Origin of the sequence: Flavobacterium fructosi, assembly GCF_042787335.1 — a bacterium.
GTDB lineage: Bacteria > Bacteroidota > Bacteroidia > Flavobacteriales > Flavobacteriaceae > Flavobacterium > Flavobacterium fructosi.
The window spans coordinates 403,701-461,371 of sequence record NZ_JBHZQA010000001.1 but is presented as its reverse complement, the minus strand read 5'-3'; the positions used below and the strand labels follow the sequence as shown (position 1 = coordinate 461,371).

The window sequence follows — 57,671 nt, the reverse complement described above, 5'->3', positions numbered from 1 at the left end:
GGTTTAGGGATGACGGCTGATGAAGTGGAGAAATACATCAACCAAGTTGCTTTCTCTGGCGCGGAAGAATTTCTTGACAAATACAAGGATTCTGCTAAAGATTCTGGAATTATTGGCCATTTTGGTCTTGGTTTCTATTCTGCTTTTATGGTTGCTGAAAAAGTGGAAATCATCACTAAATCTTTTAAAGATGAACCTGCTGCACACTGGACTTGTGATGGTAGTCCGGAATTTACTTTAGAGCCTGCTGACAAAACTACGCGCGGAACAGAAATTATCTTGCATATTGCTGAAGATTCTCTGGAATTCTTAGAAGATTCAAAAATTAATCAGCTTCTTAATAAGTACAATAAGTTCATGCCTATTCCAATTAAATTTGGAACTAAAACGGAGAAAATTGAACAAAAAAAGGGTGAAGAAGTTGCTGCAGAAGATAAAGACAAAATTTTTACTGAAGTTGAAGTAGACAATATCATCAACAACCCAAACCCGGCTTGGACGAAACAACCAACGGAGTTGTCAGATGAGGATTATAAAAATTTCTACAGAGAAGTATATCCAATGCAATTTGAAGAACCGTTATTCCACATTCATTTAAATGTAGATTATCCGTTTAATTTAACCGGTATTTTATATTTCCCAAAATTAGGTTCTGATTTACAAATTCAGAAAGACAAAATCCAATTGTACCAAAATCAGGTATACGTTACGGATAATGTAGAAGGAATTGTTCCTGAATTTTTAACGATGCTTAAAGGGGTTATCGACTCACCGGATATTCCTTTAAATGTATCTCGTTCTGGATTGCAAGCAGATGCCGCGGTGAAGAAAATCTCCAATTATATTACGCGTAAAGTTGCCGATAAATTGAAATCGTTGTTTACTGAAAACCGTGAAGATTTTGAGCAAAAATGGAACGACATCAAAATCGTTTTAGAGTACGGAATGCTTTCTGAAGATAAATTCTATGAGAAAGCAGGAGCGTTTGTTTTATATCCAACAGTTGATGGAAAATATTACACGCTAGAAGAATTAAAAGAAAACCTCGCTGCAAATCAAACGGATAAAGATGGGAAATTAGTGGTTTTATATGCTGGAAATAAAGAAGCGCAGCACTCTTATATCGAAATTGCAAAAGACAAAGGATATGAAGTATTAGTGCTTGATTCTCCAATTATCTCGCATTTAATTCAAAAAATTGAAGGCGATAACAGCAACATGACTTTTGTACGTGTGGATTCGGATCATATTGATAATTTAATCAAGAAAGAGGAAACTACTATTTCTAAATTATCGGAGGAAGAACAAACCAACTTGAAAACCGTTTTAGAAGCTATTGTTCCTAAACAAACGTATTCCGTACAACTGGAAGCTTTAGATAGCAATGCTTCGCCATTTATCATCACGCAGCCGGAATTCATGCGTAGAATGAAAGAAATGAGTCAGTCTGGTGGCGGTGGAATGTTTGGAATGGGAAATATGCCGGAAATGTATAATTTAGTGGTGAATACTAATTCTGAATTGGCAACAGGCATCCTAAACAACAAAGACAAAGACGCTCAAGAAAGTTTGGTCAAGCAAGCGCTTGACTTAGCTAAATTATCACAAAACCTATTAAAAGGAGAAGCGTTGACCGCTTTTGTGAAAAGAAGTTTTGAGCTGATTAAATAAGCAGAGAACCTATTTTATGAAGTAAGTGTGAATCGCTATTCTAAACTTGCTTAGGAATATCCAAAATACTAAAGCTGTCCAATCTTGGGCAGCTTTTTTTTTGTAGCAAAACGATTGTTTTCCAGAATTACTTTCGTCCCGCTATGTGCTACAATCTTTGCTTTTGGCTCACGCCAAAGCAAAGGATTTCCACTCCTATCGGGGCTATTTACAGCTTTTTAAGGTTATAACTTCGTTCAGCAAAAGGACTAACCAATTGATGATTTGTAAAGGATTATTTATATATTTGTATTTAAACCGCTATTTAATAGCGACAATCTACCCAATTTTGGGTGCATACTGGCTATAGAGTAACGGGCATATACAAGTTATGGCTTATTATAAAAGAAGATGACAACAAACATTGAAAATTTTGCAGATATTGATACCGTTAAATTAGCAATCCAAAAATTTCAAGAGATTGGTTGGCCTAGCTTTAATGAAACTGATAATATTGATGAATTCGTTGAAAAGATAACAAAACAAATTAGTGAGGAGTTAGGCAAATTTCCTAACTATTTAATGCCATTAAAACCTAAAAACTTCCCTTTTGGTATTTTTAGAGTTAGAGAAATGACAGAGTCTACTAATTTTGATTTATATGCAGAACATTCTTATCCACCGGTAGCATTTACAAAACTTGGAAGATGCAATTTTCCCAAACATCCTGTTTTTTACGCCTCTAATAACCCAATAACAGCGCTTGCGGAAGTTGTTAGAAATGAAGAATTCAAAGGCAAGAAATTTTGTATTTCATCATGGGAAATAATAAAGTCAAATGACACATTCATATTTGAAAATTTTCTTCAAACATCCTTGCATCCAAAGAATCATTTTGCTGTATTAGCAAAAGCCTTAGCAAATAGAGTAAATGAGCCTTTCGATATTAAGCTCCCCGAGGAACAAACACAGGGAATAGTACAATTCCTAAAATACATTGACAGTCAATTTATTAGTGATGAAAATTATTCCTTTTCTGCATCTTTAGCGCACAGACGTATTTATGGAAAACATAATTTCTGTACAGATATTCTAATGTATCCTAGTGTTCAAACATTAATGCAGGGTGTTAATCTCGCAATTAACCCAAACTTTGTTGATAATCACATGCGCGTAAAAAGATTTTATATAATTGAATTACAGAGTTTTGATAGGCAAAGTGGGAAATTTATAATTACATTTCATAAATATGGCGAGATAAAGAAAAACGTGATTTTTTGGAAAAAAATACATACCTGCAGGCGCAAACTTACAGGTTTTTTTGTTTGAAAAATCATCAATGGTTTGCAATACTTTTTTAAGAAGCAAAATTAAGTGGTACTATTAAATAAAACATCTCATCAAATATGACACAATACAATTGAAAAATAAATAGGCATTCCAAAAGTAATGTTAAAAGGAAACGTTACTGCCAAAGCCATGGGTAAAAATATTCCGGGGTTCGCCTTTGGAACTGCAATTTTCATAGCTGCCGGAACTGCTATATAAGAAGCGCTCGCCGCCAAGACTGCAAAAATAAAGCGATTCCCAATATCTTCGGTAACGAATTGACTTAAAAAAGCAACAATACACCCGTTGATCAATGGGAAAACAATAGCAAAAAAGACGCTAAACCAGCCACTTTTGAAAAAATCATTTAATTTTCGTCCACTAACAATTCCCATATCCAATAAAAATAAAGCCAAGAATCCTTTGAAAATATCAGTGGTAAACGGTTTAATTCCTAAAGCCTGTTGCTCACTGGCCAAAAACCCAATAACCAAACTTCCAAGAATTAAGAGTACGCTTCCGTTTGTAAACGAGTGTTTAACAATTGTACTCATTTTAGTTTTCTGAACTTTTTCCTTACTAAATAATCGGATTAGAATTACTCCAATGATGATTGCAGGGGCTTCCATCAGCGCCATTACAGCTACCATGTGACCACTGAAATCGTAGTTTTGAATTTCTAAAAAAGAAATGGCAGTTACAAAGGTAACTGCACTCACGGATCCATAAGCCGCGGCAATAGCGCCTGAATTCTCAATGCTGTACCTTTTCTTTAAAATAAAAAAGGTATAGAATGGAATTAATACTGCAATCAATACCCCAAAAACGATTGACCAAAGTATGTCCACAGTAAAGTGACTATGAGCTAATTCCTGTCCGCCTTTAAAACCGATCGAAAACAGAAGGTATAGCGATATAAATTTAGAGGTATTCTCAGGAATTTCTAAGTCACTTTTGACATAGACTGCTATAATTCCCAAAACAAAAAACAACAAGGCCGGATTAGTTAAATTATCCAGTAATAAACTAAGATTCATATTTTAATTATTTTAAAATTATTTTAAACATTTTGATTATCTTATCTTTTCAAATTTTAATCTTTTTCCCTTAAAGCCCGTCTGGACAAGTCCTTTTTCATACACCAAATTTCCATTTACAAAAGTTGAATTGATACTGCTTTTAAAAACCTGTTTTAAAAAAGGAGACCATTTGCATTTATATAAAAGTGAACTTGCGGTTACCTCCTGTTTTTTATTTAAATCGACTAAAACTAAATCCGCAAAATAGCCCTCCCTTATATAACCTCGTTCTTTTAATCTGTAAATTTCGGCTACATTATGGCTCATTTTTTCCACAATTTTCTCCAAAGAAATTTCGCCGCGATGAAATAATTCTAACATTGCCACGAGAGCATGCTGCACTAATGGTCCGCCTGAAAGTGCCTGAAAATAATTCCCTGCTTTTTCGGCAATAGTATGGGGAGCATGATCCGTTGCAATAATATCTATTGAGTTATTGAGCAAATACTGCAGTAAACCTTTTCTATCTTGCTCTGTTTTTATGGAGGGATTCCACTTGATTTTGGAGCCCAGTCTATCATAATCGGCATCTGAAAACCAAAGATGATGGACACAAGCCTCGGCGGTGATTCGTTTATCTCGAATGGGTACCGTATTATCAAATAATTTGGCTTCCGCCAAAGTTGAAATATGAAACAGATGCAAGCGAGTATGGTATTTTTCAGCAATGGAAAGTACTCTCTTGGTGGCTTTTAGGCAAACTTCCTCATCCCGAATTAGAGAATGATAAAAAAAAGGAATTTCAGTTCCGTAAAGTCGTTTATAATCCTTCGTATTCTTTTTTATCAGTGCATCATCTTCGCTGTGCAAAGCTACCAAGGTGTCAGTTCTTGAAAAAAGTTGCTCCAAAAATTCTGGATAATTGGCTAAAATTCCCTCATCATTACTAAAATAAAGACCATCATCCGTGATCCCACATACATTTTCAGTATTTGTTTTTAAAGCTTCTTCCAAGTTGTTTTTTGAAATACCCATAAAAAACGAATAATTAGCAATTGATTTCTCGGCCGCCATCGTGTATTTTTCTTCTAATAACTCTTGAGTCAGCGTATTGGGAATAGTATTTGGCATATCCATAAAGGAGGTGATGCCGCCAGCGACAGCGGCAACTGACTCTGAAAAAATAGTGCCTTTATGAGTTAATCCGGGATCTCTGAAATGAACTTGATCGTCAATTACTCCCGGAAGCAGATAAAGTCCTGTTGCGTCAATTTCGATGATTTTTTTAGCTGGGTTTACGACAATCGATGGAGCTATCTTTTCAATTCTTTCACCTGATATCAACACATCTAAAACACGTATTTGACCTTCGTTAACTACAGTTGCGTTTCTTATAATAGTATCCATATTTTATTTTTGTGTGGCTCTTTTTAACCGGTCATTTATCGTTTTGCCCAAGCCAACATCTGGAAATCGTTCTGCTATAATACAGTCTAAATGGCACTTATCCAATCGATGCAAAGCAGCATACAATTGCGAAGCTGCTTCTGCTAAATTTCCTGTGGAAGATAAAATTTCCTGTTGCACAATTTTTGGATCATCAATCCCTTTTTGGAATACTAAAACTCCTATTTTCTGATCCGGGAACGTTGTCAGCTTCTTCTCAACATCAGCTGTTAAAAAAGTCGCCGTCAAAGGCGCATAGTGCTTAGAAAACATGCCTGGTGCCGCTGGAGCAATATCATCATGGGTAATCATTTTTACCGGCCCTACAATTGCTTCAATATCCTCTACTGCTATCGAACCCAAGCGGTACACAACAGGCTCCCCATTTTCAAATCCAACGATTGTTGATTCTATTCCCCTTTGACAAGCTCCCCCATTCAAAACCATTGGCAACACCTCTCCAAAATAGTCAGCGACATGTGCTGCCGTAGTTGGACTAATACAACCAAAAGGATTAGCACTTGGAGCCGCTAAAGGATAGGCTAACTGATTCAGCAGCGCTAAGGCTACAGGGTGATTTGGAACTCTCACCGCTACTGTATCTTTACCACCGGTAACCAAATCCGGAATTGCAATTTGCTTTTTTAAAACCAAAGTTAAAGGTCCCGGCCAGAAAACAGCAGCAAGTATCAGCGCTTTTTCAGGAATTTCTCTTGCTATTTCAGACAAGTCATTGGCCGACTTTATATGAACAATTAAAGGATTGAAGAACGGCCTTTGTTTCAACGCAAAAATACTTCGAATGGCTTTTGAACTGTAAATATTCCCGGCTAAACCATAAACCGTTTCGGTAGGAATACCGATAATCTGCTCCTGATTCAAAAGCGATACGGCGTTTTGAATCGAATTATTTATTAAACTCATACATTAAGGGTTACAGGAATCACAAAATCCTGGTTCTTCGATTGTTTTTTGATGCGGATACATCTTTTCGGAACTATAGAGACACTTGTTGCAGGTATAGATGAAACTCAGGGTGGAACTAGTGGGTGAAGAACACCAAGAACATGGCAACCCCTGTTTCACATCTGTAATACTAAAACCAGGTGTTGAGCAACTTGGACATTCTGTTTTTATAGTTTCCAATAATTTTTGTGCCGCTATTTTTAGCACTCCCATCCGAGTTGGATTATGCAGAGCCCGCATATCAGTTTCAGCATAGACACTTCCATATACGCTCATTATATACTGAAAAGAATCATCTAACTGATTCCTTGTAGTAATTCCCTTGCTTATTCCAATAAGGCTATCCTTTTTGCTTCGCAAAATTATGGCGTGCGACGGGAATTGAACTTTATTTGCAAAATCAGCAAGCATTTCTTTATTACTAATTGCTGCTCCATAAAAATTAGTGTCCAAGCTGAGTTCCCGTGCAATTATTTCCAAATCGTTTTTTTTATCGATGAAAATTAAAAACTCATCATCAGCCTGTGCAAAAAAAATCGAGGGATGTGACCCAAAGGAACCTTCGCTGGCTATTGCTAAATCGCAATCAAATTCTTCCATTGCAGCCAAGCATTTAGCTTTAACCGTTTCTAATGCCGTGTTTTTTCGCTCTACTTCGCCTGAAAAAGTGCCGAAAATATCCGAATCATACTTTTCAGGAACAAAACAGTGAACACCTAAACCTTTTTCAAAAATTGGAGCAATCACCTTCTCTTTGTGATGTTTTGTTGCAATAAGCAATTTCCTGTCTTTAAACATCCACTTCTGTTTCTCTTTTTGGTAAGAGTACAATTTGAATCACACCTTCAATTTTTAACTCCATATTTTTTAGGGCAGCTTCATTGATAAGATCTTTGATGTAATTAGAGGCCGCAGAAAGAGTTTCGAGCCTTATTTTTGAATGTGGATTCTCCTCTTCAAATCGAATTTGATTACTGAATTTTTCTAAATTATGATAGTTGATCTTATTATTGATTAACGAAAACAGTACTTTACCAGCTTCTGATGGTGTAAATTGACCTTCAACTAACTTAAATTGATATTCTTTTTCCATAGCGCTTTTATAAAAGTTTTTGAGTTTTCTGCAGTGTGTAGGCTCCGAAAAATATTCCTAGACCTAAAAACATGGTAAAAAAGATATTATTAGGTTCGAAGACGGTAAATATTAGTGCAAAAATTAGCCAAATCGCCCCAACGCTTAAACTAAATTTTTTCCATACGCCTACTTCATCTAAATCTGTTTGTGTACCGCCTACTTTCATATTTTTTAGAGTAGCATCTCTTATTTCAGGTCTTATCCAGTCCCCTTTTACTATTGTTATCCTTTTCATAATTATTTTTTACAAAAGTAAAACGGGAGAACTATAAGTTTTTATTTATCTTTGTTATACATTACATAAAAAATATTTATGAACTATACCCTCCACCAACTACAGGTTTTTTTAAAAATAACCCAAAATAAGAGCATCACTAAGGCGGCTATGGAATTGCATCTTACACAACCTGCTGTATCCATCCAATTGAAAAATTTTCAAGATCAATTTGATGTCCCGCTTACAGAAGTAATCGGAAGAAAACTATATGTCACCGATTTTGGGAAAGAAATTGCCATAGCGGCGGAGCGCATTCTAAACGAAGTACATGCTATCAATTATAGAACGATGGCATTCAAAGGGCGAATATCAGGAAGGTTGAAAATTTCCGTGGTATCAACTGGTAAATATGTTATCCCTTATTTTTTAACTGATTTTCTAAAACAAAATGAAGGTGTCGAATTAAGTCTTGATGTCACCAATAAAACTAAAGTCTTGAAAAATTTAGAAAAAAATGAAGTAGATTTTTCGTTAGTTTCCGTTTTACCAGAGACCATCCAAATTGAAAAAGTAGAGCTTATGCCTAATGCCCTTTTTCTTGTTGCTAACATTGATCAAAAAATAGAGAACGGAATTCAGGATAAAAAAATTATTCAAACCTTACCAATAATTTATCGCGAGCAAGGATCTGGAACAAGATATGTGATGGAAAAATTTATAGAGAACAATCAACTAACAGTTCCAAAAAAAATGGTACTTACCGGAAATGAAGCCGTAAAACAAGCAGTACTGGCTGGACTTGGATGTTCTATTATGCCACTAATTGGGATAAAAAACGAACTCAATAACGGCGATTTACAAATCATTCCGGTAAAGGGTTTACCAATTCAGTCCAACTGGAATTTAATCTGGCTAAAAGGCAAGAAATTTTCGCCGGTAGCCAACGCATATTTAAAATTCATTCAAGAAGAAAAAATAAGAATTATCCAGCAAAAATTTAACTGGATTAAACAATAATGTGGCTAAAAATTAAGTACAAAAAATTAGCTTTGAACATATAAACCAAATAAAATTTCGTGATTAAATTATAAATACAAAATATGAATTCATTGAAACTCCCGCATTACTTTTTGAGGCAGCTTTTCTAATTTTATTTACATATGCTAGACGATTTTTGACCAATATGCCAATAATAAGTTACTAAAAAATATTCCAAATAGCATTTATTTTCTTTGGATAAAGAGCAAACTTACAGGTTTTTTTTATGTCAATTCATTTCCATTTTCATATATAAATTCATCAAAAATGGTATACGTTTTAAGGTATTTGATTGCCTCAACTTCAGCGTTTGTAATTTCTAAATTATCAGAATAATGATTTGTTAATAATCAAGTACTCCTTTTTGCTCCAGAATTTTAATTTGTAGTTTTGCTTTGTGTCTAAAGCTGGATAATTCCCTCTCGACAGTAACTAGTTTTTCTTTAGATATTTTAAGTTTCCCTTTTTTGTATTGTAACAAGTTATAAATTTCAAGTAAATCCATCTCTTCCACTTGTTGAATTAAAATTTTTAAATTAAAAGGATTTTCAACTAATGGCAAAATGATGCGGATAGCGTAATAATTCTTTTCACTACAGTAGGATCTTATTTTCCCCATTGGAAAATAAGATCGAAACAAAAATCAATAAATGCTTCAAAATTAAATTCATGAACTTGAATTTTTTTAGCGCCTAAAGCCCTTGAATCTGTAGAAGGAAAATCTCGTGTTGCGATTTTACCTATCTGGTCTATACCGTTGAAGCAGGTCGTGGGATCATTAACCGCAGGAGCGATAACTTATATGGCAATGTCTACCTGTTTTCTTACACCAAAATTCACATCTTGGGTATGACTTCTAAATAATTTGACCTTAAAAGTATTTTGGACAATCGCTCCAACTTTTTTCTTTAAAGTACTTACCTGACTTTTATTGATTTCGACACTAAAAACTAATACCAAAAGCACAGTGGTATCTTTCATGATAAATTCCCCTACAATTGGTTTTTGATAGGCGTTTTCAAAAAATAATCTAACCTCAGAATTAAGAATATATTCCGTTACCATATCCAGTTTTTTATAATTCACGCTATCCAGATAATCCGTTTCAAATGGACTTACGATTTTTACTTGAAATTTATCTGGGTTTATTTTCGATCGTTTGTAAAGTAAATTTTTCCCAACACTCCAATTTTCCTGATACAACACATTGATTTCTCCAAGCATTTCCGATTTAATTCGATTCATTATCGTGGAGATATTCATTTTTATGCTTAAATAGGTAATCATATCGGGATAAGCCCATACCAAACAATAAAAAGCAAAACGAGAATCGACAGAAAGTGTTAAAAGAAAAGGCGTTTGGTAGAAAAAAACGGATGCTAATTGCGGTAATACACACAAGGAAATGGTGCCAACAAATAATCCGATAAATTGTTGCGTTATAAAATCATTTGATAAAAAATGTCTTAAAATTCTTGGTGAAAACGGAGAAGAGGCTAATTGCATTACAACAAAAATCACAGAGAAAGTCGTTAATGAAATCCCAATGAGAATAGAGATTAAAATAGTAGAAACCGGAATTAGTCGATTGTAAATTTCAACTTCATTAATTTTGAATTTTAATCCGAAATCAACATAATAATCAATCGTCAAGAAAACAGAACCAATAATAAAAGCATAAATACCACTCGTAAATATTCCTAAATGTTTTATCTGATGCTCAAGAATACTTTTGGTCAGATGTCTAAATTTTGCTGGCGTAATTTAAATTTCAATAGGTAAATTTAACATAAATACATCTACAATATTAGTCATGATTTCCAATGTCTATTTTCATTCGCTGTTTCTGCACTAATTTTAATAAAATCGAGTACTATATGCGTTCATTTCATGCTTTATTTAAAAGTTTATGAATTAGAAATACCGTATTAATAGTATGTTATTTACTTTTGTTTCTAATTAAGGAACACACCAATTTTGATCAAATCCACAGGTATAATTAAACCTTGATTATTATTTTTAAAATAAATTAAACATCACAACAAATGACTTTACATATCGAAACTCCTGCCCTGCTTTTCTCGGCTACCTCGCTAATTTTATTGGCCTATACAAATCGTTTTTTGACGATTGCCACTATTGTCAGAGGATTAAAAAAAACGTACAAAGAGAAAGAAAATAGGATGATTTTACTGGAAATAAAAAACCTCAACTTGCGCTTAACATTGATACGTTACATGCAGATGGCTGGTGTCCTAAGTTTGTTTTTATCCGTTTTTGCTATGATGATGCTATTTTTAGAACAGCAAGTATCCAGTATTTATCTCTTCGGATTGAGTTTATTTTCGCTGCTTATTTCTTTAGGATTGTCGTTTTGGGAAATCAATATCTCAGTGGATGCATTACGACTGCATTTGAGTGATTTAGTGGAAAAAGAAGTGAAATAAAATCCTTCTATTTAAAACCCAGATCTTAAATCTTAAAAACTATCTTTGCCCGCTTTAAAATTAAAAAAATGACAAAGAATAACGTATTAAAAGGAGTTTTCTTAGTAGGACTGGGAGCAACAAGTTATGGGATGCTGGCCACTTTTGTAAAGATGGCTTATAATGAAATAGGAATTTCTGGCAATCCATATACACCAGCCGAAGTGACCACCTCACAATTTGCTTTAGGAATTTTGGCCATTCTCATCATAAATGCTTTTCAAAAAGGAAAAAAAGGAAATTCAGTTTTGAAAGCTTCAGGAAAAAACATCAAGCAATTGATACTTGCTGGCACTTCAACCGGTTTAACAAGTATTTTTTATTATTTGGCTGTCAAGTATATTCCTGTATCCATTGGTATTGTTTTATTGATGCAAACCGTTTGGATGGGTGTTTTACTAGAAATGATTTTAGAAAAGAAAAGACCTTCAACTCAAAAAATAGTTTCTGTAGTTATTGTATTAATCGGCACGGCACTTGCCACAAATCTTATCCAAAGCAAAGTACAATTAGACTGGCACGGTATCGTTTTAGGCCTTTTGGCAGCGGCTTCATTCACTACAACCATGTTTACGGCAAATCGAGTAGCTTTAGGAATTTCTTCGGCACAACGCAGTTTGTATATGTTATTGGGCGGGGCAGTGATCGTTTCCATTTTTGCGATGGTGACACAAACCACACCTTTTAATTTTGACATTTTCTACAAATGGGGAATTCTTTTGGCTCTTTTTGGAACCGTAATACCGCCTATGCTTATGAACACTGGTTTTCCGTTAACCGGAATTGGATTGGGAAGTATCGTATCAGCACTAGAACTTCCTGTTTCTGTAATGATGGCTTATTTCCTTTTGAATGAAAATGTAAATGCAGTCCAATGGTTTGGAATTGTTTTAATTATTATGGCGATTATCATTATGAACTTGAACTTCAAGACGAAATCATAATTCCTATTTTAAAATAAAATAACCAAGTACAATGATTTTTTTCTAAATTCGTAACAAAACTATATGATGAATTTACCTTGGCATTTATACGCAATGGCATTTATTTACTTTATTGCAGGATTAAACCATTTCAGAAATCCAAGACTGTATCTTAAAATCATTCCTTCTTATTTTCCAAATCCAAAATTATTGAATTCCATAAGCGGATTGGCTGAAATAATTTTAGCTATTTCACTCTGTATTCCACTACTTTCCAATTATGCGGCATGGGGTGTTGTTGCCTTATTGATAGTAGTTTTCCCAACGCATCTCTACATGTATTTCAACGAGAAAGCGAGAATGGGTATGCCAAAATGGGCTTTACTTTTGCGAATGCCATTGCAACTGGGCTTGATTTACTGGGCTTATCTTTATACCTAAAAAATTGAAATCTTTATTCGACAATATTCCGGATCCCATTTTTCTTAATTTGCCTGACGCAGAGGTCATATATTATCCTCATTTTTTTGACAAAGATGAAGGCGAGACGATTTATGCGGAGTTGATCAATGACATTCCTTGGCAACAGGATGAGATTATTGTTTACGGAAAGAAACATCCGCAACCCCGATTAACAGCCTTATTTGGCAATGAAGGAAAATCTTACTCTTATTCCAATATAAAAATGCAGCCGCACCCTTGGAATTTGCTTTTGCAAAAAATAAAAGCGAAGGTAGAACGTGTCTCCAATACCAATTTCACCACTGTTTTACTCAATCAGTATCGCGACGGAAAAGACAGTAATGGCTGGCATGCTGATAACGAAAAAGAATTAGGAACAAACCCGATAATTGCTTCAATTAGTTTTGGTGCCGAACGTGCATTCCAGTTAAAACACAATTCCGACAAAGACCAGAAAAAAAGTATCATATTGGAACATGGCAGTTTATTGTTAATGAAAGGAACGACGCAACATTTCTGGAAACATCAAATCCCGAAAACCGCTAAACCTATAGGTCCCAGAATAAATTTGACATTTCGCGTAATCAAATAAATTTTCTTTCCCTAAAAATTATTAGATTTGAAATAAATAATCGAATTATGAATGATATTGTTTCTTATTTTTCCACGATTCCATCGGCACACCGAAGTTTAATTCTGGTTAGCGGTATTACGATTTTTTGGTTAATCGAAAATGCTTTTCCGCTCTTTAATTTTACTTATAAAAAATGGCATCATGCGAGCATTAATATTTTTTTAACGCTGACAACCATTATTATAAATTTCTTTCTGGCTTTCATTTTATTAAAAACAGCAGATTGGACAATTGCAAATCATTTTGGAATTTTACAATGGCTCCCCCATCTGCCTTTATGGCTATATGCATTAATTGGATTGCTTTTATTGGATTTAATTGGTGCTTATTTGGTGCATTTAGTTGAACACAAAACCAAATTTTTATGGCGTTTTCATCTGATTCATCATACGGATACCTGGATAGATACAACATCGGCTAACAGGCATCATCCTGGTGAGAGTGTTATTCGTTTTACGTTTACAACTTTAGGTGTTCTACTGGTGGGAAGTCCCATGTGGATGGTTTTCCTATACCAAACTTTATCTGTAGTAGCCACACAGTTTAATCATGCCAACATCTCAATTCCTGAAAAATTAGATACAATCCTGAGTTATTTTATTGTATCCCCAGACATGCATAAAGTGCACCATCATCATGTTTTACCATACACAGATAGCAATTACGGAAATATATTTTCTGTTTGGGACCGTCTTTTTGGCACTTTTATGACACTACCAAGAGAAGAAATCATTTACGGAATAGATACACATCCACAACTAGAAGAACATAATAATTTGAAAAATTTATTAAAAATACCGTTTCAAAAACCGCACAAAACAGAAAAGAGTTAAAAAGAATAAAAAAAATACGCTTTTGACAAGAAGTAATTATTTTTTTTCTTAATATTGGTAAAGAATTTGAAATCAAATTCAGTAATCATTAACACCTATTTGAATTAATTTTCACGTGATGAAAAAGAGTAACCGCAAAGAATTGAACTGGGAACAAACAGAAAAACTTGTTACAATGGCCCTTGAAGAGAAAAATCCTTTTGAAATCATCAAAAAAGAATTTGGTTTGGTAGAAAAAGAGGTTTTAGAGATCATGAAAAAGAAGATGCCGGCAGAAAAATTTGAAATGTGGAAAAAGAAAGCTACTGCAAATAAACCAAAACCAAAACCCGTTAAAATTGATGATTTTGATGAAGATTTGGATGGCAAATATTATATAAAAAACAAATTAGACTAAAAATAAAACTCCTGATATTCGGGAGTTTTTGTTTTTATGCCAACTAACTTTTCACAAACGCAATAATGGTTTCAGTAACATCAAACGAAAATGAATTTATTTTTGACATTTTCCGAAGTCATAAATTTTGGGCGTTCGAAAATAAGATTAGAGTTTCCAAAGATTAAATAATCCGAGCTTATCAAAGCAACGATGAATTTAGCTTTTGGATCGGTTGGAAAATTCCAGGTACCCAATTATCATGGGTAATTACTGCTGGAACTTATATAAAAAAAGGAAAACGCAATTTTTGGGATGTCTGCAATAAAAAAAATGCAATTATTGTCGAACTCAAAGATTCCTGTTACAATAAACTAATTATCGAAGTTGAAAATCCGAAAGAGGCAATGAGCTTATTAAACACTTAATAAAATGAAAAAATCAATATTCGCTTTCCTAATTTTGCTTTCAAACTTGATTATTTCTCAAGAAAAAACAGATTTAGCCGCTGTCAACAAAAAAGAAATAACAATAAATCCTTTACTGAACGGAACATTGTATTCTCCATTAAAAGAGACTAAAAAAACAAATCTCGTCATTCTGATTGCCGGATCAGGTCCCACTGATCGAGACGGTAATCAAAAAGGAATGACCAACAATTCTTTAAAATATTTATCAGAAGAATTATCCAAGAATAATCAGGCAGTTTTTTCTTATGACAAAAGGATTATTGCGCAAATGGCGGCAGGAACGGTGAATGAGGCAACACTTTCCTTTGATGACTTCATCAACGATGCTAAAGAAGTTATTCGCTTTTTTAAGAATCAAAAAAAATACAACAAAATAATAGTTGCCGGTCATAGCGAAGGTTCATTGATAGGAATGCTTGCCGCGACCGAAAACACTGATGCCTTTATTTCATTGGCGGGAGCCGGACGAACTATTGATGCTGTTTTAGTAGAACAAATAGAAAAACAAGCTCCTTTTCTAAAAGAAGAAGTCCAAAAAGATTTGGACATCCTTAAAAGCGGACAAACATTCGAATTAAAAAATAAAATGCTGACATCCCTTTTTAGAGAAAGTGTCCAGCCCTATATGATTTCATGGATAAAATACAATCCACAAAATGAAATTAAAAAATTGCAAATCCCTGTGCTGCTCATCAATGGAACTAAGGATTTACAGGTAAATGTTTCGGAAGCAGAACTATTAAAAAAAGCAAAGCCCGAAGCAAAACTGGAAATTATTGAGAACATGAATCACATTTTCAAAGAGATAAAGGGAGACGATGCCGAGAATATGAAATCGTACTCTGATCCAAATTTACGGGTAACCGAAAAATTAGTAATCGCTATAAATCTTTTTATAAAATCACTATAAGCCGTAACAATTTTTTCAAAAAAAGACTAATCGCTAAAACAAATAACAATGAAAAAAATAATCTTCGTTTTTGCCTTCGCTACTGTATTATGGAGCTGTAAAACGACAAGCACTTCTGTTTCTTCTTCAATAAAAAAGGACATTTCAGTAAGCATTAACCTGATTGACATTAAAGATGATAAAGTCATGGTAACCGTAAATGCACCGTCAATTTCAGTTGATGAAATTACATACCATATTCCAAAAACAGTTCCGGGTACGTACTTTGAAGACAACTACGGTAGATATATTGAAGATCTAAAAGCATATGATACCAAAGGAAATCTCTTGACTGTAACGAAAACAGATGTTAACTCCTGGTCCATTGCTAATGCAAAAACCTTGGATAAAATTACTTATTTAGTAAACGATTCATTTGATACTGAAACGGGGAAAAAATTTGGCGATGATGAAATTTTTTCTCCTGCAGGTTCCAATATTGATGCAGGAAAAAACGTAATGCTTAACACGCATTGTTTTGTGGGTTATTTTACAAATTATATGTTCACGCCTTATAAAGTAACGATTTCACATCCGACAACACTTTGGGGAGCTACGTCTATGACTGATCTGGACGCAAGCACCACATCGGATACATTTGTAACTTCGCGTTATGCTGAATTGGTTGAAAACCCAATCATGTACTCTAAACCGGATTATACCACTTTCACTGTTGATGGAATGGAAATTTTGATCGGAGTATATTCTCCTACAGGCAAATACACCGCAGAAAGTATTACACCGGAGATGAAAACAATGATGACCGCTCAAAAGAATTTTTTAGGCAAAATAAATGCTACCAAAAAATATAGCGTTTTGATATACCTGTCTTCAATGAAGGAAAACGATGCTAAAGGATTTGGTGCTTTAGAGCATCCTACCGCCACTACGGTGGTATTACCGGAGTTAATGCCAAAAGAGGAATTAGTAAAATCGATGAAAGATGTTGTTTCACATGAGTTTTTCCACATTGTGACACCTTTATCAATCCATTCCAAAGAGATTCAATATTTTGATTATAATGCTCCAAAAATGTCTCAACATTTATGGATGTACGAAGGAGTAACGGAATATTTTGCAAATCTTTTTCAAATAAACCAAGGACTAATCACCGAAGAGGAGTTTTACACCCGTATGTCCGAAAAAATTGCCCGAGCAAGTACGCTGAACGACACCATGTCATTCACCGTTATGAGTGCTAATGTGTTGACAAAACCGTACAAAGACCAATACTTGAACGTATATGAAAAAGGAGCTCTTATTGGAATGTGTCTGGATATCATTATCAGAGAAAAAAGCAACGGAGAAAGAGGAATCCTTGATTTGATGCAAAAATTATCAAATGAATATGGTCCTACTAAACCATTTAATGACGAGGAGCTTTTTGCTAAAATTACATCATTAACCTATCCTGAAGTAGGAGCTTTTTTAACCACTTATGTTTCTGGAACAACTCCAATTCCTTATGCAACGTATCTGGCAAAAGTTGGTGTTACAAATTCAACTGAAAAAGTAGCCGGTAACGTTTTCTTAAAAGGACAATCGCCCTACATAACCGTTAATCAAGAGACCAAAGAAGTGATTGTTATGCCTAATATAGAGTTAAACGAATTTTACAAAAACCTAGGTCTTATAGCGGGAGATGTTATATTGGCAATCAATGAAAAACCATACAACCTGGACAATATTTACGATATGATTGGCGCAAGTCAAACTTGGAAAGAGAACGATGCTATTACAGTAAAAATAAAACGCGATGGCAAAGAACAAGTGATCAAAGGAAAAGTAAAACTTCCTTATGAAGAAAAAGCAGGTCTTAAAGCAACGGATGCCAGCAAAACCAAATTGAAAGAAGCTTGGTTTAAAGGATAATCCTTTTTGAAAATTGATCAAATCCCAATTCAGAAATGGATTGGGATTTTTTTTTGCGAAATTTGAGTACGTTGCCAAATCATTCCAACAATTTTCTTTATTTTGCGCCAAATATAAACAGCAATGAAATCGCCATAATTCATGATAAAGAATGGCGATACCATATTCTAAAAAAATTAAATATTAATAACTTCACATGAAAAAATCTATTATTGCATTCGTTACCCTTGTGCTATTATCCTCTTGTAACAAAAATGAATCAAAAGCTAATTTGCATATTACCGGAAATATAAAAGGATTAAAAAAAGGAACACTGTACATTCAAAGAATTGTAGACACTACTCTTGTGCCTATTGACACAATCAATATCGATGGAAGTTCCTCTTTTAAAAGTGACTTAGACCTAAAATCTCCTGAAATGCTGTATTTATTTCTGGATCGAGGAGTGACCAATTCATTAGACAACAACCTTCCGTTTTTTGCTGAAGCTGGAAGTATAAACATTGAAACCAGTTTAGAAGGATACCTTTCCGGAGCAAAAATTACTGGATCTAAAAACAATGATTTATTTGAAGACTATAAAAAAATAAATTCTCGTTTCAATGACGAAAAACTTACTTTAATTGAGGAACGATTTAATGCCATTAAAAGTAGCAACGCACAAAAAATTGATAGTATTAGTGCTAAACAGGACTCCAATATCAAACGAAAGTATTTATTCGCTACGAATTTCGCTATAAACAACAGAAACTATGAGGTATCACCTTATATCGCCTTATCAGAGATCTATGACATCAACATTAAATACCTAGACACGATTCGTAAATCAATGTCTCCAAAAGTGGCGCAATCGCTTTATGGAAAAAAATTGACTAAATATGTTACCGAAATCAAAAACCAAAAATAAATCGGTTCCTAAATTATAAATTACCAAAATAGGAAAAACCGTCTCGATAAAATCGGGACGGTTTTTTTATGATTTGAATTAAAATTATTTGCTGCCTTTTATTATAAAACAAAAAACCACCTAACAAAAGTTAGATGGTTTTATTAAGAGCCGGCGGAGGGACTCGAACCCACGACCTGCTGATTACAAATCAGCTGCTCTAGCCAACTGAGCTACGCTGGCGACTCATTACGGGTGCAAATATAAGCTTGAATTTCTATTTTCCAAAACAAATTCAAACTTTTTTTGCTTTTTTTTTGACTACAATTCGTTGATTTTAGCAATCAATTGATTAGCAGTTTGTTCCAATTCAACATTTATTTGTTTGAAGTGTGCTTTTTTATCTTCTACCTTTTTTGCGTTCACTTTTGTGATCAAAGCGTCAAAAGCAGCGATAGCTTCGTCAATTAAAGCATTAGTTTCTGTTGTTGGTTTTCCAGTTGTAGAAATTTCGAACAAGTAAACTGCTTCAATAATATCTCCTAAAACGTAGTTGATGTCTTTTTTTAAATTTTTAACATTTGCCATTTTTATCTTTTTTAATTTGGATTTTTAATTTGCGTCTGCAAAAGTACACATTATCTTTCTATTACCGACTATGAAATGTAAATTTCTAAAATGGAAGCTTTTCCATTGAGCCCGAACAAATTCATTGCACCAGGAAGCAAAACCGTGTCCCCTTTTACGTATTGCGTTTTTGAATTATTATCTTCAATCTCAAACGATCCTTCCATACACATATAAACGGTAAAGGTTTCTCCTGATTTAGAAATACTAATCTCGCCGTCCAGCGGAATGAAATTAGTGGTAAAATAAGGGCAATCCACCACTTCATTCGATTGGTTTAAATTTTTGGTATATTCTTTCTTGGTCTCTATCTTATTATAGTTAATTGCTTCCAAAGCCAAATCTACATGCAGTTCCCTAGTTTTACCTTGGACATCTACTCGGTCAAAATCATATATTCGGTATGTAATATCGGAGGTTTGCTGAATCTCGGCAACCACTAAACCGGCACCAATAGCGTGAACAGTTCCTGTTTCTAAAAAGAAAACATCTCCAGCATTAACTTTTACATCGTCAAGAAGAGCGAGTAAGGTTTTATTTTTAAGATTTTCTAAATATTCAGCAGGATTAGATTTCTCTTTAAAACCAACTATAATTTTAGCATCCACATCAGCTTGCATGACATACCACATTTCGGTTTTACCAAAGGAATTATGTCTCTTTCTTGCTAATTCATCGTTAGGATGAACTTGAATGGATAAGTCTTCCCGAGCATCCAGATATTTAAAAAGTAACGGAAACTGATTACCAAATCGATTATGAACTTTCGTTCCCAAAATCTCGTTCGGAAAGTCATCAATCAAACTAGTCAATAATTTTCCTTTCCATTCCCCATTAGCTACTACACTGACATCACCTTCAACTGTAGATAACTCCCAGCTTTCACCGGTTATCTTTGATGTGATAGGTTTACGAAGTACTGTTTTTAGTTTTTCACCGCCCCAAATTCTTTCTTTTAGAATGGGTTTAAATTGTAATGGATAAAATTTCATGTTACTTTTTTTATGTACTGCAAATTTGCATAAATTAAACTCGTTTTTACAAATTCATCATCCATTTACTTATTAAAAAAGACAAGTCTTTGTAAAGTGTCGACAAGTCGTAGTAAGGTAAAAAAAGAAAATATTTGTAATACAATTTTGATAATCTATAATACTAATTTTTTAATGGTTTCCATTGCTTTTAACATGTGTTTCGTTGCCAATATACGATCAAAAACCATTTGAATGACTCCGTTTTTATCTGCCACATAAGTCACTCTTCCGGGAACTAAACCAAACAGAAGAGAAGGAACACCAAAAAGCTTTTTTATTTTTTGATCACTGTCTGATAATAGAATAAAAGGCAATTTATATTGCCTCGTAAATTCCTGATGGGATGCAACACTGTCGCTGCTGACACCTATTACTTCAGCACCTAAATCCCTAAAGTCTTCGTATTGATCCCTAAAACTGCAAGCTTGAGCGGTGCAGCCTGGCGTATTGTCTTTTGGATAAAAATAAATAACAAACGGTTTAACACCAACAAGTGTTTGACTGTCAAAATCAACACCGTTACTGTCTTTTGCTTTAAATTTTGGGATTTTATCTCCTACTTTCAATTCCATCATTCGCCTTTATAGGTTACAAAATTTCGAGGTGTTTCATATAGAATTACTTCTAAGTCGAATTGCAAGTCAATCTTTTTTCTAATTTTATTCCAAATTACCACTACAATATTTTCAGCTGTGGGATTTAAATTTTCAAATTCAGGAACATCCAAATTGAGATTTTTGTGATCAAACTGATCCTCCACCTCTTCTTTAATAATTTCGCTCAGGAATTTTACATCCATAACAAATCCAGTCGCCGGATCAATTTCCCCCGTTATACCTACAATCAATTCGTAATTGTGCCCATGATAATTGGGATTGTTGCATTTGCCAAAAACAGCATCGTTTTGCTCCAAAGTCCAATCTTTTCTATATAATCTATGTGCCGCATTGAAATGGGCTTTTCGTGAAATGGTAACTCTCATTTTTATAAAGTAGATATTAAATATTAGGAATTAGATTTGCTGCAATCAGAAATCTCAGTTCTACAATCCTCTTTTACAATTTACGGTCTTCAAGGAAATGATAAAACTCATCAAAAATTATTTTGAACCAAACGGTGTATAATTCAGGTTGGATGCCCATTTCGATTTTTACATCTTCTATTTTCTTCCATTTCCAGTCTTCCACTTCTTCCCTGTTTATTACTGGATCATCATTGTAATAACCGATCATAACATGATCGAGTTCATGTTCCGTCAAACCGTTGTCAAAAGGCGCTTTATATATAAAATGAAAAAGTTCCTTGAGTTCTGTTTTAAATCCCATTTCTTCATATAATCGTCGACTTCCAGCCTCAACATTAGTCTCTCCTTCGCGCTGATGACTGCAACAAGTATTAGTCCACAATAATGGAGAATGGTATTTTTGACTGGCTCGTTGCTGAAGCATCACTTCATTTTCATTATTCAAAATAAAAACAGAAAATGCCCGATGCAAAATGGCTTTTTCATGTGCTTCAAGCTTTGGCATCAACCCAATTTGCTCATCTTTGTCATTAACTAATATTACATTTTCTTCTTTCATAGGAATTTTTAGCCTTACAAAAATACAAAAATATAATTATTGTGAGACGCTTTAACTTTCTCTTTCGAATTGTTGAAGCAGTATTGTTTTGAAATCGTCGAATAAAAAGCAATACTATCCAATTGCAGATTCTTTTGTACTTTTGAGAACTAAGACAATTAATACAATGAAAAAAATAATTATCCGAAAAGCACGTCGTACCGATTTAGAGAAACTCCTTTCATTTGAACAAGGAATTATTGCAGCCGAACGACCTTTTGATCCTTCTTTAAAGCAAGAAAAAATCCATTATTACGATATTGAGCAAATGATTTTAGCTCCTAATATTGAAGTATTGGTTGCCGAAATTGATTTGGAGATTGTGGGTTCCGGATACGCACGAATAGCCGCAGCAAAGCCCTATTTGAACCACAAGACCTATGCCTATTTAGGATTTATGTATACCGATATGAATTACAGAGGAATAGGTGTTAATTCTAAAATCATAGAGTCGCTTAAAGACTGGTGTCGTTCTCAAAATGTATTCGAACTTCGATTAGATGTCTACAATGATAACGCTTCGGCAATTAAAGCGTATGAAAAAGTGGGGTTCAAAAAACACTTGATAAATATGCGAATCGGTTTGTAGCAATACCCTTTTATTAATTGTAAATCCAAAAGTGATTTTTTTTCGTAAATAACAGTAGTTAAAACTTACTTAAATCACTATCAATTTGTAAAGCAGACGACATATTATAGTTAAAAACCGCTTTACATTTGTAGTATAAAAACAAAATTATGACAACAACAACCCGTTTTTTAAGTGTACTATTCTTACTCCCACTATTTATGTTTACCGCCTGTGGGCAAAATAAAAACAAACAAAACAATGCTAAAAAAGCTATTAGTATGGAAACTCCCATAAAAAAAACCGGAAATCCGTATTACTCCAATACAGATACTACAAAACTCAATGTTTCGGATGCCGAATGGAAAAAGGTGCTACCTGAAGATGTTTACGAAGTAATGCGACATGCCGATACCGAAAGACCTTTCACAGGAAAATATTGGAATACCGATGAAAAAGGAACCTATTACTGCGCATCCTGCGGTAATAAACTATTTCGTTCCGGTGCCAAATTTTCAAGCAGTTGCGGTTGGCCAAGTTTTTTTGAACAAGACAATAAAAACAGCGTCGTTTACAAGACCGACAGTTCCCTTGGAATGGAAAGAACGGAAGCCCTTTGCGGCCGATGCGGTGGTCATTTAGGACATCTTTTCGACGATGGTCCTGCACCAACCGGAAAAAGATATTGCATGAATTCTATTGCGCTGGACTTTATACCTGATACCAAATAATATGAAATCGCCATGATTCAAAATCACAAACAATAGTCAAGAATGGCGATACCATATTCCATTAAAAAACAAATAATAGCTACGTATGAAAAATTTATTTTTAATTTGTCTATTGACATCGATTAGTATGGTTGGACAAAACACAACAACAACTGCAAAACAATCCAAATTTGAAACTATAACCTTAGCCGGCGGTTGTTACTGGTGCGTGGAAGCGGTTTATGAAAACCTAAACGGAGTAAAATCAGCAGTCTCAGGATTTGCTGGTGGTAAAAATGCAAATCCTTCCTACGAGGACGTTTCAACGGGAAGAACGGGCTATGCTGAAGTGGTGCAGATTACCTATGATAAAAACACTACAAATTTAGACGAAATCTTCAAAGTTTTCTTTACTGTTCATGACCCAACGACTTTAAACCGTCAAGGTGCCGATGTGGGAACACAATATCGTTCCGCCATATTTTACAAAAACCAACAACAAAAAATGGCTGCGCAAAAGATTATCATTGCTTTGACAAAAGCAAAAATTTATGATAGCCCTTTAGTAACCACATTAGAGCCGCTTACTAAATTTTACAAAGCAGAAGATTACCACCAGAATTACTATGCTAACAATAAAAACCAACCGTATTGTCAAATGGTCATTCAACCCAAAATGGAAAAATTTGAAAAGTTATTTAAAGATCGATTGAAAAAGAAAAAATAATTTTTCACAACAAACCGTCTCGAAACAAAAATCTGGACGGTTTTTTTATGCGCTTTTATAAAGATAATTATTCAATTTACAATATACTTCAACCGTCCACTAAATTTGATATATTTGTTTGAAACAATCAAACCCATTTGTTTTTAACAAATTGTTTCAATAACCTAAAAATGAAAAAAAACTTACTTTTTGCAGTACTATTTTATTCTGTCTGCATTGCTTCCGCACAAAATACAACACTAAAAACTAAGGTTAGCAAGAAGGCCGAGTCGTTAGAGTCAAAAGTTATTGCATGGCGAAGGGATTTTCATCAAAACCCCGAATTAGGAAACAGAGAATTCAAAACAGGAGAAAAAATTGCCACATATTTGCGCTCTCTTGGGATTGAGGTACAAACTGGAGTGGCAAAAACTGGAGTTGTGGGTATTTTAAAAGGCGGAAAACCAGGCCCTGTAGTGGCGCTACGTGCAGATATTGATGCCTTGCCTATAAAAGAACGGGTGAATATTGCATTCGCCTCTAAAGCAGAAGGGGAATACAATGGAAAAATCGTCCCAATTATGCATGCATGTGGACACGACACACATATTGCAATTTTAATGGGAACTGCCGAAATTTTAGCATCTATAAAAAACGACTTAAAAGGAACCGTTAAATTCATTTTTCAACCTGCCGAAGAAGGTCCGCCTGAAGGCGAAGAAGGAGGAGCTGAATTGATGATCAAAGAAGGCGTTCTTACTAATCCTAAAGTAGATGTTATTTTCGGATTGCATATTAATGCACAGACCGAAGTAGGCAAAATAAAGTACCGTCCAAAAGGAACAATGGCAGCCTCAGACTGGTTTACAATAAAAATAATGGGTAAACAAACGCATGGTGCTTATCCTTGGCTGGGTGTCGACCCAATTGTTACCGCCTCTCAGATCGTAATGGGATTACAAACAATTATTAGCCGAAATGTGAACATAACCGAATCTGCAGCAGTTGTAAGTGTTGGACAGATAAACGCAGGAGTCCGTAGCAATGTCATTCCTGAGGAACTTATCATGAATGGCACAATTCGGTCATTAGATAATAAAGTACAACAACTGGTTCACGACAGAGTAAAACAGATAGCGACAGCAATAGCCGAAAGTGCCGGTGCAACTGCCGATGTGACGATTACCAACAAAACGGGCATTACCTACAACGACCCCTCACTGACCGAAAAAATGCTTCCAACATTACAAGCTGTTGGAGGTAAAGAGAATGTTCTATTGGCTCCTGCTGTTACAGGTGCTGAAGATTTTTCATTTTACCAAGAAAAAATACCGGGCCTTTACTTCTTTTTGGGAGGCGCTCCTAAAGGCAAACCGATAGCTGAAACGGCTGCGCATCATACGCCTGACTTTTATATCGATGAAAGCAGTTTTGTATTAGGAATGAAAGTAATGTCGAACCTAACTTTGGATTATATGGAAATGAATATAAAAAAATAAGTAATTATTGATAACTATTTAATTCCAAGATTATTGCAAATTTACAAGCAATCACTCGCAAGAAAAAACATAAAACGTCTCGCCGCAACGAGGCGTTTTTTTTAACTAACTCAGCAAAAATCCTAAGACATTAAATAAATTTCCCTGCTGAAATTCATCCTATTGCTATTCGAAACTTAAACACGGTCTTTGATGAGAGATTTTTTTTCTAATGGATTTTTGCGGTCATTACCCTAATTTAGGTATTTGGACTCAAAGTAATATTAACTTGCAAAGAAAATTGTGATTCAACAAAATAAATGCAACTTTACCCTAGTAGACTCTTTTATAAATATTTGAGAAAAATAAAAACCTAAATCATATTAAATAACGGAAGGAATCGGGTATTCCCTCTAAAATATTATAAAATTATGAAACAAACCATTACGCTATTAATCTTATTAATCTTATTAATGTTAGCGAGCTGCGGCAGTAATTCCATTTCTAAATCAGAAACGAAAAACATAGATTGGGCGATGCTCAACTTTGTAAAAGTAGACAGTATAAACCCTATTTTAGAACCGCAATTAAACCAAGTTTTTCAATCTCCAATAAGCAACAAACAAGTACATTGGGAAGAACGAAATGTCCTTAATCCATCTGCAATTGTCAAAGACGGAAAAGTGTATCTTATCTATAGAGCTCAGGACAAAGACATGACATCAAGATTAGGACTTGCCATTAGTGAAGATGGACTGCACTTTAAAAAACAACCGGCACCGATATTTTATCCGGACAACGACACTATGAAACAGTATGAGTGGAAAGGCGGTGTTGAGGATCCAAGAGTCATAGAAAGTGAAAATGGAACGTATATAATGACCTACACTTCTTATGATGGCAAGACAGCCCGACTTTGTATAGCCAGCTCAAAAGATTTAAAAACTTGGACAAAGCACGGTTTAATGCTACAGGAGGAAAAGCATAAAGATTTATGGTCAAAATCTGGAGCCATCGTTTGTAAATTAGATGGAGATAAAATCATCGCTACAAAAATAAAAGGCAAATACTGGATGTATTTTGGGGATACTGATTTGTATCTGGCAACCTCTGACGATCTCATCCATTGGAAAGTAGCCGAAAATGAAGAAAGCAAAAAAATGATTACCGTTTTACACCCTCGGATGGGGTATTTTGATAGTCGTTTAGTAGAACCCGGTCCTTTTGCTTTACTACAAAAACAAGGTATTGTACTGATTTACAACGGAAGTAATGCGGCCAATTATAATGAACCCGGTTTACCTAAATTCACGTATGCAGCAAGTCAAGCGCTATTTGATAAAGAAAAACCATATAAATTAATTGACCGAATGGAGGATCATTTCATTCACCCAGACAAGCCATATGAAAAAACAGGGGAAGTAAATGAAGTTTGCTTTGTCGAAGGATTGGTATATTTTAAAAAACAATGGTTTTTGTATTATGGAACTGCCGACTCAAAAATTGCGGTTGCCGTCAAAAAATAAAGTAAAACAAGCATTCCGCATTCAACAAAAAATACTTCAAAGTAAATTCCAATACAACAGAACCGATTCTAAATTTATTTGTTTTTAAATGTTATTCTTGCTTCAGCTTTTTTCAATGCTGTAACTGCACAAGAAAAAAAGTGGCACCAACAACCACAGAATTATATCAGTAAATTAAACAAATGGACTAGATAATGTTCGAAGCGTTCAATAAAAAAGATTTCAAAAAATTCAAATCTTCATTTACCAAGGATTTAGAATGGTTTCAGGACAATGGCGGATTGCTTTCGTACAACACCGTTTTTACTAACTTTTCGAATATGTTTACAAATGAAAATAAACGAACCCGAAAACTGGTCAATGGAACTCTCGAAGTTCATCCCATAAAAGACTATGTAGCAATTGAAATTGGCGTACACGAATTTCGAAATATGGAGAACGGAAAAGAAGAAATCGGAACGTTTAAATTTCTAATGATTTGGAAGAAACAATACACACAATGGAAAATAGCATAAAAACATTTACACTTAAAAGTCGACAATTATACACTAGAATAAATACAACTGTGCGGGCTTCTGTTTTTTAAAATGCCTGAAATAACATAAGTTGCTACCCGCTATAAAACAGACACCAATTTTAAACAGATATCATTAAATATTGATTATATTTCGCGTTTATTAGTCAATTAATAATTAAAAAAAATGCGAATTTTTTGATTTCAAATTCCTCAACTTTGCATGCTTTTTGAATCAAAGAATCCTCCAAGAAACATTATCGTTTTTTTATGTTTTCATAAGATTTTGGTAATGATAAAAACGATGTTTATAGTACAAAATAAAAAACAGACAATTTATGATTGATGATTATAAAGATTTTTTCAATCTCTCTCCAGCACTATTACTAGTTTTAGACACTAATTTTGATCTGGTTGCCGCTACTGATGCTTTCTTGAAAGTCACTATGACGGAAAGAAAAAAAATAATAGGCTTAAATATTTTTGAAGTATTTCCCACCAACCCTGATGACTTGAATGCCGATGGCGAAAAAAACATTCTTGCCTCTTTTAATACTGTGATTAAAAATAAAACAACCAATACTTTACCGATTCAAAAATACGATATTAAAAAACCGCAAGCGGACGGGGGTACGTTTGAAGTTAGATATTGGAAAGTAAGCCACTCTCCCATACTAGACGCTGCTGGTAACGTGAAATATATAATTCAGAATGGGGAAGATATTACAAAAAACCAATTACTTATTTCTAATAATAAGAAATTAAAAAAAAACAATCAACTCCTTAAGGAAACCTACAAATATTCTGAATCGATTATTAATAGTATACAAGAATCCATAATCATACTCAATAAAGACTTCTATGTAAAATCAGCTAATACTTCCTTTTACAAGAAATACCAGCTTTCTAAAGAAGAAATCGAAGGAAAGCATTTGTTTGAATTGCAAGATGGTCAATGGGACATTCCTGAACTACGTGAATTATTAATTGCTACGTTTTCTAACGATATCCTTATTCAAGATTTTGAAGTAAAACGCACATTTCCTCGTATTGGGGAAAAAATAATGGTATTGAATGCAAATCGGGTTATTAAAAAGAAACGTGATAACGAACTAATTCTCTTTACTATTAAAGATATTACCGAGGTCAGAAGATTAGCATTTGAGCTTCATTCAAAAGAAGAAAAGGCAATATCAGAACAGCGAGAAGCAGAAAAAGTAGCGCTGAAGCAGATTGAAGACAGTGAAAAACGCTATAACATGATGCTAATGAAATCTCCTTTTGCCATAGCAATTTTGAAAGGCAAAGACATGGTGATCTCCCTTGCAAATGACAGCATTAAAGAAATATGGGGAAAAGGGGATGATATTGAAGGAAAAAAATTTCTGGAGATATTACCGGAACTCCAGGAATTGCGATACCCTGCATTACTAAAGGAAGTATTAACTACCGGAATACCTTTCTATGGATATGAATTTTTAGCGCCACTTTTCCGTAATGGTATATTGATGAATGAATATTTCAATTTTGTGTACCAACCATATCACGAAGCTGATGAAACTATTTCTGGAGTTACCATAATAGCATACGATGTAACTACTCATGTAATAGCAAAGAATGAATTGATTGAAGCCAAAATAAAGGCAGACCAAAAAACACTAATTGCGGAAGAAGCTGTAAAATCAAAACAACAATTTTTATCCAACATGAGTCATGAAATAAGGACTCCAATGAATGCAATTATTGGATTTACCAATGTAGTTTTGAAAACCAACTTAGACAACTCACAAAAAGAATACATTAATGCCATTAAAGAATCAGGAGATGCTTTGATTGTGCTAATAAATGATATTCTGGACATTGCCAAAGTAGATGCAGGAAAGATGACTTTTGAGAAAACAGTATTTAATTTATCAGATTCGATTGCTACAATGCTTCATTTTTTTGAACCAAAAATGAAGGAAAAGAATTTAGAATTACAAAATGAATATGATGCTGCAATTCCTTTTAATTTAATAGGTGATCCTATGCGATTACGTCAGATCATACTAAATCTGATGAGTAATGCCGTAAAATTTACTTCGAAAGGAAAAATAAACATCCGTATAAAACTTTTGGAAGAAGATTCGAAAAAAGCAATTATTGAATTCCTGATTACCGATACTGGTATTGGAATTCCTAAAAATAGATTAACTGATATTTTTAATAATTTCGAGCAGGCTGCAATAGGCACTAGCAGCTCATATGGCGGAACGGGTCTTGGACTTGCCATTGTCAAACAGCTGGTAGAACTTCAAGGAGGAAAAATAATTGTAAATAGCGAAGAGGGTAAAGGATCTTCATTTGGTTTTATTTTGACTTTTGATCAAATAAATTCAGCTACGGAAACCGCAGCTGCAAATACATCAGACCTTATTCAACAGGTTCCACTCGAAAAAAACAGCTCAGAAAACATCAAAGTATTAGTTGTCGAAGACATTGCACTGAACCAACTTTTAATAAAAATAATACTATTGGACTTTGGTTATGATGTTACGATTGCCAGTAATGGTCAAATTGCCATTGAAAATCTTCAGAAAAATAAGTATGACCTCATCCTTATGGATTTACAAATGCCTGTAATGAATGGTTTTGAAGCGACCAAATACATTCGCAACAAACTGAATTCTAACATTCCCATTATTGCACTGACAGCAGATGTTACCTCTGTAGATGTAGAAAAATGTATAGCAGCCGGAATGAATGATTATGTATCCAAACCTATAGATGAAAAAATTTTACACGCTAAAATAATTGCCAGCTTAAAAGAATTCAATTAAATAATGCGAAATCAAATATTAATTGATCTATTTCTTTTTACTATTCTTCTACATGGTTAAATTTTATATGATTTAGTAATTCAGGATTCTATTAATTTCACCCAACGGATTAGTTTAGAAAAAAATATCGATAGGTATTATCTGTTTTTGGCAGACAATAAAATAAATAATAATAATAATAATAATTGATAACAGTAAAGCAGCCTGTATCTGGACTGCTTATTTTTAAATTAAATGGATAGTATTGATTAAAAATTATTTCCTAATACTCTCTTTTATCATTAAGGCACATTTCTCGCCATCTATTGCTGCCGAAATAATACCTCCAGCATAACCAGCCCCTTCCCCACAAGGATACAAGCCTTTTATTTGAATGTGTTCATAGGTAAATGGATCTCTGGGAATGCGTACAGGCGAAGATGTTCTACTTTCTGGTGCATGAAGTACAGCTTCGTTAGTTAAATAGCCTCGCATAGATTTTCCAAATTCGGTAAAACCTTCTCGTAATATCTGCGTTAAAAATTCTGGGAAAACTTGCCCCATTTCTACAGAAGTAGTTCCGGGAACATAGGACGTTTTCGGAATATCCGATGAAACTTTATTTTGGGTAAAATCGATCATTCGTTGCGCCGGTACTTTTTGGGTTTCTCCCGCCAAATGCCAGGCGCGTTGCTCAATACTTTTTTGGAATTCCATTCCGGCCAGTGCACCAAATTTCGCAAATGGTTTAAAATCCTCCAATTTTAATTCGATTACAATTCCGGAATTTGCTGTAGCCTGATCCCTTTTTGATGGAGACCAACCATTGGTCACCACCTCACCTGCACTCGTCGCACAAGGTGCGATCACTCCACCTGGACACATGCAAAAGGAATACATACCGCGACCATTCACCTGCTTAACAATTGAATAAGGTGCCGGCGGTAAATGCGCCCCGCGGTAATCACAACTGTATTGAATACTGTCAATTAACGATTGTGGATGTTCCGCTCTTACGCCCAAGGCAAAAGGCTTAGCTTCTATAAAAATTTGTTTTCTGTCCAATAATTCAAATATATCTCGCGCAGAATGTCCCGTGGCCAGGATTATTTTATTAGCAAGAATCGTATCTCCTTTTTGAGTAACGATACCTTGTACCTCATCATTTTTTAATAAAATATCGGTAAGGCGGGTTTCGAACAAAACCTGTCCGCCGCAATCGATGATTTTCTCCCGAATATCTTGGATGATTTGAGGCAATTTATTAGTACCAATATGCGGATGCGCTTCAATCAAAATATCATCTGAAGCTCCAAAAGCCACTAATAATTCCAAAATCCGAGTTACATCACCGCGTTTTTTAGAGCGAGTGTATAATTTTCCGTCAGAATACGTTCCGGCACCACCTTCACCAAAACAATAGTTCGAATCTTCATTTACCAGATGATCAACATTAATAGCTTTCAAATCACGACGACGTCCGCGTACCTCTTTTCCGCGCTCAATAACTATTGGTTTCAAACCCAATTCTATCAATTGCAAGGCAGCAAAAAGTCCAGCTGGTCCTGCACCAACAACAATAACTTCTTGTGCATTAATCACACTTGGATACTCTGGCAGTTCAATTTTATGCTTCTGAAAAGGCTCTCCGTTCAGATAAATCGCCACTTTCAAATTTATTTTTATTGCCTTTTGACGAGCATCAATGGAACGTTTTAAAATAGAAACATGTTGGATTTCTTTGGCAGCAACCTTAATTTGTTTAGCCAAATAATCCTTTAGCAACAATTCGTTTGTAGCAATTTCGGGTGACACTTGTAATAGAAGTTCTTGAGGCATTTTTTAGATTGTTCGATTTCTAGATTATTTGATGTTTTGAAACACTCAAAAAATAATCCGATACAAAAGTAGTATTTTGTCATGAATTCTAAAGGTGCAATAGAAAATGCATTTTCAAATTTTCAAAGTAGCCCATTTTCAAATTAGACTTTGTAACTTTGTTGCTGTCAATCTCTGATCACTGAAAACTAAAAACGGAACACTGAACAAATGACTAGAAAAATAAAATTAATATGGGATTTCCGTGGACCCACTTCTGCAAAAACGGCGGAGCACCACGAAATTCATTTGAAGGAATACATTGCTATTGAAAAATTACCCTTGAAAATTACGGGTTTTGAAATTCAAGGTGAAATGCAAGCTATTGCTTTCATGGTAGTGACTGATGAAAATATGATTCAGGTTCGCGATGCTTTGAAACCACATCGTGGAGAGTTGTATACAATCTAAAGTCATAAAGGCGAAAGTCTAAATATCCGAAAAAGTACCAAAACGGTAAAACTTTTGACTTTAAGACTTTCGACTTTATGACTAGTTTGCCACCTCGCTGATAAATTTTATTCGCATCAGACGCAATTCGTCAAGATCATAGTCGCCTTCAAATTCTTTGAGTGCTTCTTCGATATTATCGGAAAGGGATTCCATAAAATAGTCGTGAATTTCTTCCTGTTGGTCATCGTCCAACATATCATCAATCCAATATTTTATATTCAACTTGGTTCCGGAATATACAATTTGCTCCATTTCTTTAATCAAATCGTCCATCTTCAGTCCTTTTGCGGAAGCGATATCATCAAGCGATAATTTTCGGTCTATATTTTGAATAATATATAGTTTGTTGACAGAATTGACTCCAGTAGATTTAACCACCAAATCATCCGGTCTTATAATATCATTATCTTCGACGTAACGGCTTATTAATTCTAAGAATTCCTTACCGTATTTTTTTGCTTTTCCTTCTCCAACACCATGAATATTGATTAATTCGTCTAGAGAAATTGGATATTTCAAAGCCATATCCTCAAGTGACGGGTCTTGGAAAACGACAAAAGGAGGAACTCCGAGTTTCTTAGCTACTTTTTTACGTAAGTCTCGCAACATACCCATCAATACTTCATCAGCAACTCCCGTAGATTTTGCTGCAGTCACAATGGCTTCGTCTTCGGTTTCATTGTATTCATGATCTTCAGACATCATGAAGGATTCGCGGTTTTTAATAAAATTCAATCCTTTATCAGTGATTTTTACGATTCCGTACGTTTCAATGTCTTTAGATAAATATCCAGCCACAAGAACTTGTCTCAGCAAGGCCATCCAGTATTTCTCGTCATGGTCTGAACCGCATCCAAAAAAAGATTGTGTATCGGTTCTATGTGCTTTTATAACGGCATTGACACGACCAATCAATGTAAACACCACTTCTTTCGATTTATACAAATGTTTCGTATTCCGAACTACTTCCAATAGCTGAACCACTTGATCTATGGCTTCTACTTTTGTTTTTGGGTTTCTGGTATTGTCATCCATATCAGCCCCTTCCCCATTTACATCGTCAAATTCTTCGCCAAAGTAATGAAGTAGAAATCGTCTCCTAGACATAGAAGTTTCAGCATAAGCCACCACTTCCTGCAGTAAAGCGAATCCTATTTCTTGTTCAGCAACGGGTTTACCCGACATGAATTTTTCTAATTTCTCTACGTCTTTATACGAATAATAAGCCAGACAATGACCCTCTCCTCCATCGCGACCGGCGCGACCGGTTTCCTGATAATAACTTTCTAATGATTTAGGAATATCGTGATGAATAACAAAACGAACATCTGGTTTGTCAATTCCCATTCCAAAAGCTATTGTTGCTACCACCACATCAACATCCTCCATAAGAAACATGTCTTGATGCCTGGCGCGGGTTTTAGCATCTAATCCGGCATGATAAGGAACAGCACTTATTCCGTTTACCTGTAAAACTTCGGCAATAGCCTCCACTTTTTTACGGCTCAAACAGTAAATAATTCCTGATTTACCTTTATGTTGTTTTATAAAACGAATTATATCCGATTCAATATTTTTCGTTTTCGTACGTACTTCGTAATATAAGTTGGGTCTGTTGAATGATGCTTTAAAAGTAGTTGCATCCGTCATATCTAAATTTTTCAGGATGTCTTCCTGTACTTTAGGCGTAGCGGTTGCGGTCAAGCCAATAATAGGGACGTCTCCTAATTGCTTAATAATATGTTTTAGATTCCGGTACTCCGGTCTGAAATCATGACCCCACTCTGAGATGCAATGCGCTTCATCTATAGCAACAAAAGATATAGTCACAGTTTGAAGAAAAGCGACATACTCTTCCTTGGTTAAGGATTCTGGTGCAACATATAGCAATTTTGTCAACCCGGAGGTAATATCTTTCTTAACCTGAGCAATCTCGGTTTTAGTAAGTGAAGAGTTTAAAACATGGGCAACACCATTTTCAGAAGATAAACTCCGAATGGCATCCACTTGATTTTTCATCAAAGCGATTAAAGGGGAGACCACAATAGCAGTCCCTTCTTGAATTAAAGCGGGTAATTGGTAACAGAGTGACTTTCCGCCTCCGGTAGGCATAATCACAAAGGTGTTCTCCTTATTAAGGAGCGTATTTATAACTTGTTCTTGCAGTCCTTTAAATTGGCTAAAGCCAAAATATTTTTTTAATTCTTTGTGTATGTCAATTTCGTTTGAATTCATTCTTGATTATGTGGTATTTTGTATAAATTTGCATCACATAAAGATACAAATTTCTTTTAAACTTACAAATTTTAAACATTCTGTTTTGATAACTAAAGAAAATATCTTGGCAAGTGCCAAAAAAACCATTAGATCTGAAAGTGAATCTATTGCGAAACTCACTGATTATCTTGATGAAAACTTCAGTAACGCCGCACAAAGCATCTATAATTCCAAAGGAAGATTAGTAGTTACCGGAATAGGAAAAAGTGCTATTATTGCGCAAAAAATGGTCGCTACATTCAATTCTACCGGCACACCATCGCTGTTTCTTCATGCCTCTGAAGCCATTCACGGCGATTTAGGCATGGTGCAGAATGAGGATATTATAATCTGTATTTCAAAAAGTGGCAACAGTCCGGAGATAAAAGTCATAGTACCACTTTTGAAGCGCTTTGGTAACACCTTAATTGCCATCACGGGAAACATGACTTCGTTTCTGGCTAAAGGATCAGACTTCGTTTTAAACACGACCGTGGATGAGGAAGCTTGTCCAAACAACTTGGCACCAACAAATAGCACCACCGCACAATTAGTCATGGGTGATGCCTTGGCGGTTTGCCTGATGGAAATACGCGATTTCAAACCAGAAGACTTTGCGATATACCATCCGGGTGGCGCTTTAGGTAAAAAATTATTACTGCGTGTCAAAGACATGTTGGAACACACTTTGAAACCAATGGTGAGTCCGGAAGCACCTATCAAAAAAGTAATTTTCGAAATTTCAGAAAAACGTCTTGGTGTAACCGCTGTTGTCGAGGATAACAAAGTAATCGGAATTATCACCGATGGAGACATCCGAAGAATGCTGAACGACAGAGATTCTTTTGCGGATTTGACTGCCAAAGATATCATGACCAAAAATCCAAAATTAATTTCATCAACAGCTATGGTTGTCGATGCACTAAACATTCTCGAAGATTTTTCCATAACACAACTGGTTGTTGTGGACAATGGTGAATACAAGGGAGTGCTACACTTACACGACATTTTAAAAGAAGGAATAGTATAATGGCAAAAAATAGTAAAGAGAAAAAAAACTTAAACGAAATGTCTTTTTTGGATCATCTCGAAGAATTAAGGTGGTTACTGGTTCGAAGTACAATGGCTGTAGTAATAATGGCTTTTCTTACGTACTTTATAAGTGATTACCTATTTGACATTATTATATTTGGACCTACACGGCCCACCTTTATAACCTATACTTTTTTTTGTGACCTATCGCATGCTTTAGGTTTTGCAGACAGTATTTGTATCACTGAAATGCCCTTTATCATTCAAAATACGGAAATGGAAGGTCAGGTAAACATGTTTGTCTGGATGTGTCTTTTGGCCGGTTTTATCCTGAGTTTTCCGTATATTTTATTTGAAATATGGAAATTTATAAGTCCTGCATTGTATGAAAAAGAAAGAAAAAACGCTAAAATATTTATATTCATTTCCTCCCTGCTTTTCTTTTTAGGAATCTTATTTGGCTATTACGTAGTAATCCCAATGTCAGTCAATTTCTTGGCTACATTTACGGTAAGTGATATTGTAAAAAATCAATTCACATTGGATTCCTATTTAGGCATGGTAAAAACATCCGTTTTAGCAAGTGGAATATTTTTCGAAATGCCAATAATCATTTACTTCTTAACAAAACTAGGGCTGGTAACACCCACCTTTTTAAGAAAATACTGGAAATATGCCGTAATAATAATACTTATTGTTGCCGCAATCGTTACCCCTCCAGATGTGGTTAGCCAAACAATTGTTGCAATCCCTATGTTATTAATATACGAATTGAGCATCCTAATTTCAAAACTAGTAGTACGTAATCAAAAAAAATCAAATGGCTGATATTATAGAAGAATTCAACGAGTACCGTTCTAAAATGAACGCGAAATTATTGGCAGACAATAATAAAATTGTAAAACGAATTTTCAATTTGGACACCAATGCCTATGCAGCAGGAGCTTTGGACGTAAAAACCAAAGAACTTCTTGGCTTAGTGGCTTCGGCCGTTTTGCGTTGCGACGATTGTGTCAAATACCATTTGGAAACCAGTTTCAAAGAAGGCGTAACCAAAGAAGAAATGATGGAAGCAATGGGAATTGCTACACTTGTAGGGGGAACTATTGTAGTACCGCATTTGCGCAGAGCCTATGAATTTTGGGAAGCACTAGAAGAATCTCCATCAAAATAATATTTTGCCTAAAATAAAAAACGGTTCCTGATCACCTGATAAATAACGTCATTTGGGAAGAAACTGTTGTGAAATAATTGTTAAATGGAACTTTGGTTAGGCGTTTATTCGTTTATTTGTCTAAAAATCTAACCATCTAAAAATCGAAGAATCTGACGATGAAATTAAGAGCCGAAAATCTTGTAAAAACCTATAAAGGACGCAGTGTGGTAAAAGGCATTTCGGTGGAAGTAAACCAAGGAGAAATAGTGGGTCTTTTAGGACCTAATGGTGCCGGAAAAACAACTTCGTTCTACATGATTGTTGGATTGGTAAAACCAAATTCAGGCAACATATTCCTGGACGACTTGAACATTACCGATTACCCGATGTACAAGAGAGCGCAACAGGGAATTGGCTATCTGGCGCAGGAAGCATCTGTTTTTAGAAAACTAAGTATCGAAGATAATATTTTGAGCGTTTTACAATTGACCAAACTTTCAAAAGAAGAACAGGTTGCTAAAATGGAAAGCTTAATTGAAGAATTTAGTTTAGAGCACATCCGAACCAACAGAGGTGATCTACTTTCGGGAGGAGAACGTCGTCGTACTGAAATTGCCCGTTGTCTAGCCACCGACCCAAAATTCATCCTACTCGATGAACCTTTTGCTGGTGTCGACCCAGTTGCGGTAGAAGATATTCAACGCATCGTAGCACAACTAAAGAATAAAAATATCGGTATTCTAATTACCGATCACAACGTACAGGAAACATTGGCGATTACCGATAAAACCTATTTAATGTTTGAAGGTGGAATCCTAAAAGCCGGTATCCCGGAAGAATTGGTAGAAGACGAAATGGTACGTCGTGTTTATCTTGGACAAAATTTCGAATTAAGAAAAAAGAAGTTAGAGTTTTAAAGGAAGTGTCCAGTATTCAGTTCTAAAAAAGTGATTCGTTTTGTTAGTGTTCAGTGATCCGTTTTGTTAATGATCCGTTTTTAGTGATGAGTTGTTTTAGTTTGACGATGGACAAAAAACGATGTTCTTGGTCAAATGAGAATTTTATACTTCTTTTTGCTGCCTTTAGGGTTAGGGGTAAAACAAAAATGAAATTCCCCTATTTTCGTTATCGATTCTTTTTTCGCTATAGCATTCCTAATTCTCCTCCATCAAATAAATTAGTTTGTTAAAAAAATAATTTTGTTAAAATTTTTAATATTTGATAGAATGATATGAGCTCAAAATGGCTAAATTGCACTTCTAATCAGAAACAGAAACATGTTAGCAGTAGGTAAAATGCATTTTGAAATATCAGAAAGGAAGATGATTCTTCGTCTTTTTGATATTTTATTTATTTTGATGACTTTGTTTCTCGTAGGGCACTTTTTTGATTTTGATTATTTTACGATCATAATGGCAAATTTTTACTGGACTCTAGTTTTGGTACTTTATCTCAGTCTTTTCGGTACGATATTCGAAATGTATAATCTTCAGGTAGCCAGCAATCATTTTCAAGTGTCAAGAAGTGCTATCCTCACGGCCACTACTACGGTTTCCATTTATTTATTGACTCCTTTTTTCTCTCCTGAATTACCCTCCAAAAGAATACAAATTTTCTTGCTTTATCTGGTTGTCTTTATGTCTTTGTTTTTGTGGCGTATGTTTTATGTAAAATTTTTAGCATCTAACCGCTTTCTTCAAAATGCTCTATTAATATGCGATGAGGAACAGATCGAAGAGTTAATTTTAGGGTTGGAGAACATAGATCCGCATTATAAAATCGTCGCTTTCGTTAGTGCCGATGCTGCCGAAGAAGATGCAACTGTCTATCACTACGTACAACAAATAAAAAGAGAGGCTTTGTTTTCGTTTGTAAAAGAAAATAACATTTCTGAGATTGTCATTGCCTCCCAAAAAACGGAGGGGATCACTCCTGAATTGTACCAGCAACTGCTTCGCTTATTAGAGTCGGGCAGTATCATCAGGGAGTATACCCAAGTGTATGAAAGTAAAACACAGCGCATTCCGGTGCATTATATGTCCAAAGATTTTTACCGCTATTTCCCTTTTAGCAGAAGCAATCACAATAAGCTCTATTTGTTACTAATTCGGTTTTTGGAACTCGGTGTCTCCGTAGCTGGATTATCTGTTGGGTTGGTTTTGTTTCCAATAATAGTAGTAGGGAATGCTTTAGGGAACAGGGGCAAGTTATTTTATACCCAAGAACGGGTGGGCAAAGATGGGGTCGTATTTGAAATTTTAAAATTTCGGACTATGATTTGTAATGCCGAAACTAATGGAGCCGTTTTTACCACAGTCAATGATTCGAGAATAACTCTTTTTGGAAAATTTTTAAGAAAATCCAGAATCGATGAATTTCCCCAATTTATCAATATTCTTAAAGGCGATATGGCCGTTATAGGTCCACGTCCCGAACGTCCTTTTTTTGTAAAGGAAATAGCGGAAGTAATGCCTTTTTATGAAACCAGACATATCATAAAACCGGGTTTAACGGGTTGGGCTCAGGTCAATTATTCTTATGGCGATACGATTGACGACAGTTTAATAAAGCTCCAATACGATCTGTATTATATCAAGCATAGAAGTGTTTTCCTAGACTTGAGTATTGCGTTTAAGACTATTACTACGATGTTGTTTTATAGGGGTCAGTAGTTCTCTTCGATTTTCGTTGTTCGACAGCAAAGCAAATAATTTCATTTTGAATCCTAAAAACAGCATTGATTACGGGACCGTATTCCCCTCTTAAAATCGAAGATTCAACGACTCCCAAATTAAATAATAACTGGAATTATAGGAGTTAGGGGCGTGTCCTTTTCCAAAGCAAACAATTTCGTTTTGAATTAAAAACCGCTAAAGATTAAGAGGTCATACTCCCCTCTATAGAGGGGCTGGGGTGTGTTACTTCGGGTCCCTAAAAACAGTATTGATTCCATGGTCCTATTTCCCTCTTGAAATCGAAGATTCAACGACTCCAAAATTAAATAACAACTGCAGTTATAGTGCTCGGAGTGTTCCTTTGAATCCTAAAAACACCATCGATTCCAGGATCACATTCCCCTCTCGAGAGGGTTAGGGGTGTGTTACTTTCTTCAAAACAAACGATTTCATTTTTAGTTCATAACAATATAATTAAAAACATTATTTTTAACATGTCAAAAACGCTGACAGAGCCACGATGCCTAAAAGAAAAATCATACCCTACACCCCTAAACTCAACGAATTTGCCCGACAACTTCGAAATAATTCGACTGAAACAGAAATTTTTTTGTGGTTAAAATTAAAGGGTAAGCAGATGTACGGTTATGATTTTCATAGACAGAAACCAATTGATAATTTTATTTTAGATTTTTTCTGTTGTGAATTAATGTTAGGGATAGAAGTAGATGGCTGTTCTCATGAATTTTTAGAAGTATATAGTAAAGATTGTATTAAAGAAAAACGAATGAATGAGTTCGGGATTACTATTTTACGATTTAGTGATGAACAGGTCTTGAAGGATATGGAGAATGTTTTAAGGGCTATCGAGTTTTATATTTATGAGTATGAAAAACACACCCCTTACCCCTCTCAAGAGGGGAATTAAGAAGTGGAATTACAGCTATATAACTTAATTTTTTGAAACTGATAATAATTTATAATCACATAGCTTGGAAATATCTTTATCTCAAAATATAAACTACGATATAGGAAACGCTGTGTGTGTTCCTTTGAGTCCTGAAAACACCATTGATTCCATGGTCGTATTCCCCTCTCGAAAGGGGTTAGGGGTATGTCCTTTTTTCAAAGCAAACAATTTCATTATGAATTCAAAACCTCTAAAGATTACGGGATCGTATTCCCCTCTCGAGAGGGGTTAGGGGTGTGTTACTTTTAGTCCTAAAAACAGCTGTAACTTGCGATTTTTGATTAAATGATGATTGGAATGCGTTTAGTATTTTGAATGGCCAGTCTCACTAATAGTACAGTACTTGTAATGACAAGAGGCAATACAATCCATAAATGCGCTTTGTTTATCAGGATCACCATATAAATAGCTAACGATACAAGGTTGAATAAAGCCAGATTGAAAAGTCCTTTAGTGTTCTTACTGTGATAAAAATACAGTAGTAACAACAAGCTTGGATTAAACAGCAATATATTATAATTGTATGCCAGTTCTTTATGAAATGAATAAAAGCCTGCAAAGGCGAAGAACAGGCCCAATAAAGCCATGATGGTTAGATAAAAAGCGGCAACAGGATTCTTGTTTATTGCGATAATGAATCCAAGGAATAAAATATAAGTATAAACATTATTCCACCATGATCCCATAACTTCTGCGGGAAACTCCAATATCATTTTGTTTTCCCCAGCCAACGGGTGGTTCTTATAGAAAACCTTTTTTAGACTTTTTTGTAATTCAAATGGCAGAAAAATTTGTGTCCCCAGCTGATCTACTTTTTTTCCGAAAATGATGCTGGTGCCTAATTTTTCATAAAAATGATTGTCAAAATAAGGAAAAAGAATCGTTCTGTAGGTGATATCAGTATCTGCTTTTTTTACAATTGCTGTGGTGTCTATTGTTTTATTGATCATATCGACTACCATGGATGTACAGTTTTTATCGATAAATTTATAGGTGTAGTGACTTTCTCCCGAAGCTAAAGAGGTATTTAAATTATCAAATAATTTTTGTTTTAGCGGGTAAGGAATATTTAATTCTTGTTCGTAAACGGATCTTTTTTCGTACTGATATTCATTAATGAAATCAGCGTAAGCATGAGCGACTGCAAAATATTGTAAATCTCCTTTTATGAATTTCAAAACAAAATTAGGAGTGTTAAAATCAAAAGCACCATAATTGTATACAACATCTATAGTGTTAAAAGCATCGCTGATTCGAATGGCGGTATGTCCAAAAAGCGAATAGGATTCATTTCCCGTCCCACAAGTAATAACGCTGACTTTTGCTTGTTTGGATAAAAGAAGGTTTTGGGCAAAGCTTGCATTTATACTTAAAAATAAGAATAGGAAAAAGGAGATTTTCTTTAAGGAAGATGTATTCATTTAGGATATTATTAAAATATGGAACACGGATTGTACCGATTGAACAAATTTACACGGATTTTTTTGTTCCGCATATAAAAGTTAAAACGAATTTATTATTTGTAACGAATTGCTTTGTGTAAATCCGTATCGTAAATAAAACATAATACAAACTTCGCTGCTTGTTACTTGTTGTTTTACCGCTAATGCGCTAATTACTTTTTTAACACATAGAAACATAGATTTTTCGGATTCAAAGAAAATAAAGACGTTTCACTTTTCATAGGTTGAGTGCTATTTGTAAAATATTTTTACCGCTATTTTTCTAATTACTTTTTGGTTAATATTTTAACTAGCGAATTGGTGGTAGATTTTGTTTTTGTTTTAATCTGAATTGCAGTTTAATTTCTAAAAAGACTCAAATCTACTTTTAACGAAAAAATATTGGAGTATAAAGCGGCGCTTTGATTGCCTAGATCAGTAAGGGCATAATCAACCTGAATGCCTTTGTATTTAAAACCTAATCCGATGTTCGGTTGGAACCCTACTTTTTCTCTATTGTCTAGCTGTTGAATATTTTGAAAATTCCCTACACCCGCGCGTAAGAAAACCAAGTTGGTGTAACCAAATTCAAACCCTAAGGCGGGATCGATACTTACCAAATCATTCGAGATCAAATCATTAGTTTTAGTAAACCGCATGTTTATATTGGCAGCAGCCAAAATACTGTAATCATAATGAATGATAATTTTTTTAGCTATTCCCAGTTGCGCTTTAGGAGCTGTAATTTCCGTACTTTCCGGTAATTCCTGATTTTTGTCGGGAATGGCATTTGCTATTTTTTTATATTCGGCTTCATCAATGTTCCATACATTATAGGTTGTGGTAATATCTCGAAGCATCAATCCAAATTGCCAGTTGTTTTTTTCGAATTGTATTCCGGCATCAAAACCAAATCCCCACGAGTTAGCAAACTTTCCTATAATTCTTCGGATTACCTTGGCGTTTACGCCGTATTGAAATCCAAGGACGGGCAATTTTCGGGCATAGGAAAAAGTAAAACCATAATCGGCTGCAGAAAAGAGACTGATTCTATTGTAGTCAATATTACCTTGGCTGTCAATTAATTCCGTTGTGTTTAAAATATCATCCACACCAAAACGGATTAAAGAAATTCCCCAAGCACTTTGGTCATCAATTGGGCTTCCATAGGCCATATAATCGTATTGGGCAATATTCGCAAAGTAATTAGCATGCATTAACGAAACCTGATTGTCTTCCAGATGGATTAAGCCCGCGGGATTCCAATAGCCTGAATTAACATCATTGGTAGATGCCACCATTGTATTTGACATGCCTAATGCAGCCGCATCAACGCCAATATTCATAAACTCGTTGGAGTACTTTCTAACGGCCTGACTGTAATTAAAAGCACAAACCAGCAGTAATGGAAATAAGAAAGCTTTTTTCAAATGGACTTTTTTTACAAACGGAACGTCTGTTTAATTTTTATCAAAAATATAATTTTTTACTGAGCTTATTTCATTTTACCATTGAATTTACGGTGCCGTTTTAAAAGTCTTAAAATCGTAGGACACCATGGCTAACGAAAATTTGAAATAGCACACAGATGATACGGACAAAATTGATTTCCATCGATCTTTTGAAGATTAGATTATCGAAATAGTAAAAATCTCTAGTAAAAAACGTACTTTTCCTTCACTTATTATGCTAAATTTGCCAACTTTAGATCCCTAAACGGTATACCTATGAATATTAAAAAACACATTCCGAATTTAATCACAATGCTCAACCTTTTTTGTGGCTGTATAGCAATCGTTTTTGTCGCTAAACTGGATTTTGAAATGGCTTTTTATTTTGTTTGTCTTGGGATATTTTTAGATTTTTTCGATGGTTTTTTTGCCAGATTGTTTAAAGTGTCCAGTCCGCTGGGATTGCAATTGGATTCTTTGGCAGATATGGTTACCAGTGGTCTAGTACCGGGTTTTGTTATGTTTTTTTTGCTGTCTAGCAGCCAGCATGAGCTGTCTGCCCATCCTATAATTCCTTATTTGGGATTCATAGTTACGCTGGGTTCTTGTTATCGTTTGGCTAATTTTAATATCGACACGCGACAAACGGATTCTTTTATAGGATTGCCAACACCTGCAAACGCGCTGTTTATTTTAAGCTTGCCTTTGGTTTTGAAATATTCAGATTCCTTATTCACGCTCGAAATTTTGACTAACCAGTTTGTTTTACTTGCCATAACAATATTAAGCGCTTATATCCTGAATGCCGAGATTCCTTTGTTTTCATTGAAGCTTAAAAAATTTAACTTTAAAGACAATGTCCTTCAAATTGTCTTTTTATCTCTTTCTATTTTGTTATTGGTTTTCTTCCAATATTTAGGAATTCCTTTGCTGATTATTCTTTATGTTTTGTTGTCGGTAGTGAATAATAAAAGGGCAATAAAATAGTATTTGAATGAGAAAAAAAGTGGTAAGAAGAAGAGTAACGGTAGTTCGTAAACCAAAAAAGAAAGCGTCTGTTTTTTCAGCTAAACTTCTGCGTTTTTTCCTCTTTTCTTTTTTTGTGGTAGTTGTTGTTGGTACTGCTTATCATTACCGGAATGGACTGGCCTACTATTTCAGTTTCAAATCCGATAAAGCTATAAAAGAAAAAGCCGAAGCCAAACGTATTTCGGACGTTCGTAATTTTCAAGTTTTAGAAAATCATCAGGGGAAAAGTATCGGTTTGGACGTCTCTGAATACCAAGGGAAAATTCAGTGGTCTTATGTCGATACTTTAGAAAAAAAATATCCTTTAGAGTATGTGTTCATTCGGGCAACCGTAGGAAAGGACAGGAAAGACCGTCAGTTTAAACGGAATTGGCTTGGCGCCAAAGAAAATAAAATGATTCGGGGGGCCTATCATTATTACCGTCCCAACGAAAACTCCCTTGAGCAGGCGGAACTTTTCATTAAAACCGTTGCACTCCAGAAAGGAGATTTACCCCCTATTTTAGATATTGAAAAACTGCCTAAAAATCAATCGTTAGACAGCCTGAAAGTCGGCTTGAAACGATGGCTGAAGGCTGTGGAATTACATTATAAAGTAAAACCGATTATTTATACCGGCGAAAAATATTACGATGATTTTTTGAAAGAGGAATTCAGCGATTATCTCTTTTGGATTGCCAATTATAATTTTTATCGAGAAAAAATTGATGCCGATTGGCTGTTTTGGCAATTTACGGAGAAAGCTTCCGTTCCAGGGATAAAAGGGAATGTAGATATCAATATTTACAATGGTGATTTGCAACAGTTGCAGTTTATTACTGTGGAATAGTTTGCAGTGATCAGTATGCACCGTGATGAGTGTTCCGTATAGTTTACTGAAGTAAGCTTTCAGATTAAGAAATGCTAGTCTCTTCCAACTTTATACCATTAACTAATATATCTTAGTCCAATAGTTTTTTTTCATATCGAGCACAATCGAGATGCAATAATGATTCTCGACTGCGCTCGAACTGATAATAGGATTAATTTATGAACAATAACGGCATTAGTCACCTGTCTCGTCCTGATATAACTTGTCCCTAAAAAACTGAACACTAAAAAGACCGAACACTTAACACTTAAACTTCTTCTTTCTTAACCTTCCTCGGACTCCCCAGCTGCACATTCAATAAAGACAACGAATACACGAAGGCCGGTGCCGCCGTTCGCATTGCAGCATGGTTGATGGTCAACAACCAGAACAGCACAAAACACAATAGGAACATATTAAACTTGTTTTCCAGATACAAAACAAGCGGGGTAAAAAACAAAATCAGTAAGGCTATGATACCTAATGTACCATGTTCCGCCAGCATCCGCGTAATCTCGTCATGCGACAAAACAAAAATACCAGTATCTGATTTTCGTAACTCCACCCCTTTTCCTACTCCTACTCCAAAAATAGGATTCTTCAAAAACATATCTATTTCGCTTACTGCGATTTCTTCCCTCCCGGTAAATTTATCCTCTTTGACCCTTCCTTTCGCATCTTGATTAGCATAGCGTTTATCAATAAGACCTCCTGTCTGGAACGAAGTATAGCCCCAGGTTGCCATTAGGGCTAAAGTCACAAATACAATAATATAATTGAGTTTTACTCGGCCTCTATAATTAGATTTAAAATAAAGGAACAACAATAACAAAATAATCATCAGAAAACCAGTGACCATGCCTCCTCTGGAAAAGGTAAGCATCCCTCTATAGCTAATATTTAGAGCGATAATTAGATTGGTTATCAACAAAAATTTGCTTGGTGACTCTAGGATAACCCTCGAAAAAAAAATAAACATACCCAAACCCATAAACGTAGCTACCTGATTGGGGCCGTAGCCTCCAGAGGTTTCAAAATTAGATTGCGTACTGGTAATCACATCCCGTATATTTGGGGTATACAAAGTTAAGTAGACCATACATGAAATAATGGGAAGCCCCATATTAAGCAAGATGTTATTCATCTGATCCAAGGCAATTTTTCTCCTATACGTATACAAGGATGCTATTCCAAGACAAACGGGACCCGAAATATTGAAAGCTATGGTTGTTCTAATATTCGTGTCAAAATCCAATACAAAAGTGGAAATAATCAAACTTGGGACCAACAGTAACAAAAAAATCCAATAGGGTGTGGCACCTTTGGAAAAACCACTAAAATACATTCCAATAAACAGGAAGCTTATCACCCCATATTTTGAAATCTCGTACAAGGGATTTCCTCCTGTCATTCTCAAAAACACTTCACTGCCCACCACATAGGCCGCGACAATGAGGGCTTCGTTATTCCGATTTTGTTTTTTTATAATGTAATAGGCTCCAAATATAAAGATGGAATATCCGTATATTTTAGTGCTAAAAGGAAATAAATACCCCATTACACCAATAACGACATGGAAAAGAATTAAGTACAGATAAGTTTGATCCTCTTTTTTCATTTGTAACTATTTTCTAACCAATTATTTTTTTTTTAAAAATGAGTTTATCTAGCGGCTTAAAACCAGTAATCTTACTCACTAAATCAAAATATCGTTCAATAAAAACATCCGCACCATAGTTTTTACCTATATTGTTCTTCAATCCAATTGCCTTTTTATTAGCTAACTCAGTATTAAAAAGAGCCTCTTTAATGGCAAATGCTAACGATTTAGGCGATTTAGGAGGAACAACCCATCCGTATTCTCCATCTCCTAAAACTTCTTTACATTGACCTACATCGGTACAAACAACAGGCAAACCAGCCAAGCCATATTCTAAAAGCGCCACTGGCAATCCTTCGCTAACAGAACTTAAAACCCCTACATCAGCTTTACTTAGAAGTTCAGAAATATTTATAATAGAGCCCAAAAAAAACACTTCTTCACTAAGGTTTAAAGTAGTTACCTTTTTTTTAACTTTTTCGACCCAATTTTTATCTTCTAAAGAGCCGGCTAAAAATAATTTGAAATTAATTTTTTCGGTTTTTAGTATAGCACAAGCCTCGACTAAATTTAAATGATCTTTCTGGTTTCTAATATTTGCTAAGCATAATAGTATTGGAATATCGTTTTGTATCCTTTGCTTTACCTGAACCAGTGGGAAGTTAGGGATGTAAATAATCTGTGATTGCTTAACTTTTAAATTTCGAATATTCCAATCTCTTATTTTATCATTCACACAGACAACACCATCTAATAAGAAAGAAAAAAACTGAATTACTTTTCGGTCGGAATCTTTCAATAAATCGCTAAATCCCCAGTGATCATGCCAGATCAAAATAATTCTTGGATATAGTAACTTTAAAATAAATGCCCAATAGATGGAAGTTTGATGCACATGAATTATTGAAGGCTTGATTACTTTAATTAATTTGAATAGCCTATAAAAGGCAAAAAAATCTAGAGTATTTTTTTTGTCTAAGAATAACACATTACTTTTTTCAGTAATAAAATTATAAATAGGACCTACTTTTCTTGAAACGACGAGATAATTTTCAATCGCATTTGCAGTCAGAGTGTTATAAATATTAGCACTCATCCGCTCGGTACCGCCAATCTCAAGTGAATCTACAATTTGAAGTATTTTAAAATTATTTCCCATGTTTAAAATCAATTCCTTCTGCTATAATTATTAAGCTGATTCCGAAAATTCTGGAATACAGGTACGGATTAGATTTTAATAAGATGTATTTAAAAGGATATGCTATTTTTTGTAAGATGGTCAAATTATTTGACGGTGCATTAATCGATTCAACAGAATATTGATAATCCACAATTTTCAATCCAGAAAAGGTGATTAGATTAATTGCCGAATTAATATTTAAAAAAATTAAATGCCCTGGGTCTACAATTTTTCTTTTTTGCAAATTTCTGACATTGACGGACAAACAATCTTCTAATGGAATGTGCATAACGACATATTTTGCCCTTTTACCAACTTCTGTCAAAAAAGAGATTGGATTAACAACATGTTCAAAAACATCATTTAAGGTTACTAAATCAAATTTTTCATTTGATTTAGTAAAATCTTGCCATAAGAAATCGACATGATCGTCTTCTAATTTTTCGACATGCGGTGCAACATCAAACCCTTTTAAGACTTCAAGCGTTTGAAAATTTAGCTTTAATTCTTTCCCTAATAATTTAATTATTTCTCCTGAACCGCAACCAACATCCGCATAAGAGGAAAGTTGTATGTTGTTTTTTTTTAAATAGCTAAATAATATTTTTTTGATAGCTTCAACCTTATAGATAGCATCTTCACTATGGCGATTAGGATCTTGAAAATAAGTACCTTCTTTATACATTCAAATTAATTTTGTTAAACAAAAAAAGCAATATACACTAATTTGCCATTAAACGATTAATTTTTTGCTCAAACAAATTTAAAGTAAATTGTTGAGACCATTTTTCCGCTGCAGTTGACATTGTCGCATAAATAGTTTCATCGAATATACAGTCCGAAATTTGTTTTGTGTCATTGTCTAAATCCAAAGTAACTAAAACTCCTCTTTTTCCATAATCCAACATAAAAGGCACACAGGAAACAGCCCTAGCCATTGGAACACAACCCCAAAACATGCCTTCTGCAATCGCTTTTGGCCAACCTTCACTGTCCGATGGCAAAATCACAAAATGACTGTTTTGATAAGCTTTTTTAACCGTTTCTTGACTCTGATTCCCTTCTAAAGAAATAATTTTTCCCAACTTATTTTTTAAAATATAAGATTCTAATAATGGACGTTCAATACCTTCACCATATAAACTTAGACGCACATTATTTCCTTTTTTAGCAAATGCCTCTATCAATTGAATAGCATACATCGGATTTTTCCCTTTTACTAAAGCACCGACAAAAATAAAATTAATTCGTTCTAGGATCACTTTTTTAGAAATGGGTAATTTATCTGCTTCGGTATAAGTCGCCGTAAAAAAGGGTTGAATATTTTTGGAACTCCCCTCCCATTCGCCATACACCAAAACCCGCATCTTGCGCGTCAGGAAAGTATTACTTAAAATATATTGTTGCAATTTGTAAGTCCAGGGCTGTATAGACGTGGGATCCCAGTTACCGGCATATTTAGCTGTTTTTATTTTCGTAGGAAATGCGATTTGAATAATGGAACCCACGAGACCAACATTACCGGGACATCGCAAATGAATGTGATTAGCCGCTTGCATAGCCTTAAAAATAGACCAACTAACTTTAGGTATTTTAAAAATAGTGCTTAAAGTCGATTTTACAGTCAGAATATCAAAATTTTCAATAGGGATAAATTCAATGCTATCATGTTCATAAGCACTATCTATAAGTGTTCTTTCCGCATCTGTTTTAGGCGCTACAATAATTATACGATTGGCATATTTCGTCCAAATATTCATTTCTCGCACATATGGACCATACGCAAAATACTTATTTTGCAGTAGGATATGGGGCACATGAGTAATTATAACGAAAGTCATTATTTTTGTATTGTTGGTTTATTGAATAGTAAACTCCACCACCCTACTGTTCGACCTAATGCTTCGGTAAAGGCTTCCTTTTTTTTTGCAGTGGTAACAATATTGCTATAACGTATTAGAGTTAAAAGTAGAGTAATGGAATGCCATTTTAGTTTTGCAGCAAAGAGTGGTTTTGGATTCTTTGTTCGCCATACATACCATCCATTACGCACCACCATTTTACCATATTGATACTGATTGGGTCTTCCGGAAGCATCATGGTAATGATTTAATTTGGCCGAAGTATTCAAATATAACTTTCCTTCTTTGGCAACTCGCAACGTAAAATCCGCATCTTCATACAGACCATAACCTTCAAAATAAGTGGAGAATTTCAAAGCTTCAAATACTTTTTTTTTGAAAGAGGAAACACCTCCCATCAACATTTCAACTTCATATATTTTACCGCTGGGTGGCAAAAAACCAACACTTCGGCCATGCGAAAATAAAGCCGAAAAACCCGGTGGATTGTCACTGTCCAACCCTAACTTTTTTCTAAGTACAAATCGACTACCGTCCTTCCGCTTCCAGCCGTCAAAACAATATTCTTCGATTTTAGGTACATAATCATGGCCCACAAATTCACATTCAGACTCATTGATGATATAACCACCAACTCCCAAAGCTTCGGGATAGATTTGATAGGTTTTTAAGAGTTGTTCAAAATAATCATTTTCTAAAACAGTGTCATCATCCAGAAAACAAACTATTTCCATCCCTTCTCCTACCCGCTCTATTCCATAATTTCGTTGTTTAGTTAGCCCTCGCTGTTCTGCTGGCACCAAAAAATACTTTAGATTTTCAAATTGATTTTCTTTTAGAACAATTCCTGTTTCCTCGTTAGTTGAGCCATCTATGATTAAAATTTCATCAGGAAATACCGTTTGTTCTTGAACCGATTTCAATAACGCAAGTAAGGGATTTGGACGCATATAGGTACAAACAATTAGAGAAAATTTCACGATGTCTTTTTTAATTGATTAGCCCAAAATATACTTTGATTCCATTGTTTTTGAAACATTTTAAAATAACGGTATGGGTTTTTAATATTCTGATGTTTATAAAACTTGAAAAACAAAGTAGTTTTATACCCCTTAAGCTGTTCTTTAGTATTATGCGAAATAATATATAACATAATGGTTGGTGATGGTTTGGGTTGGATACGGTCATTTTGCCACTGTAACTCTGGTTTTGTCCGAAAACCTCCAATTGGGGCTTTCAAATGTAATATTTCAGGCTCGGGAAAATACAAGACATCACAACCTTGATTCCGCAACTGCATTCCAAAATCAGAATCTTCTCCATAACCAAATTCCAATGCTTTATTGAATCTAATTTCATCTAAAAGATTTCTCTTAACAAAACTATTGCCAGCACCAAAAGTAGGCCATTGTATTACTTTATCATATTTCTTGGATTCGTTTTTCTGAGGATAAGACGTCGTTACTGCTTCATTACCATATTGTTTAATTTTTTGAAGAACATCCTGAATTAAATTAGGTTCAAAACGATTATCATCATCAGCCAAAAAGACCCATTCACTCTCTGTATTATTCAACGCCACATTCCTTGCATTACAAACCCCCGCTTGATGAATGAAAATATGCTTGATTACAAAAGGCCAATTTTCGTCACGGATATAATCCAATTCTGTTTTACTTCCTTCTAGAGGATTTTGCTCGACAATAATAATTTTATTGGGTAGAAATGTTTGTTTAGAAAAATCTTTCAATACATCAAACAAATAATTTTTCCTCCCAATAGTTGGTATAACAACATCAATAGTGGCTTTATCAATCACATTAAGCGATGATTGTACTTTAATATTATCTAGATTTATAGTAGTATTGCATCTGTATTTGTAAAAAAGCGAAAACAAGAAAGGCAAAATTGGAAATTTCCTTTCATATAAACCTATATTTAATAACAACAAAAACATCCATCGTGTCTTATAGTGCTGCTTAACAAATCGAAAAAGAGCATAAATGCTAGCTTTAGGTGGGTTATTAAATTCTCCAGCTTTTAACAGTCTCGGTTCCGAATAGCAAAGCAAGCCTAAAGGCATTCCTATTTTTGCGATCGAATTCAAATAATAATCAAAATTAGAATCACAAACTGTTTTATCCTGTAGTGCATTTAAAACAGAAGCATGAATAACACCTGCAACACTGCTCATTTGCCAGGTGGGATACGATACTTTTTTATTGACATTAATAAATAAGGACTCCTCAACATAGCCTATTCTACTGTCAAAAAAATTATGCGCTGAGGTGGAAAAAGACAGCATCATTTTATCATGGTGAAACAGCGTTTTTATTCGCTCTAAATCCAATCGTCCTTTAACCACTGAATGACACCAAACTATTTTTTTATCTGGAAATTGTTTTGCGATCTCCTGTAAACCACCTGCAATAGTCCCTTGATAATCAAAGTCAATTTTTTGATTATCTAAAGTCATTAAGGCTGTGATTTTATTATTTATATGGTATACAACAATCAAAACTTATCCTATTAAAGAGTTATAAAATGACAAACTTTCTTTTGCAACGACCGCTACACTAAATTTTTCAGTTACCTTTTTTCTTGCTTCAACACCAAATTCTTTTTGCAATTGCTCGTTTTCCAGTAGCTGAATAATTTTATTGGCATAGTCCAAATGATGCGTTGGATGCACTAAAAAGCCATTGATACCATCATCCATCACTTCAGTGGCCCAACCGATATTAGAAGCTACAATTGGTTTTTGCATCGCCATAGCCTCGATCCACGAAACAGGCAAAGCTTCGGCAAATGTCGGAAATACACAAACAGTTGCGGAGTTGATATGCTTTTTTATATCCTGATACGACACACTTCCTAAGTAACTTACATTTATCCGTGCTTCTTCTGTAAAAAGTCCCTGCATCATCTGCCAAGTGGAGGGATTCCCTGATATAATATCAGGAACATCTTTTCCCACAAGAACAAGCTTTGCTTTAGGGTTTTTATTAATCACTTCATTAAAAATGAAGGGCAATTCTAACAATCCCTTTTTTCGGATTAAACTTCCAAAATATAAAATAACGTCAGTGCTATTGTAAGTGCTATTGGGACTAAACAAACCCATATCAATTGAATTCGGTATGATAGTGAATTTCTTCTCTAAACCAAAAAGCTCGTTGGTCAAATCAGCTGTAAATTGACTTACCGAAAGCAATCCATCAGCTTTTTTTAAGGCTCGCTTTTCATGGAATTTATTCTTCCACTTTACAGGACGCTGATCCAAATGACAGAAATAAGTATCCGAACCATTCAATCGAATGACGACAGGACATGTTGCATTTATAAAAGAAGTAATTCCCGTCCAGTCGGGTGCTTCCACCAAATCAATTTCTTTATCGTGGTATAAGGTATTAATTATTTTCTGCAATTTTTTTCGGGTAAGATACCAAGACAATCCTTTGAACTTCACATTCCGGATTTGTTGGATACAAATACCATTGTCATCAAAAACACCTTCTTGGTTCTGACCATAAACCAAAACTCGAACAGTACAACCTGCTGCCAAAAGTCCAATAGCCAGGTTTTTTATACTCGTACCTATACCGCCGGAGGTTCCGGTTTTAGGATGTGGATATTCCGGAGTCAGAAAGGCTATTTTCATACTTTATTTATTAAAAAAATCTGCTATAATTATTGCCGTAAACAGTCGTGCCCCAGTGTCATTCATATGGCCACAAGACGAAAAATACTGATCCCCTTCAACCGCATTTTCATAATTGTGAATTTCGGGATAGATGGCATTTACTTTTTGAAAATAATCCAATCCTTTAACATTAGAACACATCGGCGTCATGATTGAAATCAGATTAATATTGTTGGCTGCACAAATTTGCTTTATTTCTTCGTAATATTTATTGTGTAACGGTTTTAGATTTGTCAAGTCATTTTTCATGTTTGCATTCGGATTTTTGCCTAATGGATAATACCCTAGATGACTCAACAGTTTCGTTGGTTTTTCACTCACCGTATTATACATTTCCCTAAAACCAATTTGAGGTTCAAAAACAATATACCTGTAAAAAGGAATATAATAATTAGCCCAAAAATGAGGCTGTTGGGCAAAATGCGATTCAATCACTTTAGAATTGTGAATATAGGGTAAAAATTTAGATGCGACACTTTCAGACTCCTTTTCATTAGCTAAATTCAAATCAGATTCCAGTATAACATTTTTTATTTTATATTGACGCTCTATCATTAATTTCAACAATAAAGACGCTTCAAACAAATGCCCGCCACTCATTCCATAATTAAAGGTTTTCAATCCTTTCTCTTCAAATAGTGGTGCTACAAAATGATTATTGGCTCTGGAAGACCCCAATATAACCACATCATAATTCCGAGCTTTTGAGTTGTAAACATAATCTATTTTCCCTCTATGGGAAGATTGCAAATAAACTTGAGTATAGGCAATATCTAAAACTACTAACACCAAAAAGGTCAGCAGAAGTATTTTGATTGTAAAAAATAAAAACCGTTTCATCATTAAATTCTAATAGTATTATTTGCATTATTGAAAGCGCTCTATTTGACAAAAACACCTCATTATAACTTCAGTTGTCACGTCGAAAGTTTACACTGAGCGGAGACGAAGTACAGTCGAGACGCTTTATGTTCCAATATTAATCTCGACTGAAGCCTGTCCTGAGCGTAGACGAAGGACTCGATTTGACAAAATGACTAGACAAAAGTATTACAATTACCCAGACTGTCACAGCGAGCGCAGTCGAACGCATTGTCATATTACTTTTCAATATCTCCTCCATTTGGTTTGTATTTATGATGTGTTGCATTTCTGCATTCCGATAAATCCTGTAATCTGTCAAAATCTCCATCAATTAATGCTTGCTTTTTTGAGCTACTCCATTTTTTTAATTTTTTTTCAAACTCAATGGTCTGATTAGGATCTGTAAAATCCTGATAAAAAACTAACGTAATCGGTCTTCTACTATGCGTATAAGCTTCTGGATATTTACCTGCATTGTGTTCCATTACTCTTCTATCAATATCAGAAGTAACTCCTACATAGAAAGTAGCGTCATTACAAAGAAGAATATAAACATAATAGAATTTCATAGTACCATTTTAAGATTGAACGAATCTCGACTGCGCTCGATTTGACAACTCGACTGAAGCCTGTCCTGAGCGTAGACGAAGAACTCGATTTGACAACTTGACTGAAGCCTGTCCGGAGCGTAGACGAAGGAATCGATTTGACAACTCGACTGAAGCCTGTCCTGAGCGTAGACGAAGGACTCGATTTGACAACTCGACTGAAGCCTGTCCTGAGCGTAGAAGAAGGACTCGATTTGACAACTCGACTGCACTCGATTTCATAACAACGATGCGCTTTGTCACGTCGAGCGCAGTCGAGACGCTCTTTCACTAATCTCGACTGCGCTCGATTTGACAACTCGACTGCGCTCGATTTGACAACTCGACTGAAACCTGTCCTGAGCGTAGACGAAGGACTCAATTTGACAAAAATATTACAATACTACGCTCTCTATCAAATCTAGCCCTATAAAAAATCTATATTTCTCGTTAAAACTGAAAATAGATGAATTCTTTATAATCAGAATACGTCCCCAAAGCTACAATCGCAGCAATACACAACGTCAATTTCAACCAACTGTAGCTACCTGAAATAGGTTCAATTTTAGCTCTTGCATTCCATTCAACAAGAATAAAAATAAAAATTAACAATAGTATTTCATAACTGTACCGTTCATTTTCCAAATATTGCACTTTAAAATTCCGATCTGTAAAAATACGACGAATGTAGTCAAAAGCATCTGCTATCGATTTTGCCCGGAAAAACACCCAGGCCAAACAAGTTAATACAAAGGTGCTAAGAATACTAAAAAAAACTTTAACGGATGTTAAATCCCATCCTAATTCTACTGTTTCTATATTAGACCGATTGGTATCTCGAAGCAATAAGGGCAAAAAATATAAGGCATTGATAAATCCCCAAGCGATAAACGTCCAATTGGCGCCATGCCAAAAACCACTCAATAAGAAAATAACAAACACATTACGTACCTGTTTCAATTTACTTCCTCTGCTTCCTCCCAACGGAATATAAACATAATCCCGGAACCACGAAGACAAGGAAATATGCCAGCGACGCCAGAACTCGGCTATATCTCTGGAGAAATACGGATAATTAAAATTACGTAACAAGTCCAGTCCAAATAATTTAGACATTCCCAATGCCATATCCGAATAACCGGAGAAATCCCCATAGATCTGAAACGCAAAATAAAAAGCACCCAAGAGTAAGGATAGGGAATTCATGGATTCGTGATGATCGAAAATGGCATTGGCATAGGTGGCACACGTATCTGCAATCACCACTTTTTTGACTAATCCCCAGATGATTTGATAAACCCCTTCTTTGGCTTTTTCAAAATCAAAGCTGCGCTTGACTTTTACTTGTGGCAGCAAATGCGTGGCTCTTTCAATAGGACCCGCAACTAATAACGGAAAATAACTCACAAATAAGGAATAATCTACAAAGTTATATTCGGCTTTAATTCTTTTTAGGTAAATATCAATCACATAGGACAATCCATGAAAGGTATAAAAGGAAATTCCAACGGGAAGAATTACATTCAGCAATAAAGGACTGGTTTGCAATCCGAAACCATTCACTAATTCAGAAAAGGAAGCCGCGAAAAAATTGTAGTATTTAAAAATGCCTAAGAATCCCAAATTCACACTTATACTCAACCAAAACCAAAATTTTCGGGCGGCTTCAGACTTGGCTTTTTCAATTTGAATCCCGGTATAATAATCCAAAAAAGTGGAAAAAACCAACAAAAACAAAAATCGCCAATCCCAGCAGGAATAAAAATAATAACTCGCTACGATAAGCAATTCATTTTGAGTGCTTTTGGTTTTATTAAAAACAAACCAATACAACACAAATACGATGGGAAGGAAAACGGCAAAAGATAACGAATTAAAAAACATATTAAATATCGATATTGTGAATGTAAAAAGAAGATAGGTCTTTGCTTATTAGTGTGGCCGTTGGACTCAGAACGGTGTGAAAATCCGGGACATCATTAGTAACCACTGCATTCGCACCAATAGTTACATTATTCCCAATTCTTATGTTTCCAAAAACGCAAGCTCCCGGTCCAACAAAAACATTATTTCCTATCTTAGGGACTCCAATAGAAGTGCCAGCATTACTTACCCCAAAAGTTATCCCTTGAGAAATATTACAATTATCGCCAATTACGGTATCGCCATGTATCACTACATTTCCAAAATGTCCGATATAAAACCCTTTTCCAATTTGAGTTCTATAAGAGATATCAAACCCATATTTCACTTTTAAGTGGCGCAACCATAGAAAGAAAAAATAAAACAAAGGTCTGCTTCGTCTTCTAAAATACTGCGTCAAACGAAAAATAGTCAGAAACTTCAATCCTGGATTGGGCATGACAATAAAGGTTTTCACTAGTATCATGAAACTTACCTTATTGATGC

Annotated in this window: 56 protein-coding genes and 1 tRNA gene (1 of these 57 only partly in view); 28 read left to right on the top strand and 29 right to left on the bottom strand. The window is 34.9% G+C overall.

Annotated features, from left to right (window positions below; genetic code table 11):
- Window positions 1-1,671: the 3' portion of a molecular chaperone HtpG gene (gene htpG / locus ACFX5D_RS02090; protein WP_379856609.1), read on the top strand. It extends 231 nt beyond the left edge of the window; only the last 1,671 of its 1,902 coding nucleotides appear in the window; its start codon lies beyond the left edge, outside the window; it ends in the stop codon at window positions 1,669-1,671.
- A gap of 390 nt (window positions 1,672-2,061) precedes the next feature.
- On the top strand, window positions 2,062-2,979 hold the full coding sequence (locus ACFX5D_RS02085) for a hypothetical protein (RefSeq protein WP_379856608.1): 918 nt from the start codon (window positions 2,062-2,064) through the stop codon (window positions 2,977-2,979).
- Window positions 2,980-3,050: 71 nt separating this feature from the next.
- Here the strand turns inward: ACFX5D_RS02085 and ACFX5D_RS02080 are convergent, their stop codons facing one another.
- Genes ACFX5D_RS02080 through ACFX5D_RS02055 form a run of 6 tightly spaced genes read right to left on the bottom strand, consistent with a single transcriptional unit; the run spans window position 3,051 to window position 7,780 of the window.
- Window positions 3,051-4,016, bottom strand: a complete 966-nt coding sequence (locus ACFX5D_RS02080; protein WP_379856607.1) for a sodium-dependent bicarbonate transport family permease — start codon at window positions 4,014-4,016, stop codon at window positions 3,051-3,053.
- A 36-nt stretch (window positions 4,017-4,052) separates the two neighbouring features.
- A complete protein-coding gene (locus tag ACFX5D_RS02075; protein WP_379856606.1) occupies window positions 4,053-5,405 on the bottom strand; it encodes a dihydroorotase in 1,353 nt (450 codons plus the stop codon).
- 3 nt (window positions 5,406-5,408) lie between these two features.
- Window positions 5,409-6,368 carry an L-threonylcarbamoyladenylate synthase gene (locus ACFX5D_RS02070; protein WP_379856605.1) on the bottom strand — a complete coding sequence of 320 codons (960 nt, stop codon included), beginning with the start codon at window positions 6,366-6,368 and terminating at the stop codon, window positions 5,409-5,411.
- A 3-nt stretch (window positions 6,369-6,371) separates the two neighbouring features.
- Entirely contained in the window at window positions 6,372-7,208 is an 837-nt protein-coding gene (locus ACFX5D_RS02065) for a DUF6671 family protein (RefSeq protein WP_379856604.1), read from the bottom strand.
- The gene (locus tag ACFX5D_RS02060; protein WP_379856603.1) at window positions 7,201-7,503 is read right to left on the bottom strand and encodes a hypothetical protein; all 303 of its coding nucleotides are present in this window, start codon (window positions 7,501-7,503) and stop codon (window positions 7,201-7,203) included. Before ACFX5D_RS02060 ends, ACFX5D_RS02065 begins: the two co-directional genes overlap by 8 nt.
- A 7-nt stretch (window positions 7,504-7,510) precedes the next feature.
- Window positions 7,511-7,780, bottom strand: coding sequence for a hypothetical protein (locus tag ACFX5D_RS02055; protein ID WP_379856602.1), 270 nt, complete (start codon window positions 7,778-7,780; stop codon window positions 7,511-7,513).
- A 78-nt stretch (window positions 7,781-7,858) separates the two neighbouring features.
- On the opposite strand from ACFX5D_RS02055, the gene ACFX5D_RS02050 reads away from it, so the two are divergent.
- Complete coding sequence (locus ACFX5D_RS02050) at window positions 7,859-8,779, top strand: LysR family transcriptional regulator (protein ID WP_379856601.1); 921 nt, start codon at window positions 7,859-7,861, stop codon at window positions 8,777-8,779.
- 364 nt (window positions 8,780-9,143) lie between these two features.
- Here ACFX5D_RS02050 and ACFX5D_RS02045 read toward each other — a convergent pair whose 3' ends face one another.
- Both ACFX5D_RS02045 and ACFX5D_RS02040 read right to left on the bottom strand, forming a co-directional pair.
- Window positions 9,144-9,419 (bottom strand): hypothetical protein, encoded by a 276-nt coding sequence (locus ACFX5D_RS02045; protein WP_379856600.1) that lies wholly within the window; start codon window positions 9,417-9,419, stop codon window positions 9,144-9,146.
- A 179-nt stretch (window positions 9,420-9,598) separates the two neighbouring features.
- Window positions 9,599-10,453: a DUF2254 family protein gene (locus ACFX5D_RS02040; RefSeq protein ID WP_379856599.1), complete on the bottom strand. Its 855-nt coding sequence runs from the start codon at window positions 10,451-10,453 to the stop codon at window positions 9,599-9,601.
- 392 nt (window positions 10,454-10,845) lie between these two features.
- Between ACFX5D_RS02040 and ACFX5D_RS02035 the strand changes: the two genes are divergently transcribed.
- From ACFX5D_RS02035 to ACFX5D_RS01995, 9 genes are all read left to right on the top strand, one after another.
- Window positions 10,846-11,247 carry a DUF2721 domain-containing protein gene (locus tag ACFX5D_RS02035; protein ID WP_379856598.1) on the top strand — a complete coding sequence of 134 codons (402 nt, stop codon included), beginning with the start codon at window positions 10,846-10,848 and terminating at the stop codon, window positions 11,245-11,247.
- Window positions 11,248-11,315: 68 nt separating this feature from the next.
- Window positions 11,316-12,230, top strand: coding sequence for an EamA family transporter (locus ACFX5D_RS02030; RefSeq protein ID WP_379856597.1), 915 nt, complete (start codon window positions 11,316-11,318; stop codon window positions 12,228-12,230).
- Between the two features lie 63 nt (window positions 12,231-12,293).
- Complete coding sequence (locus ACFX5D_RS02025; RefSeq protein ID WP_379856596.1) at window positions 12,294-12,650, top strand: DoxX family protein; 357 nt, start codon at window positions 12,294-12,296, stop codon at window positions 12,648-12,650.
- A gap of 4 nt (window positions 12,651-12,654) precedes the next feature.
- A complete protein-coding gene (locus ACFX5D_RS02020) occupies window positions 12,655-13,263 on the top strand; it encodes an alpha-ketoglutarate-dependent dioxygenase AlkB family protein (RefSeq protein WP_379856595.1) in 609 nt (202 codons plus the stop codon).
- Window positions 13,264-13,310: 47 nt separating this feature from the next.
- Entirely contained in the window at window positions 13,311-14,138 is an 828-nt protein-coding gene (locus tag ACFX5D_RS02015) for a sterol desaturase family protein (RefSeq protein ID WP_379856594.1), read from the top strand.
- A gap of 118 nt (window positions 14,139-14,256) precedes the next feature.
- A complete protein-coding gene (locus ACFX5D_RS02010) occupies window positions 14,257-14,535 on the top strand; it encodes a DUF2805 domain-containing protein (protein WP_073210045.1) in 279 nt (92 codons plus the stop codon).
- 411 nt (window positions 14,536-14,946) lie between these two features.
- A complete protein-coding gene (locus ACFX5D_RS02005) occupies window positions 14,947-15,894 on the top strand; it encodes an alpha/beta hydrolase (protein ID WP_379856593.1) in 948 nt (315 codons plus the stop codon).
- A 48-nt stretch (window positions 15,895-15,942) separates the two neighbouring features.
- Complete coding sequence (locus ACFX5D_RS02000) at window positions 15,943-17,805, top strand: M61 family metallopeptidase (protein ID WP_379856592.1); 1,863 nt, start codon at window positions 15,943-15,945, stop codon at window positions 17,803-17,805.
- Window positions 17,806-18,001: 196 nt separating this feature from the next.
- Window positions 18,002-18,712, top strand: a complete 711-nt coding sequence (locus ACFX5D_RS01995) for a DUF4369 domain-containing protein (protein ID WP_379856591.1) — start codon at window positions 18,002-18,004, stop codon at window positions 18,710-18,712.
- Window positions 18,713-18,860: 148 nt separating this feature from the next.
- On the opposite strand, the gene ACFX5D_RS01990 is transcribed toward ACFX5D_RS01995, so the two are convergent.
- The 6 genes from ACFX5D_RS01990 to idi all read right to left on the bottom strand — a co-directional run bounded on the left by ACFX5D_RS01990 (window position 18,861) and on the right by idi (window position 21,935).
- Window positions 18,861-18,934: transfer RNA gene (locus tag ACFX5D_RS01990), tRNA-Thr, on the bottom strand.
- Between the two features lie 78 nt (window positions 18,935-19,012).
- Window positions 19,013-19,279 carry a hypothetical protein gene (locus ACFX5D_RS01985; protein WP_073209770.1) on the bottom strand — a complete coding sequence of 89 codons (267 nt, stop codon included), beginning with the start codon at window positions 19,277-19,279 and terminating at the stop codon, window positions 19,013-19,015.
- Window positions 19,280-19,347: 68 nt separating this feature from the next.
- Entirely contained in the window at window positions 19,348-20,310 is a 963-nt protein-coding gene (locus ACFX5D_RS01980; protein WP_379856590.1) for a type I phosphomannose isomerase catalytic subunit, read from the bottom strand.
- A gap of 155 nt (window positions 20,311-20,465) precedes the next feature.
- Window positions 20,466-20,924, bottom strand: a complete 459-nt coding sequence (locus tag ACFX5D_RS01975) for a peroxiredoxin (protein ID WP_379856759.1) — start codon at window positions 20,922-20,924, stop codon at window positions 20,466-20,468.
- The gene (locus ACFX5D_RS01970) at window positions 20,924-21,334 is read right to left on the bottom strand and encodes a 6-pyruvoyl trahydropterin synthase family protein (RefSeq protein WP_379856589.1); all 411 of its coding nucleotides are present in this window, start codon (window positions 21,332-21,334) and stop codon (window positions 20,924-20,926) included. The genes ACFX5D_RS01975 and ACFX5D_RS01970 overlap by 1 nt, the downstream gene beginning before the upstream one ends.
- Before the next feature lie 73 nt (window positions 21,335-21,407).
- Complete coding sequence (gene idi / locus ACFX5D_RS01965; RefSeq protein WP_379856588.1) at window positions 21,408-21,935, bottom strand: isopentenyl-diphosphate Delta-isomerase; 528 nt, start codon at window positions 21,933-21,935, stop codon at window positions 21,408-21,410.
- Window positions 21,936-22,101: 166 nt separating this feature from the next.
- Here idi and ACFX5D_RS01960 point away from each other — a divergent pair, with 166 nt between their 5' ends.
- The 7 genes from ACFX5D_RS01960 to ACFX5D_RS01930 all read left to right on the top strand — a co-directional run bounded on the left by ACFX5D_RS01960 (window position 22,102) and on the right by ACFX5D_RS01930 (window position 30,295).
- Window positions 22,102-22,563 carry a GNAT family N-acetyltransferase gene (locus tag ACFX5D_RS01960; RefSeq protein WP_379856587.1) on the top strand — a complete coding sequence of 154 codons (462 nt, stop codon included), beginning with the start codon at window positions 22,102-22,104 and terminating at the stop codon, window positions 22,561-22,563.
- 149 nt (window positions 22,564-22,712) lie between these two features.
- Window positions 22,713-23,273 (top strand): peptide-methionine (R)-S-oxide reductase MsrB, encoded by a 561-nt coding sequence (msrB, locus tag ACFX5D_RS01955; protein ID WP_379856586.1) that lies wholly within the window; start codon window positions 22,713-22,715, stop codon window positions 23,271-23,273.
- Between the two features lie 85 nt (window positions 23,274-23,358).
- Window positions 23,359-23,979 carry a peptide-methionine (S)-S-oxide reductase MsrA gene (msrA, locus tag ACFX5D_RS01950; protein ID WP_379856585.1) on the top strand — a complete coding sequence of 207 codons (621 nt, stop codon included), beginning with the start codon at window positions 23,359-23,361 and terminating at the stop codon, window positions 23,977-23,979.
- A 170-nt stretch (window positions 23,980-24,149) separates the two neighbouring features.
- Complete coding sequence (locus ACFX5D_RS01945; protein ID WP_379856584.1) at window positions 24,150-25,457, top strand: amidohydrolase; 1,308 nt, start codon at window positions 24,150-24,152, stop codon at window positions 25,455-25,457.
- Window positions 25,458-25,867: 410 nt separating this feature from the next.
- Complete coding sequence (locus ACFX5D_RS01940; protein ID WP_379856583.1) at window positions 25,868-26,962, top strand: glycoside hydrolase family 130 protein; 1,095 nt, start codon at window positions 25,868-25,870, stop codon at window positions 26,960-26,962.
- Between the two features lie 194 nt (window positions 26,963-27,156).
- Window positions 27,157-27,477 carry a nuclear transport factor 2 family protein gene (locus ACFX5D_RS01935; RefSeq protein WP_379856582.1) on the top strand — a complete coding sequence of 107 codons (321 nt, stop codon included), beginning with the start codon at window positions 27,157-27,159 and terminating at the stop codon, window positions 27,475-27,477.
- A gap of 337 nt (window positions 27,478-27,814) precedes the next feature.
- Window positions 27,815-30,295 carry a response regulator gene (locus tag ACFX5D_RS01930; RefSeq protein ID WP_379856581.1) on the top strand — a complete coding sequence of 827 codons (2,481 nt, stop codon included), beginning with the start codon at window positions 27,815-27,817 and terminating at the stop codon, window positions 30,293-30,295.
- 255 nt (window positions 30,296-30,550) lie between these two features.
- Here the strand turns inward: ACFX5D_RS01930 and ACFX5D_RS01925 are convergent, their stop codons facing one another.
- A complete protein-coding gene (locus tag ACFX5D_RS01925) occupies window positions 30,551-32,113 on the bottom strand; it encodes an NAD(P)/FAD-dependent oxidoreductase (RefSeq protein WP_379856580.1) in 1,563 nt (520 codons plus the stop codon).
- Window positions 32,114-32,323: 210 nt separating this feature from the next.
- Here ACFX5D_RS01925 and ACFX5D_RS01920 point away from each other — a divergent pair, with 210 nt between their 5' ends.
- Window positions 32,324-32,563 (top strand): hypothetical protein, encoded by a 240-nt coding sequence (locus ACFX5D_RS01920; RefSeq protein ID WP_379856579.1) that lies wholly within the window; start codon window positions 32,324-32,326, stop codon window positions 32,561-32,563.
- 81 nt (window positions 32,564-32,644) lie between these two features.
- On the opposite strand, the gene recQ is transcribed toward ACFX5D_RS01920, so the two are convergent.
- Window positions 32,645-34,840 (bottom strand): DNA helicase RecQ, encoded by a 2,196-nt coding sequence (recQ, locus tag ACFX5D_RS01915; RefSeq protein ID WP_379856578.1) that lies wholly within the window; start codon window positions 34,838-34,840, stop codon window positions 32,645-32,647.
- Window positions 34,841-34,925: 85 nt separating this feature from the next.
- Here recQ and ACFX5D_RS01910 point away from each other — a divergent pair, with 85 nt between their 5' ends.
- From ACFX5D_RS01910 to ACFX5D_RS01885, 6 genes are all read left to right on the top strand, one after another.
- The gene (locus ACFX5D_RS01910) at window positions 34,926-35,891 is read left to right on the top strand and encodes a KpsF/GutQ family sugar-phosphate isomerase (protein ID WP_379856577.1); all 966 of its coding nucleotides are present in this window, start codon (window positions 34,926-34,928) and stop codon (window positions 35,889-35,891) included.
- The gene (tatC, locus tag ACFX5D_RS01905; protein ID WP_379856576.1) at window positions 35,891-36,721 is read left to right on the top strand and encodes a twin-arginine translocase subunit TatC; all 831 of its coding nucleotides are present in this window, start codon (window positions 35,891-35,893) and stop codon (window positions 36,719-36,721) included. The genes ACFX5D_RS01910 and tatC overlap by 1 nt, the downstream gene beginning before the upstream one ends.
- Entirely contained in the window at window positions 36,714-37,067 is a 354-nt protein-coding gene (locus tag ACFX5D_RS01900) for a carboxymuconolactone decarboxylase family protein (protein ID WP_379856575.1), read from the top strand. The genes tatC and ACFX5D_RS01900 overlap by 8 nt, the downstream gene beginning before the upstream one ends.
- Window positions 37,068-37,225: 158 nt before the next feature.
- Window positions 37,226-37,966, top strand: coding sequence for an LPS export ABC transporter ATP-binding protein (lptB, locus tag ACFX5D_RS01895; RefSeq protein ID WP_073209735.1), 741 nt, complete (start codon window positions 37,226-37,228; stop codon window positions 37,964-37,966).
- A gap of 360 nt (window positions 37,967-38,326) precedes the next feature.
- Window positions 38,327-39,721, top strand: a complete 1,395-nt coding sequence (locus ACFX5D_RS01890) for an exopolysaccharide biosynthesis polyprenyl glycosylphosphotransferase (protein WP_379856574.1) — start codon at window positions 38,327-38,329, stop codon at window positions 39,719-39,721.
- 523 nt (window positions 39,722-40,244) lie between these two features.
- Window positions 40,245-40,652 (top strand): endonuclease domain-containing protein, encoded by a 408-nt coding sequence (locus tag ACFX5D_RS01885; RefSeq protein ID WP_379856573.1) that lies wholly within the window; start codon window positions 40,245-40,247, stop codon window positions 40,650-40,652.
- Window positions 40,653-40,975: 323 nt separating this feature from the next.
- Here the strand turns inward: ACFX5D_RS01885 and ACFX5D_RS01880 are convergent, their stop codons facing one another.
- Both ACFX5D_RS01880 and ACFX5D_RS01875 read right to left on the bottom strand, forming a co-directional pair.
- Window positions 40,976-42,115, bottom strand: a complete 1,140-nt coding sequence (locus ACFX5D_RS01880) for a lipoprotein N-acyltransferase Lnb domain-containing protein (protein WP_379856572.1) — start codon at window positions 42,113-42,115, stop codon at window positions 40,976-40,978.
- A gap of 380 nt (window positions 42,116-42,495) precedes the next feature.
- Complete coding sequence (locus ACFX5D_RS01875; RefSeq protein ID WP_465254659.1) at window positions 42,496-43,566, bottom strand: putative type IX sorting system protein PorV2; 1,071 nt, start codon at window positions 43,564-43,566, stop codon at window positions 42,496-42,498.
- A gap of 297 nt (window positions 43,567-43,863) precedes the next feature.
- Here ACFX5D_RS01875 and ACFX5D_RS01870 point away from each other — a divergent pair, with 297 nt between their 5' ends.
- Window positions 43,864-44,574 (top strand): CDP-alcohol phosphatidyltransferase family protein, encoded by a 711-nt coding sequence (locus ACFX5D_RS01870; RefSeq protein WP_379856571.1) that lies wholly within the window; start codon window positions 43,864-43,866, stop codon window positions 44,572-44,574.
- A gap of 7 nt (window positions 44,575-44,581) precedes the next feature.
- A complete protein-coding gene (locus ACFX5D_RS01865) occupies window positions 44,582-45,445 on the top strand; it encodes a glycoside hydrolase family 25 protein (protein WP_379856570.1) in 864 nt (287 codons plus the stop codon).
- A 289-nt stretch (window positions 45,446-45,734) separates the two neighbouring features.
- Here ACFX5D_RS01865 and ACFX5D_RS01860 read toward each other — a convergent pair whose 3' ends face one another.
- From ACFX5D_RS01860 to ACFX5D_RS01810, 11 genes are all read right to left on the bottom strand, one after another.
- Window positions 45,735-47,084, bottom strand: coding sequence for an O-antigen ligase family protein (locus ACFX5D_RS01860; RefSeq protein ID WP_379856569.1), 1,350 nt, complete (start codon window positions 47,082-47,084; stop codon window positions 45,735-45,737).
- A 13-nt stretch (window positions 47,085-47,097) separates the two neighbouring features.
- Window positions 47,098-48,225 (bottom strand): glycosyltransferase, encoded by a 1,128-nt coding sequence (locus ACFX5D_RS01855; RefSeq protein ID WP_379856568.1) that lies wholly within the window; start codon window positions 48,223-48,225, stop codon window positions 47,098-47,100.
- A complete protein-coding gene (locus ACFX5D_RS01850) occupies window positions 48,215-48,931 on the bottom strand; it encodes a class I SAM-dependent methyltransferase (RefSeq protein WP_379856567.1) in 717 nt (238 codons plus the stop codon). Before ACFX5D_RS01850 ends, ACFX5D_RS01855 begins: the two co-directional genes overlap by 11 nt.
- A 37-nt stretch (window positions 48,932-48,968) precedes the next feature.
- Window positions 48,969-50,087: a glycosyltransferase gene (locus ACFX5D_RS01845; RefSeq protein WP_379856566.1), complete on the bottom strand. Its 1,119-nt coding sequence runs from the start codon at window positions 50,085-50,087 to the stop codon at window positions 48,969-48,971.
- Window positions 50,087-51,088, bottom strand: coding sequence for a glycosyltransferase family 2 protein (locus tag ACFX5D_RS01840; RefSeq protein ID WP_379856565.1), 1,002 nt, complete (start codon window positions 51,086-51,088; stop codon window positions 50,087-50,089). The genes ACFX5D_RS01845 and ACFX5D_RS01840 overlap by 1 nt, the downstream gene beginning before the upstream one ends.
- Window positions 51,085-52,584 carry a glycosyltransferase family 2 protein gene (locus ACFX5D_RS01835; protein WP_379856564.1) on the bottom strand — a complete coding sequence of 500 codons (1,500 nt, stop codon included), beginning with the start codon at window positions 52,582-52,584 and terminating at the stop codon, window positions 51,085-51,087. Before ACFX5D_RS01835 ends, ACFX5D_RS01840 begins: the two co-directional genes overlap by 4 nt.
- Window positions 52,585-52,629: 45 nt before the next feature.
- On the bottom strand, window positions 52,630-53,769 hold the full coding sequence (locus tag ACFX5D_RS01830) for a glycosyltransferase family 4 protein (RefSeq protein ID WP_379856563.1): 1,140 nt from the start codon (window positions 53,767-53,769) through the stop codon (window positions 52,630-52,632).
- A 3-nt stretch (window positions 53,770-53,772) separates the two neighbouring features.
- Window positions 53,773-54,651: a hypothetical protein gene (locus tag ACFX5D_RS01825; protein WP_379856757.1), complete on the bottom strand. Its 879-nt coding sequence runs from the start codon at window positions 54,649-54,651 to the stop codon at window positions 53,773-53,775.
- A 260-nt stretch (window positions 54,652-54,911) separates the two neighbouring features.
- Window positions 54,912-55,244: a GIY-YIG nuclease family protein gene (locus ACFX5D_RS01820; RefSeq protein WP_379856562.1), complete on the bottom strand. Its 333-nt coding sequence runs from the start codon at window positions 55,242-55,244 to the stop codon at window positions 54,912-54,914.
- A gap of 468 nt (window positions 55,245-55,712) precedes the next feature.
- Window positions 55,713-57,146 carry an MBOAT family O-acyltransferase gene (locus ACFX5D_RS01815; protein ID WP_379856561.1) on the bottom strand — a complete coding sequence of 478 codons (1,434 nt, stop codon included), beginning with the start codon at window positions 57,144-57,146 and terminating at the stop codon, window positions 55,713-55,715.
- 1 nt (window position 57,147) lies between these two features.
- Window positions 57,148-57,651 carry a serine O-acetyltransferase gene (locus ACFX5D_RS01810; protein WP_379856560.1) on the bottom strand — a complete coding sequence of 168 codons (504 nt, stop codon included), beginning with the start codon at window positions 57,649-57,651 and terminating at the stop codon, window positions 57,148-57,150.
- Between the last annotated feature and the right edge of the window lie 20 nt (window positions 57,652-57,671).

Coding starts and splice junctions, on each gene's coding strand:
- ACFX5D_RS02085 (WP_379856608.1), top strand. CDS start 2,062: ATGACAACAAACATTGAAAATTTTGCAGATATTGATACCGTTAAATTA.
- ACFX5D_RS02080 (WP_379856607.1), bottom strand. CDS start 4,016: ATGAATCTTAGTTTATTACTGGATAATTTAACTAATCCGGCCTTGTTG.
- ACFX5D_RS02075 (WP_379856606.1), bottom strand. CDS start 5,405: ATGGATACTATTATAAGAAACGCAACTGTAGTTAACGAAGGTCAAATA.
- ACFX5D_RS02070 (WP_379856605.1), bottom strand. CDS start 6,368: ATGAGTTTAATAAATAATTCGATTCAAAACGCCGTATCGCTTTTGAAT.
- ACFX5D_RS02065 (WP_379856604.1), bottom strand. CDS start 7,208: ATGTTTAAAGACAGGAAATTGCTTATTGCAACAAAACATCACAAAGAG.
- ACFX5D_RS02060 (WP_379856603.1), bottom strand. CDS start 7,503: ATGGAAAAAGAATATCAATTTAAGTTAGTTGAAGGTCAATTTACACCA.
- ACFX5D_RS02055 (WP_379856602.1), bottom strand. CDS start 7,780: ATGAAAAGGATAACAATAGTAAAAGGGGACTGGATAAGACCTGAAATA.
- ACFX5D_RS02050 (WP_379856601.1), top strand. CDS start 7,859: ATGAACTATACCCTCCACCAACTACAGGTTTTTTTAAAAATAACCCAA.
- ACFX5D_RS02045 (WP_379856600.1), bottom strand. CDS start 9,419: ATGGGGAAAATAAGATCCTACTGTAGTGAAAAGAATTATTACGCTATC.
- ACFX5D_RS02035 (WP_379856598.1), top strand. CDS start 10,846: ATGACTTTACATATCGAAACTCCTGCCCTGCTTTTCTCGGCTACCTCG.
- ACFX5D_RS02030 (WP_379856597.1), top strand. CDS start 11,316: ATGACAAAGAATAACGTATTAAAAGGAGTTTTCTTAGTAGGACTGGGA.
- ACFX5D_RS02025 (WP_379856596.1), top strand. CDS start 12,294: ATGATGAATTTACCTTGGCATTTATACGCAATGGCATTTATTTACTTT.
- ACFX5D_RS02015 (WP_379856594.1), top strand. CDS start 13,311: ATGAATGATATTGTTTCTTATTTTTCCACGATTCCATCGGCACACCGA.
- ACFX5D_RS02010 (WP_073210045.1), top strand. CDS start 14,257: ATGAAAAAGAGTAACCGCAAAGAATTGAACTGGGAACAAACAGAAAAA.
- ACFX5D_RS02005 (WP_379856593.1), top strand. CDS start 14,947: ATGAAAAAATCAATATTCGCTTTCCTAATTTTGCTTTCAAACTTGATT.
- ACFX5D_RS02000 (WP_379856592.1), top strand. CDS start 15,943: ATGAAAAAAATAATCTTCGTTTTTGCCTTCGCTACTGTATTATGGAGC.
- ACFX5D_RS01995 (WP_379856591.1), top strand. CDS start 18,002: ATGAAAAAATCTATTATTGCATTCGTTACCCTTGTGCTATTATCCTCT.
- ACFX5D_RS01985 (WP_073209770.1), bottom strand. CDS start 19,279: ATGGCAAATGTTAAAAATTTAAAAAAAGACATCAACTACGTTTTAGGA.
- ACFX5D_RS01980 (WP_379856590.1), bottom strand. CDS start 20,310: ATGAAATTTTATCCATTACAATTTAAACCCATTCTAAAAGAAAGAATT.
- ACFX5D_RS01975 (WP_379856759.1), bottom strand. CDS start 20,924: ATGGAATTGAAAGTAGGAGATAAAATCCCAAAATTTAAAGCAAAAGAC.
- ACFX5D_RS01970 (WP_379856589.1), bottom strand. CDS start 21,334: ATGAGAGTTACCATTTCACGAAAAGCCCATTTCAATGCGGCACATAGA.
- idi (WP_379856588.1), bottom strand. CDS start 21,935: ATGAAAGAAGAAAATGTAATATTAGTTAATGACAAAGATGAGCAAATT.
- ACFX5D_RS01960 (WP_379856587.1), top strand. CDS start 22,102: ATGAAAAAAATAATTATCCGAAAAGCACGTCGTACCGATTTAGAGAAA.
- msrB (WP_379856586.1), top strand. CDS start 22,713: ATGACAACAACAACCCGTTTTTTAAGTGTACTATTCTTACTCCCACTA.
- msrA (WP_379856585.1), top strand. CDS start 23,359: ATGAAAAATTTATTTTTAATTTGTCTATTGACATCGATTAGTATGGTT.
- ACFX5D_RS01945 (WP_379856584.1), top strand. CDS start 24,150: ATGAAAAAAAACTTACTTTTTGCAGTACTATTTTATTCTGTCTGCATT.
- ACFX5D_RS01940 (WP_379856583.1), top strand. CDS start 25,868: ATGAAACAAACCATTACGCTATTAATCTTATTAATCTTATTAATGTTA.
- ACFX5D_RS01935 (WP_379856582.1), top strand. CDS start 27,157: ATGTTCGAAGCGTTCAATAAAAAAGATTTCAAAAAATTCAAATCTTCA.
- ACFX5D_RS01930 (WP_379856581.1), top strand. CDS start 27,815: ATGATTGATGATTATAAAGATTTTTTCAATCTCTCTCCAGCACTATTA.
- ACFX5D_RS01925 (WP_379856580.1), bottom strand. CDS start 32,113: ATGCCTCAAGAACTTCTATTACAAGTGTCACCCGAAATTGCTACAAAC.
- ACFX5D_RS01920 (WP_379856579.1), top strand. CDS start 32,324: ATGACTAGAAAAATAAAATTAATATGGGATTTCCGTGGACCCACTTCT.
- recQ (WP_379856578.1), bottom strand. CDS start 34,840: ATGAATTCAAACGAAATTGACATACACAAAGAATTAAAAAAATATTTT.
- tatC (WP_379856576.1), top strand. CDS start 35,891: ATGGCAAAAAATAGTAAAGAGAAAAAAAACTTAAACGAAATGTCTTTT.
- ACFX5D_RS01900 (WP_379856575.1), top strand. CDS start 36,714: ATGGCTGATATTATAGAAGAATTCAACGAGTACCGTTCTAAAATGAAC.
- lptB (WP_073209735.1), top strand. CDS start 37,226: ATGAAATTAAGAGCCGAAAATCTTGTAAAAACCTATAAAGGACGCAGT.
- ACFX5D_RS01890 (WP_379856574.1), top strand. CDS start 38,327: ATGTTAGCAGTAGGTAAAATGCATTTTGAAATATCAGAAAGGAAGATG.
- ACFX5D_RS01885 (WP_379856573.1), top strand. CDS start 40,245: ATGCCTAAAAGAAAAATCATACCCTACACCCCTAAACTCAACGAATTT.
- ACFX5D_RS01880 (WP_379856572.1), bottom strand. CDS start 42,115: ATGAATACATCTTCCTTAAAGAAAATCTCCTTTTTCCTATTCTTATTT.
- ACFX5D_RS01870 (WP_379856571.1), top strand. CDS start 43,864: ATGAATATTAAAAAACACATTCCGAATTTAATCACAATGCTCAACCTT.
- ACFX5D_RS01865 (WP_379856570.1), top strand. CDS start 44,582: ATGAGAAAAAAAGTGGTAAGAAGAAGAGTAACGGTAGTTCGTAAACCA.
- ACFX5D_RS01860 (WP_379856569.1), bottom strand. CDS start 47,084: ATGAAAAAAGAGGATCAAACTTATCTGTACTTAATTCTTTTCCATGTC.
- ACFX5D_RS01855 (WP_379856568.1), bottom strand. CDS start 48,225: ATGGGAAATAATTTTAAAATACTTCAAATTGTAGATTCACTTGAGATT.
- ACFX5D_RS01850 (WP_379856567.1), bottom strand. CDS start 48,931: ATGTATAAAGAAGGTACTTATTTTCAAGATCCTAATCGCCATAGTGAA.
- ACFX5D_RS01845 (WP_379856566.1), bottom strand. CDS start 50,087: ATGACTTTCGTTATAATTACTCATGTGCCCCATATCCTACTGCAAAAT.
- ACFX5D_RS01835 (WP_379856564.1), bottom strand. CDS start 52,584: ATGACTTTAGATAATCAAAAAATTGACTTTGATTATCAAGGGACTATT.
- ACFX5D_RS01830 (WP_379856563.1), bottom strand. CDS start 53,769: ATGAAAATAGCCTTTCTGACTCCGGAATATCCACATCCTAAAACCGGA.
- ACFX5D_RS01825 (WP_379856757.1), bottom strand. CDS start 54,651: ATGAAACGGTTTTTATTTTTTACAATCAAAATACTTCTGCTGACCTTT.
- ACFX5D_RS01820 (WP_379856562.1), bottom strand. CDS start 55,244: ATGAAATTCTATTATGTTTATATTCTTCTTTGTAATGACGCTACTTTC.
- ACFX5D_RS01815 (WP_379856561.1), bottom strand. CDS start 57,146: ATGTTTTTTAATTCGTTATCTTTTGCCGTTTTCCTTCCCATCGTATTT.
- ACFX5D_RS01810 (WP_379856560.1), bottom strand. CDS start 57,651: ATGATACTAGTGAAAACCTTTATTGTCATGCCCAATCCAGGATTGAAG.